Below are 57,671 nucleotides of genomic sequence, written 5' to 3'. Positions count from 1 at the left end.
CCTCATACGCCTCCCCCAGCGAATGCGAGGCCGACCGCGACGCCGGTGCCGGCACGCCCGGCACGGACGCCAGCCCGGGCGCGTACGCCGCGTTCATCACCGTACCGAGCAGCGCGATCCCGATCCCGGCCCCGAGCTGGTACGACGTCTCCCCGATCGCCGCGGCCCCACCCGCCTGCTCCGCCGGAGCCTCGCTCAGCATCGACTCGTACGCGCCGAACAGCGTGGTCTCCAGTCCGAACCCGAGCAGCACGAACCCGGTCAGCATCAGCCCGGTGTTGTCCGACGCGCCCATCCCGGTCATCAGCAGCACCGCGACCGCCGTGAGACAGAACCCCACGCACACCATCCGCCGTGGCCCGAACCGCCGTAGCATCCGCGCCCCGGCCAGTCCCGCCGCCATCGCCGCGATGGTCAGCGGCAGCAACCGCAGCCCGGTCTCCAGCGGCGACAGTCCGAGCACCAGCTGCAGGTACTGCGCCGCGATCAGCTCCAGACCGACCAGGGCCAGCATCGCCAGCACGATGCAACCCACCGAGGTGCTGAACGCCGGTCGCCCGAACATCCGCAGGTCCACCAGCGGATGCGTCCGGCGCCGCTGACGCCGTACGAAGAGGACGAGCAGCACCGCGCCGGCCACCAGCGGCAGCACGGTGAACACACTGCCCGCCGGCTCCCCGCCGCCGAGCCGCTTCACGCCCAGCACCACACCGAACAGCCCGAGAGCCGCCATCAGCGCGCCGACGACGTCCCAGGGGCCCCGCCCGTCACCCGTCGACTCGGGCAGCAGCAGCCGGCCCACCGGCAGGCTGACCAGCATGAGCGGAATGTTGACCAGGAAGACCGAACCCCACCAGAAGTGCTCGAGCAGGAAACCGCCCAGCAGCGGCCCGACCGCCGCGCCGACCGCGGCCACCGCGCTCCAGATACCGATCGCGAGCGCCCGCTCACGCCGGTCGGGGAAGACCTGCCGGAGGATCGACAGCGTCGCGGGCATGATCATCGCGCCGCCCACGCCGAGCAGCGCCCGGGCCACGATCAGTGTCCGGGCGTCCGGCGCGAAGGCCGCGACCGCGGAGGCGACGCCGAACAGGGCGTAGCCGAGCAGCAGGACGCGTCTGCGGCCCACCTTGTCGCCGAGCGTGCCGAACAGGATCAGCAGTGAGGCGCAGACGAGTGGGTAGATGTCGACGATCCAGAGCAGTTCTATCGCGCCGGGCCGGAGGTCCTCGGTGACGGCGGGCACCGCCACGTGCAGCACGGTCGCGTCGACCGCGACCAGGAGCAGGCTCACGCAGAGGACGACGAGCACGACCCAGCGGTTGGCACCGGCCCCGGCCGCCCGGCGGCGCAGCGCGGCGGCGGCCGTGGTCGTCCCGGACATGTACGTACCTCCCAGGTGTGTCTCGCGTTCGGCGGGCTCGCGGGGTTGGGGGTTTCCCGCGACTTCGGCCGGAGAGAAGCGGTGGTCTCCGGCCCGCGCAACGAACGGCGAGTGACACATGAGCGTACGCGAGTCGGCCGCGAGGCCACGTGGCGGACCTCTCAGACTTCGGCAGAACTCGTGTGGTGTACACCACTCCTCCACCACCCCTCCGCACCCCCTTCGCCCCTCCTCTCCCGCTGCTCCACGGCGCCCGGTTCGCCCCGACGTACCGTTCGGTTTCCGGCCGGGTCGATAATCGAGCCCGTGACCGATCTTGTGACGCGCGGCGCTCCGCCCGCCGCCGGGCCCCTGCGACGGGCGGCCCCGGCGCTTCTCGGGTACGCGGCGGTGCGGGTCCTGGGGCTGCTCGTGCTGGCCCTGTGGAGCGCCGGGCGCGGCAAGAGCGCGTACACGCTGCTGACGGCCCGCTGGGACGCGCTGTGGTACGCGCGGGTCGCCGAGCGGGGGTACGGCTACGAGGTGCGGCTGCCCAACGGCGACGTGCACTCCAACCTCGCCTTCTTCCCGCTGCTGCCCTGGCTGGAGCGGGAACTGCACGCGGTGTTCCCGCTGTCGTACGCCGACGCCGGCTTCGTCGTCAGCCTGCTCGCCTCGCTCGCCGCGGCCTGGGGGATCTTCGCGGTCGCCGATCATGTGTACGGGCGCCGGGCCGGGGTGTGCGCGGTGCTGCTGTGGGCCGTGCTGCCGGTCGGGATCGTGCAGTCGATGGCGTACAGCGAGTCGCTGTTCACGGCCCTCGCGGCCTGGGCGCTGTACGCCGTACTCACCGGGCGCTGGGTGACCGCGGGGCTGCTGGCGTCGCTGTGCGGGCTGACGCGGCCGGTGGGGCTCGCGGTGGTCGCGGGGGTGTGGGCGGCGGGCGTCGCCGCGTTCGCGCGGGACCGGGAGACAGGGGTACGACAGGCCTGGCGGCGCGTTCTCGGCCTCCTCCTCGCGCCCCTCGGCGCCGCCGGATACGTCCTGTGGGTCGGCCACCGCACCGGCGGGGGCCCGCTGGGCTATCTCGACGTCCAGGCGGGCTGGCGCAACGGCTTCGACGGCGGTTACGCCTTCGCCCGCTTCGTCGCCGACAAGTTCACGTCGTTCCCGGGCGCCCTGGCCGGCCTGGGACTGATCGTCGGCGTCGGCCTGGTGGTGTGGCTCTACGTCGTCTGCGTGCGGCAGGGCCAGCCGCTTCCGCTCCTGGTCTACGCGGGCGTCGTCACCGGGCTCGCGCTGTGCGCGTCGAGCTACTTCGGCTCGAAACCGCGGCTGCTGCTGCCCGGCTTCCCCCTGCTGCTGCCTCTCGCGCTCGCCCTCTCCCGACTGCGTACGCCCAGGTCAGCGCTGGTGCTGGGGTCCGTCGCGGTGGCGTCGGCGGTGTACGGGGCGCTGTGGCTGAACGGCTCCGGACCGCCGTGAGCGTCCATGATCGAGCGGATAATTCCAGCCCATGATTCGGTGAACTAATTCATAAGGTAGCCAAAACTACTCCCACAGAATGATCAAAGGAATTGAAGGGAGTAGCGTTCCAGCATTGTGGATTCATCGGAATTTAAGCTGCCGCTGAGAGCAATCCCACATCACATCGTCATCACAAACCCGTGGATTCGCCCGGGAACTGAGCTCACTCGCTGTAACGTCGATTGGGTGCGTACCGAACGAATCCTCACCCGTCTGGACCGGGTGTTCGCGAGACTGGACCGGGAGTCCGAACGACCGGCACACATCGATGTGCCGCGGATGAGCCGGCACCGGGTCGCGCTGTTCGCCGGGACTCTGTCCTTCTACCTGGCGATCGTGTGGCTCGTGGTCATCACCTCGTGGCTGGTCCGTCTCGACTGGCAGGTCATGTTCTTCCGGCCGTACCAGCAGTGGTCCGGGATCCACTGGTTCGTCGACTACTACGTGGTCCTCGGCCAGCGCGGACCGACCGCCGTGATGGTCGCCGCATGGCTGGGCTGGCGCTCCTGGCGGCAGCACACGATCCGCCCGCTGCTGACCCTGGGCGCGTCGCTGTTGCTGCTGAACCTCACGGTCGGCGCGGCCAAGATCGGCATGGGCCGTCTCGGCCCGCACTACGCGACCACCATCGGCTCGAACGAGATGGGCCTGGGCGGCGATATATTTCCCAGCGGCCACACCGCCAACGCCGTGGTGACCTGGGGCATCCTGGCCTATCTGGCCTCCACCCCGAGAGCGCGCCGCTGGCTGTCCGCCCTGTCCGCGGTGACCTCGCTCGGCGTCGGGATGGCCACCGTCTACCTCGGTACGCACTGGCTGAGCGACGTCCTGCTGGGCTGGGCCGCGGGTCTGCTGGTCCTGCTGGCGCTGCCGTGGTGCGAACCGCTGATCGCCCGTGCCGAAACCGGGATCCTCGACCTGCGCGACCGCTGGCGCACCCGCCACACCGGTACGGCGCCACTGCCGGCGCCGGCCACGCCGGTCGCCGCGCCGATACTGCTCAAGCAGCGTCCCGCGGCCGAAGGGGAGGCCCCGGCGGCCCGCGACACGAGCACCGCGGCGCGCGAGAGCGGCACTCCCGCCCGCTCACCCCGAGCGCCCATCTACCTCGCGCCGGGCCCGCACGGCGCACGCTCGGAGCGCACGCCGGTCACGCCGGCCGGCAGCCGTCGGCCGCCGCACCCCGACCGCCTCCCGCGCGGCACGGCCGCCTCGACGGCCCGCCCCCTCACGGGCGGCTGACCGGCCCCCACGACCGCGGGGCCGGTACGCACAGCCCTCCCCGCACCTCGAAGGCCCCGGCTCCTGGAAACAGGAGCCGGGGCCTTCGTGTCGGATGCCTCAGCCCTTCCACGCCCGCGCCACGCGACCGTCCTTCACCTCGAAGTTCAGCCGCCCCACGCGGTACTCCATGGTGATGACCGTCCCCGGCGGCAGCGCGCGCACCGTCGACCACCCCCGCTCGCGCGCGAGTTGCTCGGCCCGCGCGGCGTCGAGGCCGACATATCCGTCCGGATCGTCCTGGGGTTCCGCTGGAGGAGTGGGAATCGGTGCCATGCCGCCACGCTAGGCCGTGGCCGCCGACCGGGGAAGTCGGGCAGGCGTTCTGGATCACTCCGGTCACACTTCTGTCACAGGACCACGACACACGTTTTGGCCCGACTCCGTCACACGTACGAGCGGTTCTGTATGCCTTCCGCGCGCTTTCGCGCGTAATTCCCGCGTGTTGCGACAGCCTGCCGAATAACCGGGCGGAAAGTTCCCGGAGAACCGTCCCCGGGCCCCGCTCCATTCCCTTTCCGCGCATGATCGTCCAAGCTGACGCCGCATAGGAAATACACGGATCCGCCACGAAACCTCCGTATACCCCTGTCGCTCCGCGCGGTGGTGCGCGCATCATGGCGGGAGCTCGCGTCGTCGCGTGCGGCGCGGGTACTGCGGACCCGGGGCGCGACGAGCGAAGGGGCGAGCAAGCGATGGGGACGGAGACCGTACAGGCGGCCGGACGACCCGTGCGGGGCGGGCGGCACCGGGGCCGGGTGGTCATCGACTGGATGACCACGACCGACCACAAGAAGATCGGCCACCTCTATCTGATCACGTCGTTCGTGTTCTTCCTGATCGGCGGCGTGATGGCCCTGCTGATGCGGGCCGAGCTGGCCCGGCCGGGCCTGCAGATCATGGACAACCACCAGTTCAACCAGCTGTTCACCCTGCACGGCACGATCATGCTGCTGCTCTTCGCGACCCCGAGTTTCGCCGGCTTCGCCAACGAGTTGATGCCGTTGCAGATCGGCGCCCCCGACGTCGCCTTTCCCCGGCTGAACATGTTGTCGTACTGGCTGTTCCTGTTCGGCGGTCTGATCGTGCTCGGCTCGCTGCTCGTCCCGGAGGGGCCGGCCGCGTACGGCTGGTTCGCCTACGCGCCGCTCAACGACGCCGCGCACTCCCCCGGCCTCGGACCGGACCTGTGGATCATGGGGCTGGCGCTGGCCGGCTTCGGCACGATCCTCGGCGCGGTCAACTTCATCACCACGATCATCGGGATGCGCGCCCCCGGGATGACGATGTTCCGGATGCCGATCTTCACCTGGAACACCCTGTTCACGTCGATCCTGATCCTGATGGCGTTCCCGGTGCTGGCGGCGGCGCTGCTGGCACTGGAGGCGGACCGGCGCTTCGGCGCGCAGATCTTCGAGGCCGCGAACGGCGGGGCGCTGCTGTGGCAGCACCTTTTCTGGTTCTTCGGGCATCCGGAGGTCTACATCATCGCGCTGCCGTTCTTCGGCATCATCACGGAGATCATCCCGGTCTTCAGCCGCAAGCCGATCTTCGGCTATCTGACCCTGATCGGCGCGACGATGGCGATCACCGGTCTGTCGATGATCGTGTGGGCGCACCACATGTTCGCGACCGGCGCGGTGCTGCTGCCGTTCTTCTCCTTCATGTCGTTCCTGATCGCGGTGCCGACGGGCGTGAAGTTCTTCAACTGGACCGGCACCATGATCAAGGGATCGCTCTCCTTCGAGACACCCATGCTGTGGGCGGCGGGCTTCCTCGTCACGTTCCTCTTCGGCGGCCTGACGGGGGTGATCCTGGCGTCGCCGCCGATGGACTTCCACGTCACCGACTCGTACTTCGTGGTCGCGCACTTCCACTACGTCGTCTTCGGCACGGTCGTCTTCGCGATCTTCGCGGGCTGCTACTTCTGGTGGCCGAAGTTCACCGGGAGGATGCTCGACGAACGGCTCGGCAAGATCCATTTCTGGACGCTGTTCGTCGGCTTCCACACCACCTTCCTGGTGCAGCACTGGCTGGGGGCGGAGGGCATGCCGCGCCGGTACGCCGACTACCTGGCGTCGGACGGCTTCACCGCGCTCAACACCGTCTCGACGATCGGCGCCTTCCTGCTCGGCCTCTCCACGCTGCCGTTCCTCTACAACGTCTGGAAGACCGCCCGCTACGGCGAGAAGGTCGACGTCGACGACCCGTGGGGCTTCGGCCGCTCCCTGGAGTGGGCGACGTCCTGCCCGCCGCCCCGGCACAACTTCACGACGCTGCCCCGGATCCGCTCCGAGTCCCCGGCGTTCGACCTGCACCATCCCGAGTACGCGGGTCAGGCTCCGCAGCCCGAGCCAAAGCGGCATCAAGCCGGTTCCGGACCGTCCTGATCACGTCGAGGAGCTCGACGGGCTCCAGCACCTCGAACGGCAGACCCATCATCATCACGTGGATCACCATCACGTCGAGGCTCCCGGCCCCGGTCCGCAGGATGCAGGCGTCCTCGCCGTCGGCCTCCAGGGTCCCGGCGGACGGGGAGATGCGCTCGGCGGCCTCCACCAGGGGCACCAGCAGCCGGACGACCGCGTGCTCGGCGTACGCGCGCGTGGAAACGCCCTTCGAGACGTACGCGGCGAGGTTCTCGGCGGGCGGTTCGCGCGGGACGAAGCGCGGGCCGTGCGGCGGCCTGGGCGAGATGCGGTCCACGCGGAACGTACGCCAGTCCTCGCGGTCGAGGTCCCAGGCGACCAGGTACCAGCGGCGCTCGGTGCACACCAGACGGTGCGGTTCGACGGTGCGGCGGGTGGCGGCGCCGCCGTGGTCGCGGTACTCGAAGCGCAGCCGCTCGGCGTCGCGGCAGAGGTGGGCCAGCTCGGTCAGGACGGCGGGGTCGACATGGGAGGGCAGGGTGTTGTGCAGCATGGGCACGGTGAAGGCGTTCAGGGCGCCCACGCGATGGCGCAGCCGGCCCGGCAGCACCTGCTCCAGCTTGGCCAGCGCGCGGACCGAGGTCTCGCCGATGCCGTCGATGCCCTGTCCGGCGGCCGTGCGCAGGCCGACGGCGACGGCGACCGCCTCGTCGTCGTCCAGCAGCAGCGGCGGCAGCTCGGCCCCCGCGCCCAGTTGGTAGCCGCCGCCCGAGCCGGGGCTGGCGTTGACGGGGTAGCCCAGCTCGCGCAGCCGGTCCACGTCCCGGCGTACCGTGCGCGCGGTGACGCCGAGCCGTTCGGCGAGTTGGGCGCCGGACCACTCGCGGTGGGCCTGGAGCAGTGAGAGCAGGCGCAGCAGTCGTGCGGAGGTCTCCAGCATGGGGCGAGTCTGCCAGTGATCGCGGACAGGCAGTGTCCTCGATCATGTGCCGATCGTCAGGGCTCGTACGCCAGTTGCGGCACGTCGAAGCAGGTGCTGTTCATGTCCCCCTGCGACACCCATCCCGCGCCGTCCCGCCACCGCGCCACCGACAGACACGTCCTACGGCTCTTGGGAGGCTCGTGAAGCCGTTCGAACCGTACGGGGATCAGCAGCCCGTCGGCCGTGAAGCCGTCGCTGCGGTTCATGTAGGCGTCGACACACGCGCGCGTGATGCCCGTGCGCGCGCAGGACCGCGCCGCGTCGGTGAACCACATCGCCGCCGCCCAGCCCTCCAGCTGCCACTGCGAGTGCGTCGGCAGTTTCCTGGTGGCGTCCCGGAACTCCCGTACGGCGGGGTGGGAGGTGTCCGTGTCGTCGTAGTTGCGGCTCGATCCGGTGGCCCACAGGGCGTTGCGGCAGCGCGGGGAGTCCTGGTAGTCGTCGGGGACGGTGGACGTCCAGTTCTGCACGTTCGTCACCTTGGCGATGACATCGACGCCGGCCTCGTCCATCGCCTCGCACAGCTGGGCGTTGCCGTGCGTGTCGAGGGCGTCGAGGACGAGGTCGGCGCCACGCTCCTTGAGGTCGGCGGCGACCGCGCGGAAGTTGGGCAGCGCGAAGTCGACCTCCTCGCTGACGACCTGATAGCCCTCGGTCTTCAGGCCCCGCTCGACGAGCCGGGCGTAGGCGGCGGACGCGGACTGGTTGTAGGAGACGACGGCGGCCGTGCGGGCGCCCTTCTCCCGCTTGAAGTAGCGGTAGACCTCGGTGCCTCCGTACAGCTCGCCTCCCCAGCCGGGGGTGCCGTCGCGGGGCGCGAGGCTGCCGTAGATGCCGTAGAGGTGCGGGTAGGTGTCGTAGGCGGCGCCGATGGGCTGGCCGCCGATGTCGGGCACGCGCGCGTGGGAGACGCGGGGCGCGCCCGCGTAGTCGAGGGCCGTGGTGGCGACCAGGGCGACGACCTTGTCCTCGTCGATCAGCCGGTGCACGCAGTCGTTGTTGCCGACGCCGCTGCCGCCGTCGTCGCACAGCCGCACCTCGACGCGCCGGCCGTCGATGCCCCCGCGCGCGTTGAGGCGGTCGAACCAGGCCTCCGCTCCGTCCCGGGTCCCGGTGAAGGCGGCGCCGCCGACCGGGCTGGTGGCGCTGGTGATGACGCCGACCCGGACGGCCGGCGTGCTCTGCGCGGGCACGCGCGTGTGGTCCTCGAAGTCACGCTCCGGCAGGCGGCTGCCGCACGCGGTGCCCAGGACGAGCAGCAGCGCCGCGACCGCCGTCTCAGCAGCCCGGCACCGGCGACCGCGACGCATCGCCGCTCATCTGGATCAGCGCGCACAGCACCCTGACGGACACCTTCCAGGTGCCGTCCTCGTCGACGGACGTACCCGAGGCGTTCGGCAGGGCGGTGGCGCCCTTCAGCAACAGCGTGTACGTCACGTTCGCCCCGGTCGCCGAGGTGAACTCCACCTTCTCGACCTTCGCCTGCACCTGTGCGCCGCGCTCGTCTCCGCTGAACGCCCGGAGCACCGGCCCCATCCGGTCGCCGTGCTCCAGCAGGTTCTGCTTCTCCTCCAGCGACGTCTTGGGGTCGAAGAACTTCTCCCAGTTCTGCTTGATCTCCTGCTCGGCCGCGGCCGGGTCGGCCGGCGCGGTGGCCGCGGGCGCGGAGGTCGTCCTGCTGGGCGTCTTCTCGCTGCTGCCGCCGTTGTAGTCGCTGCAAGCCACCAGGGCCGGGGCGAGGAGGAGGGCCAGGGCGGCCGCAAGGGCCGTCCCCCGTCCCGCCGCCCGTGGGCCGCTCCCCCGCCGTGCGTTCCCCCGCCTGAGGTCGCTCCCGAGAACCATCTGGCTCACCACCGGGTGTCGGTCCGGGCGATGAGCGCCCGGTGCTTTCAGGGTCAGCTCACAGGAGGCATAGTGCAAGCCATTGGCCGGCATGACAGGCACATGCGCAGCACACGACGTGCGGGAGCCAGGGATGCCCATGACACCCATGACACGGACAGCCCGACTGCGGAGTGTGCACCCCGTGCTCTGGGCCGGCTGGGCCGCGCTCGCGGCCGGCGCGGTGCTGTGCGTCATCGGCTGGTACGGCGTCTCCGGCGAGCGCTACACCGCCCGTCAGCTGCCCTACCTCGCCTCCTGCACGGTCCCCGGCGCCGCGCTGATCATCGCTGGTTCGGTGCTCATCGCCCACGGCCGGGGCGCGCTCGCCGGCGCCCGCGTGGAGGAGCTGTACGGCCTGCTGGTGGCCGCCGAACCCGCCGACGCCGATGTGTCCGGGCCGGCGGCGGCCGCGCCGGTCGCGATCAGCGGGGAGCTGCGGATGGTGCCCGGCGGCACGTTGTGGCACCGCGCGGATTGCCCGCTGGTGGCGGGGAAGCCGGAGGCCGTGCCGGTGGACGGCAGGCTGCTGGCGACCGGTGACCTCGGCCCGTGCCCGATCTGCGAACCCGACTCCGCGGACGACTGATGTCCTCGCTGACGTACGACCTCACGCTCGCCGGCCTGTCGGTGGGCGCCGCCGCCGCGCTCACCGGGATCGGCCTGGTCGTGACGTACCGCGCGACCGGTGTGCTCAACTTCGCGCACGGGGCGATCGCGATGGTGTGCGCGTACGTGCTGCGCGGTTGTGTGGTCGAGTGGGGCTTGCCGCTGTGGCTCGCGGCGGCCGTGACGCTGCTGGTCCTGGCGCCGGGCATCGGGGTGCTGCTGGAACGGTTCGTCTTCCGTCCGCTGTCCGTCCCGGGCGGTGATCCCGCGCGGACGCTGGTCGCCTCCCTCGGGGTGTTCGTGCTGCTGGTGGGCGGGGCCGCGCTGGTGTGGGGGCAGGGAGCCCGCGACGACGCGCCGGAACTGGTGTCGGCGGACCCGTGGGGGCAGCTGGCGGTGGTGGCCGTGCTGGCTGCCGGGGTGGGCGCGGTGATCCGCTGGACGCGGTTCGGACGGGAGCTGCGGGCCGTCGTGGACGACCGGGAGCTGGCGGCGCTCGGCGGGATCGACGCGGACCGGGTGGCCGCGGCGGGCTGGGCGTTCGGCTCGTTCACCGCCGGGCTCACGGGCGTGCTGCTGGCACCCTACGTGCGGCTCGACCCGTACGGGCTGCCGCTGCTGGTGATGGAGGTGGTCGCGGTCGCGGTCGCCGCGCGGATGCGGAGCCTGGCGGTCGCGGTGGCCGTGGCGCTGGGCATCGGGGTGGCGCAGAGCCAGCTCACGCGGCTGCACCCCTCGGGCTGGGGCGAGCCGCTGCTCCAGGCGGTCGGCGCGAACCTCTTCGTGGTGGCCCTGCTGGTCGCGGCGCTCGTCCTGCCCGGCATCGGCGCGCGCGACGCGCTGCCCCGCGCGGCCACCGCGCGCGTGCCGATCCCGCCGGGTGCCTGGATCGTGGCCGTCGTGCTGTTCCTCCTGCCCCTGGGCTTCGCCGGCGGGGACCTGCACACGTCGGTGCAGGTGCCGGCCCTCGGCGTGATCCTGCTGTCGCTGGTCGTGGTCACCGGGCGCGGCGGGCAGATCTCGCTGGGGCAGGCGGCGTACGCGGGCCTGGGCGCCCTGTTCACGGCGCTGCTGGCGGCGGGCCGCTTCCCCGGCCTGCCCCGGCTGCCGGAGCTCGCGGCGCTGGCGGTGGCCGTGGTCCTGGTCGCGCCCTTCGGTCTGCTCACCGGCCGGCCCGCGATCCACCGCCGTGGCCTGGCCCTCGCCCTGGCGACCTTCGCGGTGGGCGTCGCGGTGAGCCGGTTCGTCTTCGCCCAGCCGTACGCCACGCACGGCCTCCTGCTGGGCCGCCCGGCGGGCTTCGACGGGGACCGCGCGTACTACGTGCTGGAGCTGGCCCTCCTCGCGGCCGCGCTGCTCGCGACGCACGCGCTGCGCCGGGGCCGCCTCGGGCGGGCCCTCGCGGCCATGCGGGACCACGAACCGGGGGCGTCGGCGGCGGGCGTCCGCGTCCCCTCCCTCAAAGTGCTCGCCTTCGTCGCGGGCGCCGCGCTGGCCGCGCTCGGCGGCGGCATGCTCGGCATGGGACTGCGCGCCTTCGACCCCGCCGCGTACGACCCCGTCCGCAGCCTGCTCTGGTTCGCCGCGGTCGTGGTCCTCGGCGCCGACAACACCCTCGGTGCCCTCGCCGCGGCCGCCCTCCTGGTGGGCCTCGACGCAGGCGCCCGCGGCGGCGTGGCGGCGGCCCTGATCGGCATCCTCGCCCTCCTGGTGGGCCGCTTCCCCGAGGGTCCTCACGAGGCCCTGCGCACGGCGACGGTGAGGCTCCGCCCGGTACGGCCGCGGAGGGCACTGACGCCACTGGGGACGGGGGTGCGCGCGAGACTGCGGTCGGGTGAGGGGGAGCGCGGGCGCGGCGTTGTACCGACGGGGGCCACGGGGACGACCGGGGCCACGGGGACGACGGGGGCCACCGGGATGACGGGCGCCACCGGGACCACCGGGACGACGGGCGCCACCGGAAGGACTGGCGCGACAGGCGCTACAGGCGCGACAGCGCAGGCTGGTGCTGGGGCGGGCAGGTCGGCCGGGGGCGGCGGGGACGTGACCGCACCAGGCCCGCCGACCGGGCCCGCGGCAGAGGCCGGGCCGCCCGTGGCGGGACGGCCGTCGACGGGCGCGGACGCGCAGCGAGAGGCCCGCGGACCAGAGTCCGGGGGCCGAGAGTCCGGGGGCCGAGAGTCCGGGGGCGGCCGCCCGGCCGCGACGGGACCGGCGCCCCGCCGGCGGCGACCGTCGACTCCGGCGCCGCCTCCCCGCTCCCCGGGCGGCTCGCCCACGGCACCCGGGCCTGGCCGGGGCTCGGCGGAGCGGTCCGAGGAGGGCGCTCGCCGGGCTCCCTCCCCCGCAGCCCCCTCCGCTCCCCTCCTGGTCGCCCGTCGCCTGCGTGCCCGGTACGGCGGCTTCACCGCACTCGACGGGGTGGATCTCGATGTGCGGCCGGGTCGGATCACTGCCGTGGTGGGGCCCAACGGTGCCGGGAAGAGCACGCTGTTCCACTGTCTGGCCGGGACGCTGCGCCCCGCGCGCGGGCAGGTGCTGTTCGACCGACGGGACATCACCCGCCTGCCCGCGCACGCACGGACCCGGCTCGGGATCGCGCGGACCTTCCAGCAGCTGGCCGTCTTCCCCTCGCTCACCGTCGCCGAGAACGTCCGCGTCGGTGCCGAGCACGGCCGGATCGTCGACCCGGACGCCGTGGAGCGGGCACTCCGGCTGCTCGGGCTCGACGGGCCGGCCCGAGCGCTGCCCGCCGCAGGGCTGCCGACCGGCGCCCTGCGCCGGGTCGAACTGGCCCGGGCCGTCGCGGGCGGTCCTGCCGTACTGCTCCTCGACGAGCCCGCCGCGGGCCTGGACACCACCGAGGTGACCGCGCTGGCCCGCGTCCTCAAGGCCCTGGCCGCCGATGGAACGGCGCTGCTGGTCGTCGAGCACGACCTGGACCTGGTCGCCGGTCTCGCCGACGTCGTGCACGTGATGACCACGGGCCGGATCGTGGTCTCCGGCCCACCCGACCGCGTCCTCGACGCCCTCCGCGAGCAGGAGAGCGCATGACTCTCTCCCTGCGCCACGCGCGCGTGCGCTACGGCCCCCTGGAAGCCCTGCACGGCGTCACCCTGGCCGCCCCCGGCCGGGGCGTCACCGTACTGCTGGGCCGCAACGGCTCCGGCCGTACGACCGTCCTGCGCGCGCTGGCCGGAACCGTGCCGCTGTCCGGCGGGGCGGTGGTGTGGGACGGGGTGGACGTGACCCGGATGCCCGCGTTCGAACGGGCGCGGCGCGGACTGTGCCTGGTCCCGGAACGACGGGCGGTGTTCGGCTCCCTCACCGTCCGCGAGAACCTCGATCTGGCCGCGTCCGAGCCGACCGCCGCACCCGGTCCCGCCGCCGCCCACGACCTGGCCCTCGCCGCCTACCCACAGCTGAAGCCCCTGCTCACGCGCCGCGCCGGCACCCTCTCCGGCGGAGAGCAGCGCATGCTCGCCCTCTCCCGGGCCCTGCTGGCCCACGCGCGCGTGGTGCTCGTCGACGAGCCCGCCCAGGGCATGTCACCCCTGGTCGCGGCCCGTACGTACGAGCTGCTGGGCTCGCTCGACGCCTGCGTGATCGTCGCCGAGCAGCGGCTGCCACCGGCCCTGATCGGCCGGCCGGCGTTCGTGTACGAACTACGGCGTGGGGCCGTCGTGTTCGCCGGAGAGGCGGGTGAGTGGAGACGGCGGGACAGGCGCTGAGCGCGAAAGGGCCCCGCCCTGTCGACCGGGCGGGGCCCCTCAGCACTGCCTGACCCCGGCAGTGAGAATCGCTCAGAGTGCCAGGCGCTGACCCGGCACGATCATGTCGGGGTCACCGCCGATGACGGATTGGTTGGCGGCGTAGACCTTCTGCCAGGTCGTCCCGAACCGGGCGGCGATCTCTCCGAGCGTATCGCCCTGGCGGACGGTGTAGTCGCCTCGGGAGGAACCGCGGTTGGTGTGCACCGACGACCGCTCCACCGACTTCGAGGAGGCCGACGGCGCCGTGTGGGCGGACCCGGAACCCGAGCTCGAACCCGACCCGGAGCCGGAGTTCGCCCCGGAGCCGGAGGCGGAGCTGGAACCCGACCCCGACGCGGCCGCGGGGGCCCCGCCGGACGCTCCCGCGTGTGCCGAACACGTCGGCCACGCGCCCCACCCTTGAGCCTGCTGGACCTTGGTGGCGACGGAGATCTGCTGTGTCTTGCTGGCCCGGTCGGCGGTGGGCGCGTAGGCGCTGCCGCCGTACGCGCGCCAGGTGCCCGCGGAGAACTGGAGTCCTCCGTAGTAGCCGTTGCCGGTGTTGATGTGCCAGTTGCCGCCGCTCTCGCACTGGGCGATGCGGTCCCACACCCCGCTGTCGGCCGCCGCGGCGTTGCCGGTGGCGGCCAGCAGTCCGAGCGGGGCCAGCAGGGCCGCCCCGGCGAGGACCGCCGTCGTACGCGCCTTGTTGCCGCCGACTCGGGCGTCGTCGCGGGTGTGGTCGCGGGTGTGGTCGCGGCTGATATCGGCACAATCGGACATGAAGATCCCTCTCTGCGAACCCGGGCCTCCCCCAAGACAGGGCGCTTCCCGCGCGTCGACGCGGTTGTCGCACTCCGTCCCGTCCGCCGACGGTCGTGCTGCGCTGTTGTCTGGCTCTGCGCGGCCGGCGGACCTACCCGAGCGGTGCTCGCTGCACACGGCGGAGCAATCTAGGGATCCTGACGGGCTGTCATCAAGCAACTGACCGTTTCCGCAGGCCACTTGGGGGTTACCGCGGGTAGAGAAAGATTTGAAACACCCACTTCATGCGCTTCTTTCGCCATTTGTCGGTCAGCAACGCGCGTCAACAGTGAGCCAGCTCACGGAGCCAACTCCCGTGACCTTCTCGTTACTTGACCGTGAGTGACTAATTTTCACTCAGCGCAACCATCCGCGCCTGATGGTTCGATTCCGTTCGCCGTAAAGCGTGACTCCCACCACAGATCGCCCGTTGTCTTCTTCATGAGCCGGGGACCCGCCCCGCCTCACCGACGCACCACATCCCGAGGGAGCCACCCGTGCCGCGCATGCTCGACGTCAGCGACGAGGTACGCGCCGAGATCGGCGACGAAGAAGCCGACCGGCTGCTCGCCGGAGAGAACGCCCCGGGCAGTTACGACTGCACGTCCTGCCGCACCCCGGGCGACTCCGAGCACGAGCGGACCAGCACCGTCCTGTTCATCGGCGAGGAGACCGCCGTCCTCGCCTTCGCCCACGCCGGCTGCCTGCCCTCGCAGGTCGTACAGGTCACCGAGGAGCAGCTGCAGGGCGCCGTCCGCTCCATCAGCGGCGACACCGTCGACCTGGAGCCCGAGAGGATCGTGCCCGAGCAGGCCGTACTGGGGGTGACCAGCGGGCTCGTACTGATCGCCGGGGAGCTGCACCCGGCCCTGGTCGTCGAGCCCACCGCGCCGGTCGTGCGCCCCGGCACGACCGGCTCCGGTGACGACTTCCTGCCGCTGCTCATCGAGCAGGGCTTCATGCCGCTGTCCGAGCTGACCTCCGTACCCCCGGTGCAGCACGGCTGGTCGGTGCTGCTCGCGATGGGCCAACTGCACGCGGTGCTCCAGCCGGGTATGAACGGCGGACAGCCGGTCGCCTGGTGGCAGGCGCACCAGCCGCTCCAGGTGACGGAGGGCTGGCGGGCGGCCGCCAACAAGCACCAGCAGGTGCTGATGTTCGCCGCGCCGGTGGGGTCGATCGGGCGTCAGCCGCGGGAGGACCTGCTGCGGGACGCGCTGGACAAGGCCGCCGCGAACGGACAGTTGGTGGGGGCGGCACTGCCCCTCGCCGGGACCTGAGCACAGCGCCTCGCGCCCTAACGGGGCGCTTCGCAGCCGCATCTCTTCCAGTTCGGGGTCGTTTGGACATACGTGCACGCATACGACGTTCCTCGCCGCCCGTCCTTCCAGTCGATCCCTTCCGCGCGACCGGGTCAGGATCCCCAGGGGGGCCCATCGGCCACGCCGATCTACGACGCGCTCTACGCGGAGTACGTCAAGTCGTACCGCTCGCTCCCGGGTGACCGCAGCGGCGAGGATGGGCTGGGGTTCACCGCCTTCGGGAACATCTCGCAGGGCACGGGCTCGTACGCGGGACCCCGCTCGGGGACGTTCAGCAGCTCGTACAGCGCCTACAGCGCCGGAGCGCACAGCGCCCGGCACAGCAGCGGCGGCAATGGGCAGCAGGCGCAGTGGCAGCGTGTCGGGCAGCTCGGTCAGCCCACGCAGCCCGCGCCGCAGCACGCCACGATCCACCACATCCCGGCGGCACTGCCCCCCGGCCCGCGCAGAGGCCTTTGAACGGGACGGCGCAGCAGGGACGAATGCGAGAGGGGCGGCCCGCCGGGGCCGCCCCTCCGCTTCACTTCTTCTTTCCGCGCTTCTCGCGCACCCGCACCGAGATGTGGATCGGCGTCCCGTCGAAGCCGAACTCCTCGCGCAGTCGGCGCTCGATGAAGCGCCGGTAGCCGGCCTCAATGAAACCGGACGCGAAGAGCACGAACCGCGGCGGCTTGGTGCCGGCCTGGGTGCCGAACAGGATGCGCGGCTGCTTGCCGCCCCGGATCGGGTGCGGGTGGGCGGCGACCAGCTCGCCTAGGAAGGCGTTCAGACGGCCCGTCGGAACCCGGGTCTCCCAGCCGGCCAGGGCCGTCTCGATAGCCGGGACCAGCTTCTCCATGTGCCGGCCGGTGTGCGCCGAGACGTTGACCCGAGGCGCCCACGCCACCTGGCCGAACTCGGTCTCGATCTCCCGCTCCAGGTAGTAGCGGCGCTCCTCGTCGAGGGTGTCCCACTTGTTGTAGGCGATGACCATCGCCCGGCCCGCCTCGACGGCCATGGTGACGATCCGCTGGTCCTGGACCGAGATCGACTCCGAGGCGTCGATCAGGATGACCGCGACCTCGGCCTTCTCGACGGCGGCCGCGGTGCGCAGGGAGGCGTAGTAGTCGGCGCCCTGCTGGAGGTGGACACGCTTGCGGATACCGGCGGTGTCGACGAACTTCCAGGTCACGCCACCGAGTTCGATGAGCTCGTCGACCGGGTCGCGCGTGGTGCCCGCGATTTCGTTGACGACGACGCGCTCCTCGCCCGCCACCTTGTTCAGCAGCGAGGACTTGCCGACGTTGGGGCGGCCGATGAGGGCGATGCGGCGCGGGCCGCCGATCGCGGTGCCGAAGCTCTGCTCCGGCGCCTCCGGCAGGGCTTCCAGGACGGCGTCGAGCATGTCGCCGGTGCCGCGGCCGTGCAGGGCGGAGACCGGGTGCGGCTCGCCGAGGCCCAGGGCCCACAGGTACGCCGCGTCGGCCTCGCCGCTCGGGCCGTCGACCTTGTTGGCGCACAGCACGACCGGCTTGCCGGCCTTGCGCAGCAGCCGTACGACGGCCTCGTCGGTGTCGGTGGCGCCGACCTTGGCGTCGACGACGAACACGACGGCGTCGGCGGCCTCGATGGCGTACTCGGCCTGCGCGGCCACGGAGGCGTCGATGCCGAGGACGTCCTGCTCCCAGCCGCCGGTGTCGACGACCTTGAAGCGGCGGCCCGCCCACTCCGCCTCGTAGGTGACGCGGTCACGGGTGACGCCGGGCTTGTCCTCGACGACCGCCTCGCGGCGGCCGATGATGCGGTTCACGAGTGTCGACTTGCCGACGTTGGGGCGGCCCACGACGGCGAGGACGGGCAGCGGTCCGTGCCCCGCCTCCTCGATGGCGCCCTCGACGTCCTCGATGTCGAAGCCCTCGTCGGCGGCGAGCTCCATGAACTCCGCGTACTCGGCGTCGCCGAGCGCCCCGTGGTCGTGCTCGGCCGAGCCCTCGGGCTGGATGTGGTCGTTCATGAAGTCCGTACCTCGTCGTTCATCGTGGTGATCGGTGCACCGCCCGGATTCCCCGGGTCGGTCCACTACTCATGGTCGCCTAGCGGCCGGTGAGCCGCCTCGCGTTTTCCAGGTGCTCGGTGAGCTGCTTCTGGATGCGCACGGTCGCCTCGTCCAGCGCCTTGCGCGTACGTCGTCCGCTGCCGTCGCCCGCCTCGAAGGGGTCGCCGAAGACGACGTCGACGCGGCTGCGCAGCGGAGGCAGCCCCTTTATCAACCGTCCCGGCCTGTCGGAGCTTCCCAGCACCGCGACCGGCACGATCGCGGCGCCGCCGCGCACGGCGAAGTAGGCGAGCCCGGCCCGCAGGGAGGCGAAGTCGCCCTCGCCCCGGGTGCCCTCGGGGAAGATGCCCAGCGCTCCCCCGTTCTCCAGCACGCCCAGCGCCCGGGTGATCGCCGTGCGGTCGGTGGTGTCGCGGTCCACCTTCAGCTGGCCGATGCCGGTGAGGAAGGGGTCGAGCGGGCCGATGAACGCTTCCTTCTTGATCAGGAAGTGCGTCGCCCGGGGCGCCACGCCCATGACCATCGGGCCGTCGATGTTGTGCGAGTGGTTGACCGCGAAGATCACCGGCCCGGTAGCCGGCACCTTCCAGGCGCCGAGGACGCGCGGCCGCCACAGGCCGTACATCAGGCCGACGCCGATGCGCCTCCCGACCTCGGCGCCCCGTGGCGATGGCAGCTCGGTCACTTCGCGGCCCGCTTCTCCTCGACGAGGGTGACGACGCACTCGATGACCTGCGCGAGCGTCAGCTCGGTGGTGTCCACCTCGACCGCGTCGTCCGCCTTGGCGAGCGGCGAGGCCTTGCGGCTGGAGTCGGCCGCGTCCCGCTTGATCAGCGCCTCGCGGGTGGCGTTGACGTCGGAGCCCTTGAGCTCACCGCTGCGGCGGGCGGCGCGGGCCTCCGGGGAGGCGGTGAGGAAGATCTTCAGGTCGGCGTCCGGCAGCACGGTGGTGCCGATGTCACGACCCTCGACGACGATCCCCTTCTCGGCGGAGGTCGCCAGCGAGCGCTGCAGCTCGGTGATCCGGGTCCGCACCTCCGGCACGGCGCTGACCGCGCTGACCTTGGAGGAGACCTCCTGGGTGCGGATCGGGCCGGAGACGTCCAGACCGTCGACCGCGATGGTGGGCTCGGCCGGGTCGGTGCCCGAGATGATCTCGGGCTTGCCGGCCATGGCGGCGATCGCGGACGGGTCGTCGAGGTCGATGCCGTTGTTCACCATCCACCACGTGATCGCCCGGTACTGGGCACCGGTGTCCAGGTAGCTGAGGCCGAGCTGCGCCGCCACGGCCTTCGACGTGCTCGACTTGCCGGTGCCGGCGGGCCCGTCGATGGCGACAATCACGGGCTGGGCGGTCCGGGCGGCGCCGTTTTCCACGGGGGGACACCTTCCTGGTGCGGTGCGGTGGGGTGTGCGGGGCGCGAACGTGCCCCGCACAAGGTTACTGGGTACGCATCACTCGTCCGGCCCCACGTGGGGCCGACGGGACAGAAGGCTCGCTTCGTCCTACTGCCGGATCGCCCACCCGCGCTCGCGCAGCGCGGCGGTCAGGACGGCCGCCGCCTTCGGCTCCACCATCAGCTGGACGAGACCGGCCTGCTGCCCCGTCGCGTGCTCGATGCGTACGTCCTCGATGTTGACCCCGGCCATCCCCGCGTCGGCGAAGATGCGGGCCAGCTGGCCGGGCTGGTCGTCGATGAGCACGGCGACGACCTCGTAGACCCGCGGCGCGGACCCGTGTTTGCCGGGGACGCGGACCTGGCCGGCGTTGCCGCGCCGCAGGACGTCCTCGATGCCGGCGGTGCCCTCGCGGCGCTTGTCCTCGTCGGAGGACTCCAGCGCGCGCAGGGCCCGTACGGTCTCGTCGAGGTCGGCGGAGACGTCCGTGAGCAGGTCGGCGACCGGCCCCGGGTTCGCGGAGAGGATGTCGATCCACATCCGGGGGTCGGAGGCGGCGATCCTGGTCACGTCCCGGATGCCCTGCCCGCACAGCCGTACGGCGGCCTCCTCGGCGTTCTCCAGGCGGGCGGCGACCAGGCTGGAGACCAGGTGGGGCATGTGGGAGACCAACGCCACGGCGCGGTCGTGGGCGTCGGCGTCCATCACCACCGGCACGGCGCGGCAGTGCGAGACCAGCTCCAGGGCCAGGTTCAGCACCTCGGTGTCGGTGTCCCGGGTCGGTGTGAGCACCCAGGGCCGCCCCTCGAAGAGGTCGCCGGTCGCGGCCAGCGGGCCGGACTTCTCGCGGCCGGACATGGGGTGCGAGCCGATGTACCTCGACATCACCGCCTGGTCGAGGCCGAGTGCCTCCAGCTCCCGGCGCGGGCCGCCCTTGACGCTGGCCACGTCGAGGTAGCCGCGGGCCGCACCCCGGCGCATGGCGTCGGCGAGGACCCCGGCCACCAGGGCGGGCGGCGCGGCGACGACCGCGAGGTCCACGGGACCCGCGGGGGCCTCGTCCGTGCCCGCGCCGAGCGCGGCCGCCGTACGGGCCTGCTCGGGGTCGTGGTCGGCGAGGTGGACGACGACGCCCCGCTGGGCGAGGGCGAGGGCCGCGGACGTACCGATGAGCCCGGTTCCGATGACGAGTGCGGTCCTCACTGGGCGATGTCCTTGCGCAGGGCGGCCGCGGCACCGAGGTAGACATGACTGATGTCGGCGCGGGCCCGGTCGGACTCGATGTGCGCGAGGACACGGACGACGCGGGGCATGGCGCCCTCGATGTCGAGTTCCTGGGCGCAGATCAGCGGGACGTCCACGATGCCGAGCTTGCGGGCCGCGGCGGCCGGGAAGTCGCTGTGCAGGTCGGGCGTGGCCGTGAACCAGACGCTGATCAGGTCGTCGGCCGTGAGGGAGTTCCGCTCCAGGATGGCGGTGAGCAGGGCTCCGACCTGCTCGTCCATGTGCCCGGATTCGTCCTTCTCCAGCTGGACGGCCCCCCGGACCGCTCGTACCGCCACGGCACCGCTCCTTGCTCACGTACGGATCGTTCTTCGCCCGTCCAGCGTAGTCAGCCCGGGCCCCGCCGGTGCGCGTCGCCCGCCCTCTGAGACGCCCCGGGCGGGGAATCCACTGCGGGCCGCCACACGCAAGAAACATCCGTTTTGTGGCATTCTCTCGGAACGGCCCCCCGAGCGACCCCCTTCCGCACCTCCGGAGTGACGACATGACTGATCCCGCGACGCGACGCGCCGTTCTCCTCGCGACCGCGACGGGCGCGGCGGCGCTCGCCGTCGGCTGCGGCAGCGACGGCGGCGGGGGCGGGGGCGACACCTCGACGACCTCCGGGCAGGAGCTGGCCAGGACCACCGACATCCCGGTCGGCGGCGGCAAGATCTTCACGGACGAAAAGGTCGTGGTGACCCAGCCGACGAAGGGCGACTTCAAGGCCTTCTCGGCGATCTGCACGCATCAGGGCTGCACGGTGGGCACCGTGGCGGACGGCACCATCGACTGCCCCTGCCACGGGAGCAGGTTCCGCATCCAGAACGGCGCGGTGGCCAACGGCCCGGCGACCAGGCCGCTGCCGCCGAAGCAGATCACGGTCGACGGCGAGTCGATCCGCCTGGCATAGGCGCTCAGAGGTCCCAGAGCGCCCCGAGCGTCACCAGCTCCCCGTGGTACTCGATCCGGTCGGCCCACTCCGTCGGCCAGGCGTCGGCGCCCAGGTACGCGCCCGCGAAGGCACCGGTCAGGCAGGCGATCGAGTCGGAGTCGCCGGAGGTGCAGGCGGCCCGGCGCAGCGCGGTGAGCGGCTCGTCGACGAAGAGCAGGAAGCACAGCAGCCCCGTGGCCAGAGCCTCCTCCGCTATCCAGCCCTCCCCCGTGGCCAGGCACGGGTCGGTCTCCGGGGAGACGGTGCGTACGGCGTCCCGGAGCCGCTCCAGGATCGCCAGGCACTCGTCCCAGCCGCGCGCGATGAAGTGCTCGGGCGTGGGGTCCTGGCTGCGGGTCCACAGGTCGCCGAGCCAGGCATGGTGGTAGTGGGAGCGGTTGTCGAGGGCGTACGAGCGCAGCAGCCCGACGAGCCCGGACGGATCGGCACCCTGGGCGAGCAGCCGTACGGCGTGCGCGGTGAGGTCGGAGGCGGCGAGCGCGGTGGGGTGCCCGTGGGTGAGGGCGGACTGCAACTGGGCGGCGCCCGCGCGCTGCTCGTCACTGAGTCCGGGCGCGAGGCCGACCGGCGCGACGCGCATGTTGGCACCGCAGCCCTTGGAGTGGATCTGGCTGGCGTCCTGCCAGGCCCGGCTCTCGTCTTTCAGCAGATTGCAGGCGACCATACAGGTCCGGCCCGGCGCCCGGTTGTTCTGCGGCGACTGGTACCAGTCCACGAACTCCTCCCGGAGCGGCCGCTCGAACCGCTTCGGTCCGAGCACCCCCCGGTCCATGGCCGTCCGCAGCCCCTGCCCCACCGCGAGGGTCATCTGGGTGTCGTCGCTGACGATCGCGGGGGTGACCAGCTCCATCCGCCGCCAGGGGCCGCGCTTGGCGAGGATCGACGGCACGTCGTTGAACTCGGTCGGGAAACCCAGCGCGTCACCGAGGGCGAGGCCGAGCAGGGTCCCGGTGGCGGCGCGCTTGCGGACGGTGGTGGAGGCGGTCATGCGGGACGTCCTTCCCGGGACGGTCGGAGCAGGGGTGGGTGCAGAGCGGTGGCGGCACCGGCGCGGTACAGCGCGGCCGGCTTGCCCCGGCCGCCGGTCAGCCGGGCGGCGCCGGGTACGGGTTCGACGAACCCGGGCGTGGAGAGCACCTTGCGGCGGAAGTTGGGGCGGTCGAGCCCCGTGCCCCACACGGTCTCGTAGACCTCCTGCAACTCGCCGAGGGTGAACTCGGGCGGGCAGAAGGCGGTGGCGAGGCAGGTGTACTCGAGCTTGGCGCCGACACGTTCGTGCGCGTCGGCCAGGATCGTGTCGTGGTCGAAGGCGAGCGGCCCTGCGGAGTCGTACGGCACCCAGCGGGCGTCGCTCGCGTCACTGCCGCCGTGCGGCTCGGGAGGGTGGGGCAGCAGGGCGGCGAACGCGACGGACACCACCCGCATACGGGGGTCGCGGTCGGGTTCGCTGTAGGTCCGCAGCTGCTCCAGATGCAGCTCCTTCACGTCCGACAGGCCCGTCTCCTCGGCGAGTTCGCGCCGGGCGGCCGTCTCCGCAGACTCGGCCGGCTGCACGAACCCACCGGGCAGCGCCCAGTGCCCGGCGTACGGCTGCTGCCCACGCTCGACGAGCAGGACGTGAAGTGCGCCCGCGCGGAGGGTGAACACGGCGAGGTCGACGGTGACCGCGAAGGGTTCGTGAGCGTGCTTGTCGTAGCCCCGCATGACGACCTCCACCCCCTTTTATGGTCATCACGACTATAAAAGGGGGTGGAGGCTTCTCACAAGCCTTCAGAGGCCGTCTTAGAGGTCGACTTCCTTCATCAGCATGCCGACCTCGGTGTTCGACAACCGGCGGAGCCAGCCGGACTTCTGGTCGCCCAGGGTGATCGGGCCGAAGGCGACCCGGACCAGCTTGTCGACGGGGAAGCCCGCCTCGGCCAGCATGCGGCGGACGATGTGCTTGCGGCCCTCGTGCAGGGTGACCTCGACGAGGTAGTTCTTGCCGGTCTGCTCGACGACCCGGAAGTGGTCCGCGCGGGCGTACCCGTCCTCCAGCTGGATGCCGTCCTTGAGCTTCTTGCCCAGGTCGCGTGGGATCGGGCCCACGATGTGCGCAAGGTAGGTCTTCTTCACACCGTACTTGGGGTGGGTCAGCCGGTGGGCCAGCTCGCCGTGGTTGGTGAGCAGGATGACGCCCTCGGTCTCGGTGTCGAGCCGGCCGACGTGGAAGAGCCGGGTCTCCCGGTTGGTGACGTAGTCACCGAGGCACTGCCGCCCCTCGGGGTCCTCCATCGTCGAGACGACACCGGCGGGCTTGTTGAGCGAGAAGAACTGGTACGACTGCGTGGCGACCGTCAGGCCGTCGACCTTGACCTCGTCCTTCTCCGGGTCGACCCGCTTGCCCTGCTCCAGGACGATCTCGCCGTTGACCTCGACCCGCGCCTGCTCGATCAGTTCCTCGCAGGCACGCCGGGAGCCGTAGCCGGCGCGCGCGAGGACCTTCTGCAGCCGCTCGCCCTCCTGCTCGGCGCCGGGGAAGGTCTTGGGCAGCTTGACGTCCTTCTTGCCCGCGTACCGCTCCCGGTTGCGCTCCTCGGCGCGCGTCTCGTACTCGCGGGACCGCGCGGGTGCCGTACGACCGCGCCCGTCACCCTGCTGGCCCTTCCTGGGCCCGCCCTTGGCTCCGCCGCGCGCGGCGCCGCCGCGTCCCGACTTCGGCCCGTCCGGGGAGGCGCCGGGACCCACGTCGTAGCGGCGCTCCTCGGGCCGGGGCTTGCGGGGACGGCCCTGACCCTGGCCCTGGCCCTGCTTCTGGTCCCTGTTGTTGCCGGCCCCGCGGTGGTTACCGCGCCCGCCGCTCTTGCCGCTACCGCTGCTTCGCATCAAATGTCCGTCGTCGTCGTGTCAGGCATGGTCGACGTGGGACCGTCGTCCGGGTCCGGGGCGTCCGGATCGAACGACGGTACGGCTTCCTGGGTCTCGGCCTCGATCGCCTCGGCCTCCGGGAGGAAGGGCGCGAGTTCCGGGAGCTCGTCCAGGCCGCGCAGGCCCATCCGCTCCAGGAAGTAGTTCGTCGTCACGTACAGGATCGCACCTGTTTCGGGTTCCGTGCCCGCCTCCTCGACGAGACCCCGTTGGAGCAGGGTGCGCATGACCCCGTCGCAGTTGACCCCTCGTACGGCGGAGACGCGGCTGCGGCTCACCGGCTGACGGTAGGCGACGACCGCCAGCGTCTCCAGCGCGGCCTGGGTGAGGCGGGCCTGCTGCCCGTCCAGGACGAAGCCCTCGACGGCCGGGGCGTACTCGGCACGGCTGTAGAACCGCCAGCCGCCCGCCACGTACCGCAGCTCGAAGCCGCGGCCCTGCACGGTGTACTCGTCGGCCAGCTCGCGCAACGCGTCCGCGATCTGCCGCCGGGGCCGCTCCAGTATCTTCGCCAGGTGTTCCTCGGTCGCGGGCTCGTCCACGACCATGAGCACGGCTTCCAGGGCGGGCTTGAGGTCGAGGTCGGCGGCGGTGCGCAGCCCGGCCGGGGCGTCGACGGTGGCGTCGGTGGTGGCATCGAGGGTGTCGTCGGTCACGCCTTCTTCTCCTCCTTGGGCGGCTCCGGCGGCCGGTCGAACTCGTCCGTCACCATCGGCTCGGCTTCCCCGTCCCCACCGGTCCACCGCACGATCAGCTCCCCGAGCGCGGCATCCTGGTCCAGGGCGACGGCCTTCTCCCGGTACAGCTCCAGCAGGGCGAGGAATCGCGCCACGACGGTGAGGGTGTCGTCGGCGTCGTCCACCAGCACCCGGAAGCTGGCCTCCCCCAGCTCCCTGAGCCGCGCGACCACGATCCCGGCCTGCTCCTGCACGCTGACCAGCGGCGCGTGAATGTGGTCGACGTACACCTGCGGCTTGGGCTTCGGCTGCATCGCCTTGACGGCCAGCCTGGCGAATCCTTCCGCCCCTATGCTGATGACCACCTCGGGCAACAGCTCGGCATGGTGCGGCTCCAGGCCGACGGTACGCGGATACCGCCGCGCCTCGTCGTCGAGCCGCGCGTTGAAGATGTCCGCGATCTGCTTGTACGCCCGGTACTGGAGGAGCCGCGCGAAGAGCAGGTCCCGCGCCTCCAGCAACGCGAGGTCGGCCTCGTCCTCGACCTCCGCGGCGGGCAGCAACCGAGCGGCCTTCAGATCGAGCAGGGTGGCAGCGACAACGAGGAACTCGGTCGTCTGATCCAGATCCCAGTCCGGCCCCATCGCCCGGATGTGCGCCATGAACTCATCGGTCACCTTGGAGAGGGCGACTTCGGTGACGTCCAGCTTGTGCTTGGAGATCAGCTGGAGGAGGAGATCGAAGGGCCCCTCGAAGTTGGCGAGCCGAACCTTGAAGACCCCGTCACCGGGTTCTTGCGGCTGGGCGGCAGAGGGCTCGTTGTCGGACTCGTCGCCGTTGTGGGCAGGCGTCGTGCTCTCGACCTCAGGCGCGGACGGAGCTGGCCCTGGCCCCCGCCCCAGCACACGCCGACGGCCGCCGGGTACACCGGGCCGGGGAGCGTCGTTCGAGGTCATAGCCCCCGCAGGCTACCGCTACCGCCCCCGCAGCCGTCGTACGAGGATGCTCGCGTCACCCCGCGACTCCAGATCCGCCAGCACCACGGCCACCGCCTCGCGCACGATGCGCCCCCGGTCGACCGCCAGCCCGTGCTCACCCCGGAGCACCAACCGCGCGTGCTCCAGATCCATGAGCTCCTCGGCGGACACGTACACCGTGATCTTCTCGTCGTGACGCTCACGCCCGCTGGGCCGCCGGGAGGCTGCCCGGCCCCGCTTCTTGGGCGCCGCCGCGGCAGAACCCTCCTGCGCCGCCCCCTGCCGGCGCGGCGACCGCTCCGCGGCAATGGACGCGGCGGACGCGTCAGCCCCGGCGGACCTGCTGCGGGACTCCCCCGCCTCGCCGGTGTCCGCCTCGGCCGCCACATGCTCCGCGCCCTCGCCGTCCCCGCCCTGCGCGGGCACGGCCTGCGGTGCGTCCTCGGGCGAGGGCGACGCGGCGGCCGCCCCGTCGCTCTCCCCCGCGGGAGCCGGCACCCGAGGTTCGCCGTTGGCCCCGCGCCGGGGAGTGGACGGCTGGAGCGCCATTCCCCCTGTCGTACGGAACAGTTCGTCGGCCCCCGGCAGACTCACTCGGCGTGACACCGGGCGAGCACCTCCCTGGCGAGCTGACGATAGGCGGCGGCCCCGACGGAGTTGGACGCGTACGTGGTGATCGGCTCACCGGCGACCGTGGTCTCCGGGAAGCGCACCGTGCGGCCGATGACCGTGTGATAGACGTGATCGTCGAACGCCTCGACGACACGCGCCAGCACCTCACGGCTGTGCACGGTCCGGGAGTCGTACATCGTGGCGAGGATCCCGTCGAGCTCCAGCTCGGGGTTGAGCCGCTCCTGGACCTTCTCGATGGTCTCCGTCAGCAGTGCCACACCACGCAGTGCGAAGAACTCGCACTCCAGCGGCACGATCACCTTGTGCGCGGCCGTCAGGGCGTTCACCGTGAGCAGGCCGAGCGAGGGCTGACAGTCGATCACGATGTAGTCGTAGTCCGGCAGCAGCGGCTTCAGCGCCCGCTGGAGCGTCGACTCGCGGGCGACCTCGCTCACGAGCTGGACCTCGGCGGCGGACAGGTCGATATTGCTGGGCAGCAGGTCCATGTTGGGGACCGCCGTCTTCAGGAGCACCTCGTCGGCCGCCATCCCCCGCTCCATGAGCAGGTTGTAGACGGTGAGGTCGAGCTCCATCGGGTTGACGCCGAGTCCGACCGACAGCGCGCCCTGCGGGTCGAAGTCCACGAGCAGCACACGACGGCCGTACTCCGCGAGCGCGGCACCCAGGTTGATGGTCGACGTCGTCTTGCCGACGCCACCCTTCTGGTTGCACATCGCGATGATCTTCGCGGGGCCGTGATCGGTGAGCGGACCCGGGATCGGGAAGTACGGCAGCGGCCGACCGGTCGGGCCGATGCGCTCGCGGCGCTGGCGGGCAGCGTCGGGCGCGAGCGTGGCCGCGTACTCCGGATCCGGCTCGTACTCGGCGTCGGGGTCGTAGAAGTGCCCTTCGGGCAGTTCGTCGTAGTCGGCGAAGTGGTTGTGGGGCGCGCCACTTCCGTCGCCGGCCCTGGCGTTCACGTGATGGCCATCCATGCTGTGGTGTGTCCGAGTCGCCTGCGGACTCTGGTGGGCTGCGAAGGTGCGCACCGCGACGGAGCCGACAGCCTCGAACCCCTCGGGGCCCTGGGCCTGCGCGGGCATTCCTGGTTGACCACCCCCGGGAGAAAATGTCGACTCATTCACAAGTCGTCTTACCTCCTTGGTGACCAGGAAACTTCTAGACAGGTCAGCGTGGCACCATGCCGACGATTGGCGACTCTATGGCGTGTCGGCGGTCCGCAGCAACACAATCCGCCGGACCCGGCACGATGTGTCGGCAATGAAACATCCCGCTGTCAAGGGCGTACGGCCGTCGCACGGTAGGTTTCGCCGGTGTGCGAATCGGTCGAAGGGTTACGTTCGAGGCGAGTTGACCGAGAGTCGCAAAGTGACCATACACACATCCGGCCGGACCTTGTCGGGCAAGGTCCGGCCTGGTGCGCGGCGTTGACGACCTCTGTTGACGTATCGCCTTTTGCCGAAAGGTGACTTGGCGACTCAGCCGAGCAGGGACGCCAGCTCCACGTGCTCCAGGCCGTGCGCCTCCGCCACCTCCCGGTAAACGACCTTGCCGTCGTGCGCGTTGAGGCCCTTGGCCAGCGCCGGGTCGCGGCGCAGCGCCTCCACCCAGCCGTGGTCGGCGAGTTCGACGATGTAGGGCAGCGTGGCGTTGGTGAGCGCGTAGGTGGAGGTGTTGGGGACCGCGCCGGGCATGTTGGCGACGCAGTAGAAGACCGAGTTGTGGACCCGGAAGCTCGGCTCGGCGTGCGTGGTGGGGCGGGAGTCCTCGAAGCAGCCGCCCTGGTCGATCGCGATGTCGACAAGGACACTTCCCGGCTTCATGCGCGACACGAGCTCGTTGGTGACCAGCTTCGGGGCCTTGGCGCCCGGGATGAGCACGGCGCCGATGACGAGGTCGGCCTCCAGGCACGCCTTCTCCAGCTCGAAGGCGTTGGAGACGACCGTCTGGATCTTCGTACCGAAGACCTTGTCGGCTTCCTTGAGCTTGTTGATGTCCTTGTCGAGCAGGGTGACGTGGAAGCCCATGCCGATGGCGATCTGCGCGGCGTTCCAGCCGGAGACGCCACCGCCGATGACGACGGCCCGGCCGGCCAGCACGCCGGGGACGCCGCCGGGCAGCACACCGCGGCCGCCGTTGGCGCGCATCAGGTGATAGGCGCCGACCTGCGGGGCGAGGCGGCCCGCGACCTCGGACATGGGGGCGAGCAGCGGGAGGGCGCGGCTGGGCAGCTCGACGGTCTCGTAGGCGATCGCGGTGGTGCCGGACTCGACGAGCGCGTCGGTGCACTCCTTGGAGGCGGCCAGGTGCAGATAGGTGAAGAGCGTCTGGTCCTTGCGGAGGCGGTGGTACTCCTCGGCGATGGGCTCCTTGACCTTCAGCAGCAGGTCGGCCGTGGCCCACACCTCGTCCGCGGTGTCGAGGATCTCGGCACCGGCGGTGACGTACTCGGCGTCGGGGATGGAGGAGCCGACACCGGCGCCCCGCTCCACGACGACCTGGTGTCCGTGGCGCACCAGCTCGTGCACACCGGCGGGGGTGATGGCCACCCGGAACTCGTTGTTCTTGACCTCGCGGGGGATGCCGACCTTCACGTCGATCACGGTCCTTGGCTCGGAGGGTGTGGGGGCATAGCAGTACAGACCCGGGCATGCACAGGCGCACCGGGAGAACCGCAGGAGAACGTGCGGCAGAGCCAGTCTAATGAAGGTGTACCCGCTGTCTAGCCTTTCATTGCATCAATCTTCAACGGGTGCACTGCGGATTTCGCAGGCGTCTTCTCCGGTTTCCGGGTCCGGATCACGTTCCTGGCCCTCCTCCCCCAGCATCCGCTCGGCGGCGCCGCGGTGCATCTGAGCCGCCGTGGGGTCGCCGAGGTGCTCCAGGGTGTCGGCGATCCGCAGGTGGAGCGCGGCCTGCAGACGCACGTCCTCGGCGCGCCGCGCCCACTCCACGGCCTCCTGGCAGGTGCGCAGCGACTCCTCGGGCCGGCCCGCGTACTCCTGGACCCGCGCCAGCTCACTCAACGCCCGTGCGTGGGCCGCCACATCACCGGCCCTGCGGTAACCCGCCAGAGCTGCCCGCCAGGCCCGCTGTGCCTCGCCGTAGCGGGCCGCGTAGGTGTGGGCGGCGGCGATCCGGCCGTACAGCCGGGCGGCGTCCTCGCGCTCGTCGCGGGCCAGCCGCTGGGCGAGGGCGCGGCCGAACCAGTCGGCGGCCCGGTCGTAGTCCCCGAGCTCCAGGTGCGCGCCCCCTACGGATTCCATCGCGCGCCCGGTCGCGTAGGGGTCGTTCGCCTCGCGTCCGGCGTCCAGCGCGGCCCGATAGCGGGCCAGCGCGTCCGCCGTACGGCCGGTGCGCGCGTCGAGGTCGGCGAGGTTCAGCAGGGCGGCGGCCCGCTCACGGTGCAGGCCCCGGCGCTCGGCCACGTCGAGGACGAGTCCGTGGACGTCGTAGAGGTCGGGCGCGGCCGCCTGGGTGCCGAAGTGCGCGACCATCGCCCTGACCAGCTGCGACAGCAGGCGGCGGGCGAGGGTGTCGACCTCTCCGTCGGCGACCGCGACGCGGGCCGCGGCGAGCAGGGCGGGTCTGCGGATCCGGAGCCACTCGGCGGCCGCCCGGGGGGTGGGGAAGCGCACGGCGCGCGGCATCTCCTGCAGCTTCTCGCGCGCCTCGGAGTCGTCGGTCTCGGTGATCGCCCGGCAGGACTGCAGCAGCCGTACCGTCCGCTCCAGCATGCGGGCCCGGGCCAACTGGAGCTCCGCGGGGCGCTCCTGGGTGTCGGCGAGGGTCTTGAGCAGCGGATACAGGCAGCCGGGGACCTCGTACTGCGGCAGCGGCGAGTCGACGGACCGCAGCAGGCCCAGGGCGACGAGGTCGTCGAGGGTGGTGCGGGCGCTGCCGACCGAGGATCCGGCGAGCGCGGAGGCGGTGTGCGGGTCGACCAGACCGGCCGGGGCGAGGGCGAGCAGGCGCAGTATCCGGGCGGCCGGGACGGGCAGCAGCGCGTGGGTGAGCCGGAAGACACGGCTGAGGGGCGTGCCCTCGTTGCCGTCGGAACGCAGTTGCTTGGCGAGGTCGGACACGGCGGCCATGGGGCGGGCGGCGAGCCAGCCGCCGGCCAGCGTGAGGGCGGCGGGCTGGGCCTGGCACTGCTCGACGAGGCCCTCGGCGGCCCTGGGGTCGACGGTGATGCGCACCGAGCCGGTGTAGCGGGTCAGCAACTCGATGGCCGACTTGGTGTCCAGCCCGCCCAGGGTGCACGGGCGGACGTCGGAGATCCCGGTCAGGGGGCCTTCGGAGACGGCGACGACCAGGCATTCCGGGGCGTCCGGCAGCAAGGCGTCGACCTGTTCGGCGTCGGCCGCGTCGTCGAGCAGGAGCAGCGTGCGCCGGCCGGCGAGGGCGTCGCGCAGGGCCGCCGTGAGGTCGTCCTCGGCGGCACCTGCCGGCGTCGGCAGCTCCAGGGCGGTCAGCAGCTCGCGGGCGGCCCGTTCGACCGGCACGGGCGTGCCGTCGGGGTCGCTCAGCCGGGCGCGCAGCACCCCGTCCGGATAGCGGTCGGCGACCTGTCGTACGAGTTCCTCGGCCAGGGCCGTGCGGCCGGAACCGGGGCGGCCCGCGATGAGGAGCACGCGCGCGCGTGGGGGTTTCTTTCCGGACAGGGTGTCCAGTCCCGCGCGCTCGATGTCGGCGCGGAGTTCCTTCAACTCCCGTGTGCGGCCCAGGAAAAGGGGGTCCGGGTCCGCGTGTCCCGACAGCTGCACTCCGTCCGTGTCGACCGCCTGATCCATCACGGGCCACGCTCCCGTCCCACCGCACGCGCAAGCCCGCCGGGACTCCGGTCCGGGCCGTTCCGCCGCTCTTCGGCTCACTCTCGTGTCGAGCCTAGTTCACGCTCTGCGACGTTCCGTGAGGAGCGCGGCGGGCAGGTCCCCCGATCGGATCAGGCGATCGTCACACCGGCAGTGGAGAGCGGTGTCCCGTCCCCCGGTCAGGCCTCGAAGGGCCGCGCCGGCCACGGCGCCTCCGCCGGGCGCAGCGCCTCCAGGCCGTCGCCGTTCTGCGCGGCGACCAGCGAGAGGACGCCCACGACGAGGCAGGTGTTGTGCAGCTCGCCCGCGAGCACGCCCCGCACGAGGTCCTCGACGGGCACCCGCGCGTGCTCCATGTCGGCCTCCTCGTCCTCGCTGGCGAAGCGCTGGCCGTCGGCCTCGGACAGCCCCCGGGCGAGGAAGACCCGCACGGCCTCGTCGCTGCCGCCGGGGCTCGTGTACACATCGGTCAGGACCCGCCAGTCCTCGGCCTTGACGTGCGCCTCCTCGTACAGCTCCCGCTGGGCGGCGTGCAGCGGGTTCTCGCCCGGCACGTCGAGCAGGCCGGCTGGAATCTCCCACAGCTTGTGCCGCACCGGGTGCCGGTACTGCTTGATGAGCAGGACACGGCCCTCCTCGTCGAGGGCGAGGACGGCCACGGAGCCCGGGTGGACCTGGTAGTCGCGGTGGGCCGACTCCCCACCGGGCATGACCACCTCGTCGGTGCGGACGGAGGTCTTTCCGCCCACGAAGGGGGTCTCCGTCGCCCGGATCCCCCACTCCTCGGGGGTGTCCTTGATCGTCATGCCACGTCCTCCCACGAGCCAAAACAAAACCGGGGTGCCCACCGTTGAAGGTATGCACCCCGGCCACCGTACAACCGGTCGTGTTACTTGGAATTCTTCCGCTCGACCGAGGCCTTCACCAGACCGGCGAACAGCGGGTGCGGCCGCGTCGGACGCGAGCGCAGCTCGGGGTGCGCCTGCGTGGCGACCAAGTAGGGGTGGATCTCGCGCGGGTACTCGACGTACTCGACGAGCTTGCCGTCCGGCGAGGTGCCCGAGAAGAGGATGCCGGCCTTCTTCTCCAGCTCCGCGCGGTAGGCGTTGTTCACCTCGTAGCGGTGCCGGTGGCGCTCCTCGACGTACTCCTTGCCGTCGTAGACCTCACGGACGATCGAACCCTCGGCCAGCTTGGCCGGGTACATGCCCAGGCGCATCGTTCCGCCCATGTCGCCGTCGCCCGCGACGATGTCGAGCTGCTCGGCCATGGTGGAGATGACCGGGTGGGCGGTGGCCGGGTCGAACTCGGTGGAGTTGGCGTCGCCGATGTCGGCGAGGCTGCGGGCCGCCTCGATCACGATGCACTGCAGGCCGAGGCAGAGGCCGAGCAGCGGAATCCTGTTCTCGCGGGCGTAGCGGATGGCGCCGACCTTGCCGAGCACACCGCGGTCGCCGAAGCCGCCCGGGATGCAGATGCCGTCGACGTCGGCGAGCTGCTCCGCGGCGCCGGCCGGGGTCTTGCAGTCGTCGGAGGTGACCCACTTGATCTTCACGCGGGCCCGGTTGGCGAAGCCGCCGGCGCGCAGCGCCTCGGTGACCGAGAGGTAGGCGTCGGGCAGGTCGATGTACTTGCCGACCAGGGCGAGGGTGATCTCGTGGTCGGGGTTGTGGACGCGGTCGAGCAGGTCGTCCCAGGTCGTCCAGTCCACGTCGCGGAAGGGCAGGTCCAGCTTCCGTACGACATACGCGTCCAGGCCCTCGCCGTGCACGGTCTTCGGAATGTCGTAGATGGACCGTGCGTCCGGGCACGCCACGACGGCGGCCTCGTCGACGTCGCACATCAGGGAGATCTTGCGCTTGATCGCGGTGGGGACCTCACGGTCGCAGCGCAGGACGATCGCGTCCGGCTGGATACCGATGTTGCGCAGGGCCGCGACCGAGTGCTGGGTGGGCTTGGTCTTCAGCTCGCCCGAGGGACCGATGTAGGGCAGGAGAGAGATGTGAACGACGAAGACGTTGTCCCGGCCGACCTCGTGCCGCACCTGCCGGACCGTCTCCAGGAACGGCAGCGACTCGATGTCACCGACGGTGCCGCCGACCTCCGTGATGACCACGTCCACCTCGTCGGTGGCCATACGGCGGATGCGGTGCTTGATCTCGTTGGTGATGTGCGGGATGACCTGCACGGTGTCACCCAGGTACTCGCCGCGCCGCTCCTTGGCGATCACCGTGTTGTAGACCTGGCCGGTGGTGACGTTGGCGGAGCCGTCGAGATCGCGGTCGAGGAAGCGCTCGTAGTGCCCGATGTCCAGGTCGGTCTCGGCTCCGTCGTTGGTGACGAAGACCTCACCGTGCTGGAACGGGTTCATCGTCCCGGGGTCGACGTTCAGGTAGGGGTCGAGCTTCTGCATCACGACACGCAGCCCACGGGCCTTGAGCAGCATGCCGAGGCTGGAGGCGGTGAGACCCTTGCCGAGAGAGGAGGCGACACCCCCGGTGACGAAGATGTGCTTGGTCGTCGTGGCTTTGCTGTTTCGAAAAGCAGCGGGCGGCATGGCCAAGAGGGGGCTCCCGTGGTCGCGGTCTGGGGGTGCGGTACGGCTGCCGGCCGGAGTTCTCCGGGGTCGCCGTCGCTGCGGTTCGGGGGTTTCGAGCCCACCGGTCCACGGGCTACCAGGGTATCAGCGACCGCGGGGAACGGCTTCCGGCCACGCTCCGCTCACAAGCCGACACGGACACGCGCCGAGCACGGGTTTCTCACCCGTCGCTCACCCGATCGGCCCATCCGCGTTGCCCGGAGCAGCACGCGGATCATCTACGTGCGTCGTATCCTGCTCGGACACTCGCTGCCGAGCCCGGCCGGGTAACACGGCACCACCCCCGCCCGTAGTCACCGGAACAACGAGAGCTCGTCAGTTCGTTGAGCAGTAATTGTCGTTTTGCCACACGGCGGCGGCGACTGCTTTGCTTCACCGCTCAACGACGCATACCCAAGACCCCTTGACCGCACTAGCGAATGCCCCTGTTCTTGTTCTTGTGGGGGCGACGTGGCCGTTCGACTGGAGTTGCACGTGGCCGGGCGCATCGAAGACTACGCACTCATCGGAGACATGCAGACAGCGGCGCTGGTCTGCCGTGACGGCACGGTGGACTGGCTCTGCCTGCCCCGCTTCGACTCGCATGCCATCTTCGCCGGTCTGCTGGGCACCGAGGAGCACGGCTTCTGGCGGCTGGGCCCCGCGCACGCCTCCGACGCGGAGCCGCCGACCGCCGCCCGGCGCAGCTACCGCGGCGACTCGCTGATCCTGGAATCCGAGTGGGACACGCCACGCGGCACCGTTCGTGTGACGGACTTCATGCCCCCGCGTGACGGCGCCCCGCAGCTGATCCGGATCGTCGAGGGCGTCTCGGGCCGCGTGCCCATGCGCTCCGCCCTGAGGATGCGTTTCTCGTACGGCCGTGTGGTGCCGTGGGTGCACAAGCACGAGGGCCGCACGGTCGCCGTCGCGGGCCCGGACTCGGTGTGGTTCGACACCACGGCCGAGACCTACGGCAAGTCGCTGACCACCTACGCGGACTTCACGGTCGCCCCGGGCGACCGGATCGCCTTCACGATTTCCTGGGAACCCTCGCACAAGCAGCCGCCCGCGCTGCCGGAGCCCGAGCAGTCGCTGCAGGCCACGGAGGACTTCTGGCGCGAGTGGGTCGAGCAGTGCACCTACCACGGCCCCTACCGCGAGGCCGTGATCCGCTCCCTGATCACGCTGAAGGCCCTGACCTACGCCCCGACCGGCGGCATCGTCGCCGCGCCCACCACCTCGCTGCCCGAGGACATCGGCGGTGTCCGCAACTGGGACTACCGCTACACCTGGCTGCGCGACGCGGCGATCACCCTGTCGTCGCTGCTGCGCACCGGCTACCGCGAGGAAGCGCGCGCCTGGCGCGAGTGGCTGCTGCGCGCCGTCGCCGGCGACCCGGAGAACCTGCAGATCATGTACGGCATCGCCGGCGAGCGCGAGCTCGGCGAGGCGGAGCTGGACTGGCTGCCCGGCTACGAGAACTCCGCGCCGGTCCGCGTCGGCAACGGCGCCGCCCACCAGCTCCAGCTGGACGTCTACGGCGAGGTCACCGAGGCACTGCACCTGGGCCACATGACGGGCCTGGCCCGCAACGACTACGCCTCGCTGCTCCAGCTGAAGCTGATCCGCTACCTCGAGGACCACTGGGACGAGCCGGACGAAGGCATCTGGGAGGTGCGCGGCCCGCGCCGCCACTTCGTGCACTCCAAGGTCATGGCCTGGGTCGCGGTGGACCGCACGATCAAGCTGATCGAGTCCGGCGACGCCGACGGCCCGCTGGAGAAGTGGCGCGAGCTGCGCGACGACATCCACCGGGACGTCTGCGAGAAGGGCTACGACAAGGAGCGCAACACCTTCACGCAGTCCTACGGCTCGAAGGAGCTGGACGCGTCCTTGCTGCTCATCCCGCAGATGGGCTTCCTGCCGCCGGACGACAAGCGCGTCATCGGCACCATCGAGGCGATCCAGCGCGAGCTGTCCACCCCGGACGGCTTCATCCTGCGCTACCCGACTTCGGGCGACAACGAGGGCGTCGACGGCCTCCCCGGCGACGAGGGCGCGTTCCTCGCCTGCTCGTTCTGGATGGCGGACGACCTCGCGATGATCGGCCGCGTCGACGAGGCCCGCAAGCTGTTCGAGAAGCTGCTGGCGCTGCGCAACGACCTCGGTCTGCTGGCCGAGGAGTGGGACCCGCATCTCAAGCGCCAGGTCGGCAACTTCCCGCAGGCCTTCAGCCACGTCCCACTGATCGACACCGCGCTGCGCCTGACCGCGTCCGGCGCCTACGGCGGCTGAACAGGAACGCCGGCCCGCGCCCGCCTAGCCTGGAAGCAGACCCAGCCCCTGATGTCGGAAGGGGGCGGCCATGGCTCCCCTCTCGAAGGCCGGCGCGGCTCTGAACGCGCTGCGCGAGGATCTGACCGGCGACGTGTTCGCCCCGGAGGACCCGGGGTACGACGACGCCCGGGCGGTGTTCAACGCGATGATCGACCGCCGCCCGGCGGTGATCGCGCAGTGTGCGGACGAAAGCGATGTCGTCCGGTCGGTGCGTTTCGCCCGGGACCTGGACCTGAAGGTGGCGGTGCGCGGCGGCGGCCACAGCGTGGCGGGCATGGCGCTCAACGACGGCGGCCTGGTGATCGACCTGCGCCGGATGCACGAGGTGACCGTCCACCCCGCCGCCGAGGCGGTACGGGTCGGTGGCGGGGCCACGATGAGCCATCTGGACCGGGCGACCCAGCCCTACGGTCTCGCCACGACCGGCGGCCGGGCCTCCACCACCGGCGTGGGCGGCTTCGTCCTGGGCGGCGGCACGGGCTGGCTGGACCGCTGGTGCGGGCTCGCCGTCGACAATCTGCTCGGCGTGGAGCTGGTCACCGCCGACGGTTCCCGGACCCATGCCAGCGCCGACGAGAACCCGGACCTGTTCTGGGCCCTGCACGGCGGCGGCGGCAACTTCGGCGTCGCCACCGCGCTCACCCTGAAGCTGCACGAGATGCCGGAGTTCTCGATCGCGCTGCTGCTGTTCCTCCCCGAACACGGCCGCGAGGCCGTGCGCACCTACCGCGACCTGATCAAGGTCGCCCCGAACGAGGCGGGCGGCGCCGTCATCTATCTCACCGCCCCGCCCGAGGAGTTCGTACCGCCGCACCTGGTCGGCTCGCTGATGTGCGGTGTCCTGCTGACGTACGTCGGCGGCGAGGAGGACCTGCGCAAACTCGCCGAGCCGCTGCTGGCGCTGCCGCACGAGGCGGAGGTCGTCGGGACGATGCCGTACGCCGACGTGCAGTGCATGATCGACGACCCTCCGGGGCTGCGGAACTACTGGTCGGCGGAGTACCTCAGGGACGCGCCCGACGCCTTCGTGGACGTCTACTGTGCCCGCGCCGACTCGATGCCGGTGCCGACCGGGACCCAGCACGTGCTGTTCCCGCAGGGCGGCGCGATCGCCGAAGGACCGGGCGACTACCCCGTGCCCTACCGGGACGCGCCGTGGGCCGTGCACCCCTTCGGGATCTGGGAGGACCCGGCGGACGACGAGCGGGGCATCCGCTGGGTGCGGGACGTCCGGGAGGACGTGCGGCCGTGGAGCACCGGTGACGTCTACCTCAACTTCATCGGTGACGAGGGCCCGGAGCGGGTGATCGCGGGCGTGGGCGCGGAGAACGCCCGGCGGCTGGCCGAGCTGAAGCGGCGCCACGACCCCGACAACGTGTTCCGCTCCAACCACAACATCAGGCCGGCCTGAGTGCCGTGAGCGTACGCTCCCCCGCCGGGTCACCCGCCGTCGCCGGGACCAGGGCGATCTCGTCCAGGCCCGCCTCGGCGTAGGCGTCGATGCGGGCGCGCACGGTGTCCAGGTCGCCGACCAGGCCGACCGCGGTGGCCGCCTCGGCGGGCAGGGCCTGGACCAGGGTCTCGCGGTCGGCGCCCTTGGCGGCCAGCTCCACGGCCTCGCCGAAGCCGGCCGCGGTGAACATGTCGCTGTAGCCCGGCACGGTCAGGTAGCCGGCGATGCTGCCCAGGACCTGCCGGAGCGAGGCCGGGTCGGGGTCGACGGCGGCGGGCAGCCAGGAGGCCAGCGTGGGCGGGGTACGGCCCTCGCGCCGGGCCGCGTCGAGCAGCTTGGCCCGCAGGAGACGCACCTGCTCCGGGGAGACGATGTCCAACAGCATGCGGTCCGCGTGCGCGGCGGCCGTGGTGATGGCGCGGTCCCCGAACGCGGCCACGGTGAGCCGGCCACCGGGCGGCGCCAGCCGGCGCAGGAAGGCGCTCCCGGGCACGATCGGCTCACCCGGCTCACCGTGCAGCAGACAGCGCAGGGCCGCCGCGGTCTCCTCCATGGTGGCCGCGGGGCGCGTCCGGGTCCTGCCGTGCACGCCCTCGACGACCCGCCTGCTGGACGTGCCGAGCGCGACACCGACGGGCCGTCCGGTGAGGGTGGCGGTCGAGGCGGCGCCGCGCGCGATCGTGAGCGGGTCCCGTACGTTGACCGGTACCGGTCCGGCCGTCAGTTCGGCCTGCCCGGTGGCCAGTCCGATGGCCGTCGCCAGGACGAACGAGTCCCATGTCGCCCCCTCTCCCGCCCAGATCTCGCGGTATCCGAGCCGGTCGGCGAGTTGCGCGACGCGCAGGGGTTCCTCGACCGGGCTGTCGTCCTCTCGTGCCGCAGCGACCACACTGATGTCCATGAGGACGCCGCTACCCGCCCCCGGGTGCCCTATGCCGCCCGTGCCGTCGCCGGGGCCTGCGCGGGTGGCTCCGCTGCCCCGCCGTGCTGTCGCCGGGGCCTGCGCGCGGGTGGCTCCGCTGCCCCGCCCTACTGTCGCCGGGGCCTGCGCGGGTGGCTCCGCTGCCCCACCGCGCCGTCGCCGGGGCCTGCGCGCGGGTGGCTCCGCTGCCCCACCGCGCCGTCGCCGGGGCCTGCGCGCGGGTGGCTCCGCTGCCCCGCCGTGCTGTCGCCGACGCATCCGCGCAGGTAGCGTCCGCTGCATGGACAGCCGTACGGACCACCGAGTCGACAGCCAGGGCGCCGGCATCACCGTCCGGCGGGCGCTGGAGCTGCCCGGCCTGCGCAGCGGGCTGCCCGAGGTCCTGGCGGGCGCCGACCGGCTGGGGCGCACCGTGCGTTGGGTGCACGCGGGCGAGGTGCCGAACATCGCCTCGCTGCTCAAGGGCGGCGAGCTGCTGCTGAGCACCGGCTACGGCCTCGGCACCCGACCGGCCGAGCAGCGGGCGTTCGTGCGCACCCTGGCAGAGCGCGGGATCGCCGCCCTGGTGATCGAGTTGGGGCCGCGTTTCAGCCGGCTGCCCGCCGCCCTCGTCGAGACGGCCCGCTCGGCCGGGCTGCCTCTGGTCCAACTGCACCGCGAGGTGCCCTTCGTGACGGTCACGGAGGAGATCCACACCGAGATCGTCAACGGCCACTACGCGCTGCTCCAGCGGGCGGAGGAGGTGCACCGCCGCTGCACGGAGGCGCTGCTGGGCGGCGGCGGGATCCCTCAGGTGCTGGGCATCCTGGCGGACTTCAGCGGCAATCCGGTGTTCCTGGAGACGACGGACGGTCAGCTCCTGTACGCCGCCGGGTCGGGTCCCGAGGGCGCGGATCCGCTCCAGGTGTGGGAGGGGCTGCGTGGCCCGCACAAGGACGCGCCGCCACCGGCCGGTTCGGTGCTCGTGGACGTGCCCGGCGGTGGCCCGGGGGCCGGTTCCGTACGTGCCCGGCTCGCGCTGCTGCCCGTGCGCTCCCCACTCGCTCCGGTGCACCGGATGGCCGCCGAGCGGGCCGCGGGCATCCTGGCCGTGGTGCTGATGCAGGCCCGGCAGGAGGAGGAGTTGGCGGCTCGGGGGCGCGGCGACTTCCTCACCGACCTAGCCGAGGGCCGTGTCTCGGCGGAGGACGCGCCGGCCCAGGCGCGGGTGCTGGGCTTCAAGCCGGGCAGCAGCCCGTTGCTGCCGGTGGTCATGCGGCTGGGTGACGCGCTCTCCCCCGGCGGCGGCTGGGCGGTGCTGGCGCGGGCGGTGGCGGAGGAGCTGGCGTCGGTGGGCGTCCCGGTCCTCCTCGGCGTGCGGCCGGTCGAGGGCCGGGTGCCACTCCTCCTGGGCCTGCGCTCGGAGTCGGAGCGCTCGGCGGTCGCGGACCGGGTCGCGGTGGCGCTGCGGGCCGGGGTGGAGCGGGCCGGGATACAGCGGCCCGGAGCGCAGCCGCCGGTCGTGGTCGTCGGGGTCGCCGGTGGCTGGGCGGCGGCGTCGGCGGGCCTGCGCCACGCGGCCGAGACGGCGACGGCGGCCCAGGGCCTGTCGGACCGCCCCTGGTACGACGCCCGCCGCCTCGACATCGACCTGCTGCTGTGGCGGCTGCGCGACCACCCCGACCTGGCGGCGTTCGTGGACCGTGCCATCGGCCCGGTCCAGGACCACGACCACCGCTCCAAGCCGCCGCTGCTGCCCACCCTGGAGACCTACCTGGCGCACGCGGGCCGCAAGGCGGAGACGGCCCGTGAGCTCCACCTCAACCGCCAGACCCTCTACAACCGCCTCGCCCGCATCGGGGAGCTGCTGGGCACCGACCTCGACGACGCCCAGACGGTGCTGGCCCTCAGCCTGGCCCTGCGGGCGCGACGACACGTGCAGTGAGAGCGGGGCCGGCCCCGACCCCGTCCGGCCGTCGTGCTCCTCGCCGCCCCCGTGCTCGCGGGACTTGTGCACGGTCTGCGAGCGCGGTCAGAACCAGTGCAGGCAGTGCGGGGAGCGTTCGGCGCGGAAGAGTGCGTCAGCGAGGGTGACTGCGTCCGGGCGGTGGGCCCGGATGTGTCCGGCGCGCACGAGCGTGCTCGGGGCGGTGCCGCCGAGGTAGATGGAGCCCAGGTCGCGCACGTCCAGGGACAGGTCGGGCTCCCGGTCCGTCGGAACGCAGTCGGCCTTGCTGTCCCGGACGGTCAGCAGGTAGCGGCCGTGCTCGCCGAAGCACGGGTCCTCGACGTCGAGGACGAGCTCGCCGTCCGTGAACCAGCCGCGCGCGGTCAGAGCACGCGGGACGTCCAGCAGCCGCACCCAGAGCCAGTCCATGTCGCCGCTCACCTCGCCCGCGCGGAAGTCCGCGAGCTGCCAGCGCAGCGGGTGACCGGGCGGGACGTGCTTGAACACGACCTGAGAGACCAGGTCGTGCCCGAGTACGAACCGGGCCAGGGCCGTGAAGACGGCGTCGTCGCCGGCGATGGTCTCGTCGACCGTCAGGGTGCCGGACTCGATCGAGTAGCTGGCGTACCCGTCCGGGACACCGTCGGCGTCCCGGTGGACGGCGACGTAGCGCGGCGCCGGCGAGATCGGGGGCTGCCCTGCGCGCAAGGCCCACCAGCGGTGCGGCCTGGAGAGCGCGCCGGGCTGGGCGCGGCGATACCGGTCGTAGACCTCTTCCAGGATCTCGCCGCAGTCGGCCCGACGCAGCACCTCGACCGAACCGTTGTCCGAGCCGGTCGCCGGCGGCTGGGCCGCTCCGCGCGCCCGGGGAACGGCGAGGGCGGCCTTGTGGCGCGGCACCGTCAGCCGCGCCGTGTAGGTCGCCGGTCCGTAGCCGAACCTGCCGTAGATCGAGGCCTCGGACGCGAGCAGCACGGAAAGGAACTCCCCGCGGGCCCGCAGCTCGGCGAGCTGATGCCGCATCATCGCTGTGAGCACGCCCTGGCGCCGGTGCGAGGGCAGGACGCCGACTGCGGTCACCCCGGGGGCCGGGACGAGCATCTCGCCGGGCAGGGTGAGCTCGAAGGAGTGCGTGGCGGCGGTGCCGACGGGCCGGCCGCCCGCCGTGACAGCGAGTATGCAGCGGTCCTTTTCGAGCGCCGACCACCAGAGCCCGCCGCCCTCGACCGGGGTATCCGGGAAGAGCCCGAACGCGGCATGGAGTGTGTCGACGAAGACGTCGAAATCCTCGTCGGTCGTGGGACGGATCTCCATGGGAACTGCGGCCTCCTCGGGATACCGGCACCACGAATGCGTGGTGTCCGGCCACAGTGCAGCGTTGAACCCTTGGCCAGGGCAAGCGAATTACGGTCGGGACGCGGTGCCCCGCGCTCAGCGAGCGATGCGGGGAAGCCGGTCACACACGCCCTTCCTGGCCCCGCAGGTACGCTCCCGCACGCGCCGCGGCCGCGGCCGCCTCGGCGGCCCGGTCCGCGGCCGCTTCGTCCAGGCGGTCGCCGCTGGTCAGCAGGCGGTAGTAGAGGGGGGCGGAGACGGCTCGGATCACCTCGTGGACATCGGTGCCCTCAGGCACCTCGCCCCGGTCGATGGCCTGCTGGACGCAGGGTGCCCATTCCTTGACGCGGATGTCGTAGAAGCGGCGCAGGGCCTCGGCCGTCTTCGCCTCACAGGTGGCGGCCGCGATCATCGCCTTGAACAGCGCCCCCTGCCGTGGGTCGGCCAAGGTGCGCTGGACGAGCCGGGCATTGGCTTTGAGGTCCCCGAGCAGCGAGCCGGTCTCTGTACGTGGCAGTGACTGCTCGGCCATGTCCATCAGCAGGTCGGCCATCAAGATGGTCACCGTTCCCCAGCGGCGGTAGACGGTGGTCTTGCCCACCTCGGCACGGCGCGCGATGTCGGCGAGGTCCAGGTGGGCAAAGCCACCCTCCGCCAAGGCGTCCCCGGCCGCCCGCAGGACCGCCGCCCGCACCCGTGCCGTACGCCCTCCGGGACGGACGGTCCCCGGATCCGCACCCTCAAACCCCATAACGGGACTCCAGTTTCGTTAATCGTGCTACGCCCGCTACGTTGAGACCCACACTAACGGAACTCGAGAACCATTAGCCAGATAGAGCAGCGAGAGAGGAACAGCCATGGAATACAGGCGGCTGGGTGCATCCGGCCTCAAGGTCCCCGCCCTGAGCTTCGGCGCCGGCACCTTCGGCGGCCGCGGGCCGCTGTTCGGTGCCTGGGGCAACACCGATGCGCGAGGAGCACGCCGTCTCGTGGACATCTGCCTCGACGCCGGGATCACGATGTTCGACACCGCCGACGTCTATTCCGGCGGCGCCTCCGAGGAGGTGCTGGGCGAAGCGATCAGAGGCCGCAGGGACCAGGTGCTCGTGTCCACCAAGACCAGCCTGCCGATGGGCGACGGCCCAGGCGATGCAGGCTCTTCTCGTTCCCGCCTGATCACCGCATGCGAGGAGGCCCTGCGCCGGCTCGGCACCGACTACATCGACCTGTTCCAGCTGCACGCCTTCGACGCCGGCACGCCGATCGAGGAAGTTCTGTGCGCACTGGATGATCTCGTACGAGCAGGCAAGGTCCGCTACCTCGGCATCTCGAACTTCTCCGGCTGGCAGGGGATGAAGTCCCTCGCGATCGCGGAGAAGTACGGCCACCCGCGCTATGTCGCACATCAGGTCTACTACTCCCTCATCGGCCGCGACTACGAATGGGAGCTGATGCCCCTCGGGCTCGATCAGGGCCTCGGAGCCCTCGTGTGGAGCCCGCTCGGCTGGGGGCGGCTCACCGGCAAAGTCCGCCGCGGCCGGCCGCTGCCGGCCAACAGCCGACTGCACCACACCGCGGACTACGGCCCGCCGGTCGAGGACGAACACCTCTACCGCGTGGTGGACGCCCTCGACGAGATCGCGCAGGAGACGGGCAAGAGCATTCCGCAGATCGCCATCAACTGGCTGCTGCAGCGACCGACCGTCTCGTCCGTCATCATCGGTGCCCGCACCGAGGAGCAGCTTCGCCAGAACCTCGGTGCCGTCGGCTGGACGCTCACACCCGACCAGATGGCGAGACTCGATGCGGCCAGCGGCAGGACAGTGCCCTACCCGTACTTCCCTTATCAGCGCCAGGAAGGCTTCGCCCGCCTCAACCCGCCGGTTGTCGCGCCTCCGCCCGCTGCGTGACATCGGCATCACAGGCCTGCTCGACGCGCTGACGTCCGCTCAGCTCAGAGGCCGCGGCTGCGTCAGCTCGTCGTAGACGCTGAGGACCTGGGTGACGGTCTCGTCCTCCGTCGGCCAGGTGGCCGCTTGTCGCACGCCCCGCTGCCGGAGGGTCTCGCACCGCCCGGGGTCGTCCAGCAGTCGTACGACGGCGTACGCGAGGGCGCCCGGGTCGCCGTGCGGCACGAGTTCGGCGGCTTCGCCGACGAGTTCGCGGATGCCACCCACCTGCGCGGCCACGAGCGGCACGCGCGCGTGGAGGGCCTCCTGGGCCAGCACGGACCGCGACTCGCACCGGCTCGGCAGCAGCGCCAGATCGGCGGCGGCGAGCAGCGCGCCCACGTCGTCCCGCCGCCCGATGAGCCGCACCGGCAGCTCCTCGTCCTCGATACGGCGCTGCAGCTCCGCCCGCAGCGGCCCCTCACCCGCGATCACGACCAGCGGCGCCGGGTCGAGCTCGCGCCACGCGCGCGAGGCGTCCAGCAGGACGTCATACCCGCGATGCCGTTCCAGGGAGCCGACCGCCATCAGCAACGGCCGGCCGGTGGCGCCCAGTTCGGCCCGCGCCTTGGGGCGCAGCCGCTCGGGCTCCTCGGGCGCTTCGGGCCCGCGGGGCCCGGGCAGCGCCACGGCGGCGAGCCGGGCGTCCCGCGCGCCCGTGCGGCGCGCCCGGTCCACAAGGTCGGACGAGGTGCCGAGCACCACCGTGGCTGCCTTCGCGACCCGCCGCTCCAGCAATCGCAGCAGGTGGGCGCGCGCCCCCTCGGCGTGCGCACGGTTGTGCCAGGTGACGACGAGCGGAGTGCGTCGGCCGCTGAGGGCGAGCACCGCACGGAACGATGCGTGCAGCCCGTGCGCGTGCACCAGGTCGGCGTCCGTGCAGGCCGCCCGCAGGGCCGCCACGGAACCCGGGTCGCTGCTGCGCGGCACGTGCACGTGTTCGGCACCGGCGCCCGTGAAGTCGTAGGAGTGATCGGCCTCCGAGGGGGCGCACACGGTGACCCGCACGCCCCGGGCGACGAGCCCCGCGGTCAGTGAGCGCACATGGGCGCTGCTGCCGGCGTTGCCGCCCCCGAGCACCTGCACGGTGCGCAGCGACGACTGACCGTGCGGTGCTGGGCTGCTCACGGGGCTCACGCGGCCGGGGCTCCTGGTTCGGCATCGGACGGTCACGAGGAAACGTACAGAGAGGGACCACGCGCGGTGGTGTTCCGCGCGATTCCTCCCCCTTCTACGCCAAGAATGCCAGGACGTACGAGTGTTCCGGGAACGCCGACGAGGCGGCGACCGGGCGGGAGCCCCTACGCGTCACCCACACGAGTGAATCAGTGGGCGTCTGCGCGAACGCGGCTCCGAGCGCCTCCCGTGCGGTCGAGCCCCTACGCGCCCTCCCGCGCCGTCGCCAACAGCTCCTCCGCATGGGCCCGGGCCGTCTCCGAGTCCTCCTGCCCGGCCAGCATCCGGGACAGCTCCCTGATCCGGTCCTCCCCTTCGAGCACCTTCACACCGGAGCGCGTCACCGACCCGTCGTTCGTCTTCTCGACCAGCAGCTGCCGGTCCGCGAAGGCGGCCACCTGCGGCAGGTGGGTCACCACGACGACCTGCGCGCTCTTCGCGAGCCGCGCGAGCCGCCGCCCGATCTCCACCGCCGCCTTGCCGCCCACACCCGCGTCGACCTCGTCGAACAGATACGTCGGCACGGGGTCCGTCCCCGCGAACACGACCTCCACGGCCAGCATCACGCGCGAGAGCTCACCGCCCGACGCGCCCTTGGCGATGGGCCGCGGCGGCGCCCCCGGATGCGGGGCCAGCAGCAGCTCGACCTCGTCCACACCGGACGGCCCGTACGCGACCGTACGCCCGCCGACCTCGACGCCCTCCGGGTCCTCGGTCTGCCGGATGTCGAACGACACGCGCGCGTGCGGCATGGCCAGCGAGGCCAGCTCCGCGGTCACGGCGGCGGCGAACCGTTCGGCGGCCTCCGCACGGGCATCGCTCAGGGCCTGTGCGAGACCGCCCAATTCGGTCCGCAGCGCGTCCCGCTCACCGGTCAGCTCGCCGATCCGCTCGTCGTCGGAGTCCAGCTCGGTGAGCCGGGCCGCACTCCGCTCGGCCCACGTGAGCACCGCGCCGACATCTTCGCCGTACTTGCGCGTCAGCGCCGTCAGCGCGGCCCGACGCTCCTCCACGGCCGACAGCCGCAGCGGATCGGCGTCCAGGTCGTCGGCGTACCCCGCCAGCTCGCCCGCCACGTCACCCAGCAGGATCCCGATCTCCCCGATCCGGTCGGCGAGCGCCGACAGCGCCGGGTCATGCGCCCGCACGGCCTCCAGGGCCCGCTGAGCGCCCGCGACGAGCGTGGCGGCGTCGATCCCCTCGGGGTCCTCCGGATTGCCCGCCAGAGCGGCGTGAGCGGCCGTGGCGGCCGAGGACAGCGCCTCCGCGTGCCCCAGCCGCTCCGCCTCCTCCGCCAGCTCCACGTCCTCGCCGGTACGCGGCTCCACGCCGGCGATCTCGTCGAGCCCGTACCGCAGCATGTCGGCTTCCTGGGCCCGCTCACGCGCGCGCGTGGTGATCTCGTCCAGCTCCACGGAGACGGCCCGCAGCCGCCGGTAGGCCTCCGCGTACTTCGCCAGCGGCACGGCGACGGCGTCGCCCGCGTACCGGTCGAGCGCCTGCCGCTGCCGGGACAGCTTCAGCAGCCCCTGCTGATCGGTCTGCCCGTGCACGGCCACCAGCTCGTCGGCGAGCTCGGCCAGCATCCCCACGGGCACGCTGCGTCCGCCGACGTGCGCCCGCGAGCGCCCCTCGGCCGAAACGGTACGACTGATCAGCAGCGCCCCGTCGTCGAGCTCGGCCCCGGCCTCCTCGGCCCGTACGGCGACCGAAGCGTCCGAGGGCACGCTGATCCGCCCCTCCACGACCGCCTTCTCGGCCCCGATCCGCACGAGTGCCGCATCCGCCCGCCCGCCCAACAGCAAGCCGAGGCTGGTGACCACCATGGTCTTGCCCGCACCCGTCTCACCGGTGACAGCGGTGAACCCCGGCGACAACTCGACAACAGCGTCGTCGATGACCCCGAGCGACCGTATCCGCATCTCCTCCAACACGGGGAAGACCTTACGAGGTCCGCGGCAAGGAGCGCGAGGCGCCCTTGTCACCCGGAGGAGGGAAGCGCGCGCTAGTGCGGCGCCCCCCGCCACCCGGACACGGGCAACGCGAACTTCGCCACCAGCCGATCGGTGAACGAGGCGTGATGCAGCCGGGCCAGCCGCACCGGCACCGCGCCCCTGCGTACCTCCACCCGCGCCCCGGGCGGCAGCTCCACGGTCCGCCGCCCGTCACACCACAGGACGCCCGGCGGAATATGAGGCAGCACCTCCACCGCCAGCACGGAATCCGGCGACGTCACCAGCGGCTTCGCGAACAGCGCGTGCGCACTGATCGGCACCATCAGCAACGCCTCCACCTCGGGCCAGACCACAGGCCCGCCCGCCGAGAACGCGTACGCGGTCGACCCGGTCGGCGTGGACAGGACGATGCCGTCACATCCGAACCCGGTCACCGGCCGCCCGTCGATCTCCAGCACCACTTCGAGCAGCTTCTCCGCGGACACCTTCTGCACGGCCGCCTCGTTCAGCGCCCAGTCCGTGTGCACGATGTCCCCGTTGCGGTGAACGACGACGTCGACGGTCATCCGCTCCTCGACCTCGTACGCCTTGGTCACCACCCGGTCCACGACCTTGTCGAGATCGTCCCGCTCGGCCTCCGCGAGGAACCCGACCCGCCCGAGGTTGACGCCGAGCATCGGCACCCCGGACGCGCGCGCGAACTCGGCGCCCCGCAGCAGCGTCCCGTCGCCGCCGAGCACGATGAGCAGTTCACACCCGTCGAGGCACTGCGGAGTCGCCTCCTTGACCAGCTCCACCTCTTCGGGCAGCGGCAGGTCGCGCGCCTCGTACTCCAGTACGCGCACACCGATGCCCTCGCGCAGCAGCCCCTTCACCACCAGCTCCGCACTGCGGATGGCGGCGGGCCGCCCCGTGTGGGCGAGCAGGAAAACTGTACGAGCTCGGTTCTGTGTCAACGCGGCCCCTCCGCAACTGCACGGTCAACATCGGCCGGGTCCAGGGCCGGAGCCCCGGACCGCAGCCAGAGAAAGTACTCCACGTTGCCCCTGGGCCCGGGCAACGGACTGGCCGTCACGCCGTTCGCCCCGAGACCCAGCTCCCAGGCCTTGTCGGCCACCCCCCGCACGGCGTCGGCCCGCAGCTGGGGACTGCGTACGACTCCCCCGCTGCCCAGCCGCTCCTTCCCCACCTCGAACTGCGGCTTGACCATCATCACCAGGTCGGCGTCCGGCTTCACACACCGCGTCAGGGCCGGCAGCACCAGCCCGAGCGGGATGAAGGACAGATCACCCACGACAAGATCCACAGACTCCCCATCGATCGCTTCAAGCGTCAACTCGCGTACGTTCGTACGATCCTTGACGGTGACGCGTTCATCGCTCCGCAGAGACCACGCGAGTTGTCCGTATCCGACGTCGACGGCGACGACGTGCGCGGCGCCCGCGCGCAGCAGTACGTCGGTGAAGCCGCCGGTGGACGCGCCGGCGTCCAGCGCCCGCCGCCCCTCGACCACGAGCCCCCGCGGCACGAAGACCTCCAGCGCGCCGGCGAGCTTGTGGCCGCCCCGGGACACGTAGTCCGGGTCGCTGTCGTCGGCGGCCACCACGATCGCGGCCGCGGTCTCCACCTGGGTGGCGGACTTGGTCGCGACGGTCTTGCCGACGGTGACCCGCCCGGCGGCGATCAGCTGCCCGGCGTGCTCACGCGAGCGCGCGAGCTTTCTGCGGACCAGCTCCGCGTCCAGACGGAGACGTGCGACTCCTGCCACGTTCGGTTCAGCTCCTACCGCGTATACGTCGAGGGCGAGGGGGGCGCCGGAGGTCCCGGGCGGGCGTCGAGCGCGGTGAGCGCGTCGCGCAGCCCCCGGTGTACATCCTCGTACACCTCGACGTGCCCGTCGGTGGCGAGGTGGTCCGCGTCACCCAGCCGCCGCAGGTGGGCGTCCACCTCGGCGTTGCCGGTGGGGGTGCGGGGCACGTTCAGCGCGGCGGGGGCGGCGGGATCGCGCTCCGGTACGGCCTGGGACTCCGGCTCGACCGGGGCCTCCCGTGCCTCTGGCTCCGGCACTGTGTCGCTCATGCCCAGACGCTACCTCGAACCCCTGGGGTACCGTCGTCGCGATGGCCACGATTGAGGAGTGCCGTACGGCACTCGAGAAGCTCTCGGAGAACATGCAGAGCACCGAAGGGGACGTCCGTGCGGCCGCATCCCTAGACCGTTCGGTGAGCTGCTGGATCACGGACCTCGACGTCACGTTCGTCGGCCGGATGGCGGACGGCCGGATCGTCGTGCAGGACACCTTGCAGGGCCCTCCTCGGGAGAAGGCCCAGATCAGGCTGGCCATGACCGGCGACGACCTGGTCGCGCTGGTCAGCGGCGACCTGCACTTCGCCAAGGCCTGGGGATCGGGGCGGGTGAAACTGGAGGCCGGGATCAGAGACCTGTTCCAGCTCAGGAAGCTTCTGTGACGGTCACCCGCGCGCGTGCCCTGCGCGCCGCCGGCACCACCAGCGGGGTACCCGTCTCCGGGTCGTCGACGACCTGGCAGCGCAGCCCGAAGACCTCCTCGACCAGCTCGGCCGTGACGACGTCGTTCGGCGCGCCCTGAGCGATGACCGTGCCGCCCTTGAGCGCGATCAGATGAGTGGCGTACCGAGCGGCGTGGTTGAGGTCGTGCAGCACGGCGACCAGCGTGCGGCCCTGCTCCTCGTGCAGCTCGGCGCACAGGTCGAGGACGTCGATCTGGTGCTGGATGTCCAGGAACGTCGTCGGCTCGTCCAGGAGCAGCAGCGGCGTCTGCTGGGCGAGCGCCATCGCGATCCACACGCGCTGGCGCTGACCGCCCGACAGCTCGTCCACATACCGGTCGGCCAGCTCGGCGACCCCGGTCCGCGCCATGGACTCCTGGACCACCCGCTCGTCCTCGGTCGACCACTGGCGCAGGATGCCCTGGTGCGGGTAGCGGCCGCGGCCCACCAGGTCGGCGACGGTGATCCCGTCGGGCGCGATCGAGGACTGCGGCAGCAGCCCCAGCGTCCTGGCGACCTTCTTCGCCGGCATCGACTGGATGACCTGCCCGTCGAGCAGCACCCGCCCCTCGGCCGGCTTCAGCATCCGCGACAGGGCCCGCAGGAGTGTCGACTTGCCGCACGCGTTGGGGCCGACGATCACGGTGAAGGAGTTGTCGGGGATCTCCACCGACAGCTGTTCGGCGATGACACGCTGGTCGTAGGCGAGGGTGACGTTCTCGGCGGACAGGCGGTTCACGGTACTCCTCAGGGTGTTCTTGCTGGTGTCCGGCTTCGCCGCGCCGCTCATATCCGGCCCGCCCTGCGCTCGGTGACCAGCAGCCACAGCAGGTAGACACCACCGACAACGCCGGTGACCACACCGACGGGCAGCTGGTCGGCGCCGAAGGCCCGCTGCGAGATCCAGTCGGCGGTCACGAGCAGGGCGGCACCCATGCACAGGGACGCGACGAGGTTCGGTCCGGGCGAGCGGGTGAGGCGCCGGGCGAGCTGCGGGGCGGTGAGCGCCACGAAGCTGACGGGGCCCGCGGCGGCCGTGGCGGACGCGGTGAGCAGCACGGCGGCGACCATCAGCAGCAGCCTCACGCGCTCCACGCGCACGCCGAGCGCGTTCGAGACGTCGTCGCCCATCTCCATCATCCGCAGGCCCCGGCCGTTGGCGAGGACCAGCGGCACGAGCACGGCCCACAGGGCGAGCAGCGGCCAGACCTGATCCCAGTCACGGCCGTTCAGGGACCCGGTCATCCACACGACCGCGCGGGCCGCGTCGACGAGGTCAGCCTTGGTGAGCAGATAGCCGTTGACGGCCGTGGCGATCGCCGCGACTCCGATACCGACGAGTACCAGCCGGTAGCCGTGCACACCCCGCTTCCAGGACAGCAGGTAGATGGCCGCGCCGGTGACCAGCCCGCCCACCAGCGCCCCGAGGGTCACCTGGGTCGCGCTCCCGGAGAACAGCACGATCACCACGAGCGCGCCGGCCGTCGCCCCCTGCCCGAGGCCCAGCACGTCCGGGCTGCCCAGCGGATTGCGGGAGATGGCCTGGAACAGCGCGCCACCGAATCCCAGCGAGGCGCCGACCAGCAGCCCCACGAGGACTCGCGGCAGCCTCAGCTCGTTGACGATGAACTCCTGCCCCGGGTTGCCGTCCCCGACCAGCGCCTTGAGCACGTCGGATGCCGGAATGGGGAAATCCCCGGTACCGATCAGCACGACGCTCGCGACGAGCGCGGCGAGCAGCAGCAGGAGGACGACGGTCAGGGCACGCACGTCCAGCCGGACGGAGAGCCCGCCCGGGGTACGGATGGTCCGGGTGCCGCGGGGGGCCCGGCTGCCGCGGGGGGTCCGGTCGGTCTTCTCTGCGCTCTTCACAGCTGCGCCGTCCTCCGCCGTCGTACGAGGTGGATGAAGACCGGGCCGCCGATGATCGCGGTGATGATGCCGACCTGGACCTCGGAGGGCCGGGCGACGACCCGGCCGATCACATCCGCGCCGAGCAGCAGCACCGGCGACAGGACGGTCGCGTAGGGCAGGATCCAGCGCAGGTCGGGCCCGGTGAAGGAGCGCACGACGTGCGGCACCATCAGCCCGACGAAGACGATCGGCCCGCAGGCGGCGGTCGCGGACCCGCACAGCAGGGTCGCCGCCAGCATGGACAGCGCCCGGGTGCGGTTGAGGTGGGCGCCCAGCGCCGTGGCGGTGTCGTCGCCCATGGCCATCGCGTTGAGCGGCCGGGCCAGGGAGAGCGCGAGGACCGTACCGACCGCGAGGAAGGGCAACACCTGCCGGATCGTCTCGTCGGTCGCGGCCGACAGCGAACCCACCGTCCAGAAACGCATCTTGGACAGCGCCGCGTCATCCATGATCATCACGGCCTGCAGGTACCCGTACAGCGCGGCACTGATCGCCGTGCCGGCGAGCGCCAGCCGCACCGGCGTGGCCCCCCTGCTGCCGCCCAGGAACCAGACCAGCGCACCGACCGCGAACGCCCCGAAGAACGCGAACCACACATAGCCGGTCAGGCTCGTGACCCCCAGGTACGTCACCGCCGTGACGACCGCGGCCGAGGCACCCGCGTTGATGCCCAGGAGCCCCGGGTCGGCCAGCGGATTGCGCGTCAACGCCTGGAGCACGGCCCCCGACAGGCCGAGCGCGGCGCCCGCGAGCAGCCCGAGGACGGTCCGCGACAGCCGCTCGTCCACCACGACGTCGCCGTACGTCCCCGAGTTCTCGAACAGCCCGTGCCAGACCTGCGCGACGGACAGTTCCTTCGCGCCGATCGCGATGCTCGCCAGGACGACGAGCGCCAGGATCAGCACGGAGACGAGAAGCCCAAAGGACCGTATCGCCCGGCGGCTTGGGGGCGCGGGGGCTGTCTCCGCGCGCTGTTCGGGAGGACTGTCGACCAACACGTAGTTAGGTTAGCCTACCCTCCCTGCCCCTCTCGATCCCTGGTCCACACCCGGCCTCGAGTTCACAGACGGGGCGCGATTCCGTCGCCCACCGTCACAGGCCGGGCACCCGCCCGTCTCACAGTCCCAGCCGCGCCAGCGCCTTTCCCCCGTCCAACTCGCAGCTGCCCTCGGCTGCCACCGTCCAGGCCGCCGCGCACAGCGCCCGCAGACCGTCCAACGTCTCGCCGTCGCCGTCGAGTTCGAGCCGCTCGCCACCGGCCGCCGCCGTCCACCCACCGCACCGGAACCCACCGTCGGCCTCCGTGACCTCCGGCTGCCCGGTGAGCAGCCCGCGCAGGTCCGCGTCGACGTACGTCGGCCGGTGCTGCGGCGGGGCGGCCAGCAACTGCGCGCCGTCGGTGACTCCGGTCAGCACGAGCAGCGAGTCGACCTCGCCGTTGAACGCGCCCTCGATGTCCGTGTCCAGCCGGTCCCCGACCACCAGCGGCCGCTCGGCCCCCGTCCGCAGGATCGTCTCGCGGTGCATCGGCGGCAAGGGCTTGCCCGCCACCTGCGGCTCCGCCCCGGTCGCGATCCGCACGACCTCCACCGCCGCCCCGTTGCCCGGCGCGATCCCACGCCCGCTGGGAATCGTCAGATCGGTGTTGGACGCGAACCACGGCACCCCGCGCGCGACGGCGTACGACGCCTCCGCGAACCGCCCCCACGGCAGATCCGGCCCGCCGAACCCCTGTACGACAGCGGCCGGATCGTCGTCGGCGGACTCCACCGGCACGAGCCCGCGCTCCCGCAGCGCCACCCGCAGCCCCTCACCGCCGATGACCAACACCCGCGCCCGCCTGGGCACCTGCTCACTGATCAGCCGGGCCACCGCCTGCGCCGACGTGATGACGTCGTCCGCCCCCGTCGGGATCCCCAGCTCGGTCAGGTGCTCGGCCACCGTGTCCGGGGTGCGCAGCGCGTTGTTGGTGACGTACGCAAGACGCATCCCGCCCGCGCGAGCCGCGTCGAGCGACTCGACCGCGTGCACGATCGCGTTCCCACCCGCGTACACCACACCGTCCAGGTCGAGCAGCGCCGTGTCGTACGCCTCGCTCAGGGCCTGCCCACTGCCCTCGGGCCTCGTCCTGACGCTCCGGCTCATTGCACATCGCTCCTCGTTCGCTCGCTTTCCCCCGATCATCCCGCATAGCACTGACACCCGTACGATGCCGGGATGAACACAGCAGGTCACTCGGAAGCAACGGCGCGCCGAGGCCTGGAACTCACCCCGTTCCGAGGCCTGCGGTACGACCCCGACCGGGTCGGCAGCCTGGCCGCCGTGACATCGCCTCCGTACGACGTCGTCGTACGCCCCGACGGCGTCCACCACCTCCAGTCCGCGGACCCCTACAACATCGTCCGGCTGATCCTCCCGCAGGCCACCACCCCCACCGCCCGCAACGACCAGGCCGCCGACACCCTCCGCCGCTGGCTCGACGAGGGCGTCCTGACCACCGACCCGGAACCGGGCCTCTACGTCTACGAGCAGCGCGACGGCGGCGGCATGCTCCAGCGCGGCCTCATCGGCGCCCTGCGCGTCTCCGAGCCGTCCGAGGGCGTCGTACTGCCCCACGAGGACGTCATGCCGCACGTCGTCGCGGACCGCGCCGCCCTGATGCGGGCCACCTCGGCGAACCTCGAGCCCCTGCTGCTGACGTACCGCGGCGATGGCTCGGCGGCCGATGTCGTCGAACGCGCCACCCAACGCTCCCCACTCCTCGACACGACCACCGAGGACGGCTTCAGCCACCGGCTCTGGTCGGTCACCGACCCGGCCGACATCACTCTCGTCCAGTCGGACCTGGCCGGCCACCAGGCCCTGATCGCCGACGGCCACCACCGCTGGGCGACCTACCGCCGGCTCCGCGCCGAGCACCCCTCCCCCAGCCCTTGGGACCACGGCCTGGTCCTGCTCGTCGACACGGCCCGCTATCCGCTGCGCGTCCGCGCCATCCACCGCCTCCTGCACGGCCTGCCCGTCGCGGACGCCCTGTCCGCGCTCGACGGTCTGTTCCGCGTACGCCACCTCGACGTGCCGCTGGCGCAGGCCCTCGACGCGCTGGCCGACGCGGCCTGCGCGGGCAACGCGTTCCTCCTGGCGGGCGACGGCGCGTTCCACCTCGTGGACCGCCCGGACCCGGCCCTCCTGTCCCGCACGGTCCCCGCCGACCGCCCCGCGGCCTGGCGCACCCTCGACGCGACCGTCCTGCACGCCACACTCCTGGACCACGTCTGGCGCATCCCCGAGGACTCCCCCGCCCACATCGCCTACATCCACGACACGGCCGCCACGGTCGCGAAGGCGGAACGCGACGGCGGTACGGCGGTACTGCTGCACCCGGTCCGCGAGGAGGTCGTCCGTGACCTCGCCCGTCAGGGCGTCACCATGCCCCGCAAGTCGACGTCCTTCGGCCCGAAGCCGGCGTCGGGCCTGGTCCTGCGGGCACTGGACCTCTGAGACACGACGAAGGGGCGGGTCCCCTTCCGGGAACCCGCCCCTCACTCCTGGACGCCTGGACGTCAGTCCTTGTCGTCCTCGCCCTCAGGCCCGTCGGCGCTCTCCGCGCTCTCCGCCCGGGCCTGCGAGGACTCGGAGCCACCGTCGGTCTCGTCCTCGTCCAGCGCGTCGACGAACTCGACCCCGTCCAGCTCGGCGAGCCGGTCGGAGGCGTCCGTGCTGCCGTCCCGGTCGGCCTCGACGGCCTTGGCGAACCACTCGCGCGCCTCGTCGACCCGCTGGGCCGCGAGCAGCGCGTCCGCGTACGCGTACCGCAGTCGCGCGGTCCACGGCTGTACGGAACCGGAGGCCAGCTCGGGGCTCTGCAGCGTCACGATCGCCGCGTCCAACTGCCCCATGTCACGTCGGGCCCCGGCCGCGACGAGCCGCATCTCGACCTGCCCGGCCTTGTCGAGCTTGTGCACCTCGGGAGCGCCGGCCATGTCCAGCGTCTTCTCCGGCCGCCCGAGCCCACGCTCGCAGTCGGCCATGACGGGCCACAGCTCCACGCTGCCGGTCATCCGCCGGGCGGCCCTGAACTCGGCGAGCGCCTCGCTGTACTTCTGGGTCGCGTACGCGGCGAACCCGGCGGCCTCCCGCACCGCGGCGACACGCGACGCCAGCCGCAACGCCACCCTGGAGTAGCCGTAGGCTCCCTCGGGGTCCTCGTCGATGAGCCGGGCGACCATCACCAGGTTCTTGGCGACGTCCTCCGCGAGCGTCTTCGGCAGGCTCTGCAGCTCCTGCCGTACGTCCTTGTCGATCTCGTCACCGGTGACGTCCTCGGGGATCGGCAGCCGCTTGATCGGCTCCCGGTCCCGGTCCCGGTCGTCACGGAACCGCCCACCGCCGGCACGCCGGTCGTCCCGGTCACGGAAGCCACCCGGCCGGCTGCCCCGGTCGTCCCTTCGCGGCCCGCGTCCGCCTCGGTCGTCCCGGCCTCGGTAACCGCCGCGCTCACCGCGGTCGCCCCGCTGGTCGTCGCGCCGGAAACCGGTGCGCTCGTCACCGCCACGGAAGCCACGGTCACGGTCACCGCCGCGCTCGTCCCGCCGGAAGCCACCACGGTCCCCGCGGTCGTCGCCACGGCGGTCGTCGCGCCGGTCGTCACGGCGGCCGTAGCCACCGCCACCGCCACCGCCACGGTTGTCGTCGCGCCGGAAGCCACCACGGTCGTCACCGCGGGAGGAGGGACGGTCACCGCGGTCGTCACGGCGGAAGGAGGGACGGTCACCGCGGTCGTCACGGCGGAAGGAGGGGCGGTCGCCGCGGTCGTCGCGGCGGAAGGAGGGGCGGTCGCCGCGGTCGTCGCGGCGGAAGGGGGGACGGTCACCGCGGTCGTCGCGGCGAGGCCCGCGGTCACGGTCGTCACGCTGGAACGACGGACGCGGCCCCCGGTCGTCACCACGGCGGTCGTCGCGCCGGTCATCACGCCGGCCGTAACCACCGCCACCACCACGGTTGTCGTCACGCCGGAACCCACCACGGTCGTCGTCCCGACGCTCCGGGCGACCACCGCGGTCGTCGCGGCGGAAGGAGGGGCGGTCGCCCCGGTCGTCACGGCGGAAGGGGGGACGGTCACCGCGGTCATCGCGGCGAGGCCCGCGGTCACGGTCGTCACGCTGGAACGACGGACGCGGCCCCCGGTCGTCACCACGGCGGTCGTCGCGGCGGTCGTCGCGCCGGCCACGGTTGTCGTCACGCCGGAACCCACCACGGTCGTCGTCCCGACGCTCCGGGCGACCACCACGGTCGTCACGGCGGAAGGGGGGACGGTCGCCCCGGTCGTCGCGGCGAGGCCCACGGTCGTCACGCTGGAACGACGGACGCGGCCCGCGGTCGTCACCACGGCGGTCGTCGCGCCGGCCGTAGCCACCGCCACCACCACGGTTGTCGTCGCGCCGGGCGCCGTAACCACCGCGGTCGTTACGGTCGTTGTCGCGGCGGTCGTTGTCACGGCGGAAGCCGCCACGGTCCCCGCGGTACCCGCCGCGGTCGCCGCGGTCCCCACTGTCCCGTCGCCGCTGGTCGCGCTCCGGTCGGTCGTCGGGAGAGTTGGTGGACATGGGTGACTCCTGTCTTCGGTACCGCAGTCATTCTCGCGCAGTCGGGTACCCGATGCGCTCTGAACTGTGCGTGATTCAAAAAACGAAAAGGACCCCTGGTCCCCAGCTGAACGCTGGGGACCAGGGGTCCTTCCCAAAGATTGTTCGGCGGCGTCCTACTCTCCCACAGGGTCCCCCCTGCAGTACCATCGGCGCTGTGAGGCTTAGCTTCCGGGTTCGAAATGTAACCGGGCGTTTCCCTCACGCTATAACCACCGAAACCCTAATGGTTTCGAGCGAACAAGCACACTCTTCAATTGTGAGTTCAGCTCAAACCGGCAACGGTCGTTGCCTCAGAACTAACACAGTGGACGCGAGCAACTGAGGACAAGCCCTCGGCCTATTAGTACCGGTCACCTTCACACGTTACCGTGCTTCCAGATCCGGCCTATCAACCCAG

The 57,671-nt window shown here is 72.0% G+C and carries 49 protein-coding genes, 2 rRNA genes and 1 pseudogene (1 of these 52 running past the window's edge); 15 read left to right on the top strand and 37 right to left on the bottom strand.

Translation table 11 applies throughout. The features are described 5' to 3' along the window. Positions 1–1,384: the 5' portion of an MFS transporter gene (locus IG99_RS05265; RefSeq protein ID WP_037670342.1), read on the bottom strand. 218 nt of this gene lie to the left of the window's left edge; 1,384 of the gene's 1,602 nt are visible here — the first part of the coding sequence; its start codon is at positions 1,382–1,384; its stop codon lies beyond the left edge, outside the window. Between the two features lie 306 nt (positions 1,385–1,690). Between IG99_RS05265 and IG99_RS05260 the strand changes: the two genes are divergently transcribed. Both IG99_RS05260 and IG99_RS05255 read left to right on the top strand, forming a co-directional pair. Beyond that, on the top strand, positions 1,691–2,848 hold the full coding sequence (locus IG99_RS05260) for a mannosyltransferase family protein (protein WP_037670340.1): 1,158 nt from the start codon (positions 1,691–1,693) through the stop codon (positions 2,846–2,848). Between the two features lie 228 nt (positions 2,849–3,076). Further along, entirely contained in the window at positions 3,077–4,132 is a 1,056-nt protein-coding gene (locus IG99_RS05255) for a phosphatase PAP2 family protein (protein ID WP_037670338.1), read from the top strand. Positions 4,133–4,231: 99 nt separating this feature from the next. Here IG99_RS05255 and IG99_RS05250 read toward each other — a convergent pair whose 3' ends face one another. Next, on the bottom strand, positions 4,232–4,447 hold the full coding sequence (locus IG99_RS05250; RefSeq protein WP_037670337.1) for an I78 family peptidase inhibitor: 216 nt from the start codon (positions 4,445–4,447) through the stop codon (positions 4,232–4,234). Between the two features lie 341 nt (positions 4,448–4,788). Here IG99_RS05250 and ctaD point away from each other — a divergent pair. Further along, a pseudogene (ctaD, locus tag IG99_RS05245) lies at positions 4,789–6,441 on the top strand (aa3-type cytochrome oxidase subunit I); the annotation flags it as partial. On the opposite strand, the gene IG99_RS45065 reads toward ctaD, so the two are convergent. Genes IG99_RS45065 through IG99_RS05235 form a run of 3 tightly spaced genes read right to left on the bottom strand, consistent with a single transcriptional unit; the run spans position 6,440 to position 9,364 of the window. Further along, complete coding sequence (locus tag IG99_RS45065) at positions 6,440–7,480, bottom strand: helix-turn-helix transcriptional regulator (RefSeq protein ID WP_078947542.1); 1,041 nt, start codon at positions 7,478–7,480, stop codon at positions 6,440–6,442. The pseudogene ctaD and the gene IG99_RS45065 sit on opposite strands and share 2 nt — an antisense overlap. Positions 7,481–7,536: 56 nt before the next feature. Continuing rightward, entirely contained in the window at positions 7,537–8,832 is a 1,296-nt protein-coding gene (locus IG99_RS05240) for an ABC transporter substrate-binding protein (RefSeq protein WP_037670335.1), read from the bottom strand. Beyond that, positions 8,801–9,364, bottom strand: a complete 564-nt coding sequence (locus IG99_RS05235) for a hypothetical protein (RefSeq protein WP_037670949.1) — start codon at positions 9,362–9,364, stop codon at positions 8,801–8,803. The genes IG99_RS05240 and IG99_RS05235 overlap by 32 nt, the downstream gene beginning before the upstream one ends. A 139-nt stretch (positions 9,365–9,503) precedes the next feature. Between IG99_RS05235 and IG99_RS05230 the strand changes: the two genes are divergently transcribed. Genes IG99_RS05230 through IG99_RS05220 form a run of 3 tightly spaced genes read left to right on the top strand, consistent with a single transcriptional unit; the run spans position 9,504 to position 13,743 of the window. Further along, positions 9,504–9,992 (top strand): hypothetical protein, encoded by a 489-nt coding sequence (locus IG99_RS05230; RefSeq protein ID WP_199815454.1) that lies wholly within the window; start codon positions 9,504–9,506, stop codon positions 9,990–9,992. Then, the gene (locus IG99_RS05225; protein WP_037670331.1) at positions 9,992–13,066 is read left to right on the top strand and encodes a branched-chain amino acid ABC transporter permease/ATP-binding protein; all 3,075 of its coding nucleotides are present in this window, start codon (positions 9,992–9,994) and stop codon (positions 13,064–13,066) included. The genes IG99_RS05230 and IG99_RS05225 overlap by 1 nt, the downstream gene beginning before the upstream one ends. After that, positions 13,063–13,743, top strand: a complete 681-nt coding sequence (locus tag IG99_RS05220) for an ABC transporter ATP-binding protein (RefSeq protein ID WP_037670329.1) — start codon at positions 13,063–13,065, stop codon at positions 13,741–13,743. The genes IG99_RS05225 and IG99_RS05220 overlap by 4 nt, the downstream gene beginning before the upstream one ends. 72 nt (positions 13,744–13,815) lie before the next feature. On the opposite strand, the gene IG99_RS05215 is transcribed toward IG99_RS05220, so the two are convergent. After that, positions 13,816–14,547, bottom strand: a complete 732-nt coding sequence (locus tag IG99_RS05215) for a LysM peptidoglycan-binding domain-containing protein (protein ID WP_037670327.1) — start codon at positions 14,545–14,547, stop codon at positions 13,816–13,818. A gap of 518 nt (positions 14,548–15,065) precedes the next feature. Between IG99_RS05215 and IG99_RS05210 the strand changes: the two genes are divergently transcribed. Together IG99_RS05210 and IG99_RS05205 are read left to right on the top strand one after the other, a co-directional pair. Beyond that, positions 15,066–15,848: a hypothetical protein gene (locus IG99_RS05210; protein ID WP_037670325.1), complete on the top strand. Its 783-nt coding sequence runs from the start codon at positions 15,066–15,068 to the stop codon at positions 15,846–15,848. A gap of 72 nt (positions 15,849–15,920) precedes the next feature. Next, on the top strand, positions 15,921–16,349 hold the full coding sequence (locus IG99_RS05205; protein ID WP_037670323.1) for a hypothetical protein: 429 nt from the start codon (positions 15,921–15,923) through the stop codon (positions 16,347–16,349). Between the two features lie 61 nt (positions 16,350–16,410). On the opposite strand, the gene der is transcribed toward IG99_RS05205, so the two are convergent. The 5 genes from der to aroH form a co-directional block, all read right to left on the bottom strand. Continuing rightward, positions 16,411–17,883: a ribosome biogenesis GTPase Der gene (gene der, locus IG99_RS05200; RefSeq protein ID WP_037670321.1), complete on the bottom strand. Its 1,473-nt coding sequence runs from the start codon at positions 17,881–17,883 to the stop codon at positions 16,411–16,413. Positions 17,884–17,962: 79 nt separating this feature from the next. Beyond that, positions 17,963–18,610, bottom strand: coding sequence for a lysophospholipid acyltransferase family protein (locus IG99_RS05195; protein WP_037670319.1), 648 nt, complete (start codon positions 18,608–18,610; stop codon positions 17,963–17,965). Then, positions 18,607–19,302 carry a (d)CMP kinase gene (cmk, locus tag IG99_RS05190; protein ID WP_037670317.1) on the bottom strand — a complete coding sequence of 232 codons (696 nt, stop codon included), beginning with the start codon at positions 19,300–19,302 and terminating at the stop codon, positions 18,607–18,609. The genes IG99_RS05195 and cmk overlap by 4 nt, the downstream gene beginning before the upstream one ends. A gap of 129 nt (positions 19,303–19,431) precedes the next feature. Continuing rightward, positions 19,432–20,526, bottom strand: coding sequence for a prephenate dehydrogenase (locus IG99_RS05185; RefSeq protein WP_037670315.1), 1,095 nt, complete (start codon positions 20,524–20,526; stop codon positions 19,432–19,434). Beyond that, a complete protein-coding gene (gene aroH / locus IG99_RS05180) occupies positions 20,523–20,885 on the bottom strand; it encodes a chorismate mutase (protein WP_037670313.1) in 363 nt (120 codons plus the stop codon). Before aroH ends, IG99_RS05185 begins: the two co-directional genes overlap by 4 nt. Positions 20,886–21,091: 206 nt before the next feature. Here aroH and IG99_RS05175 point away from each other — a divergent pair, with 206 nt between their 5' ends. Further along, the gene (locus IG99_RS05175; RefSeq protein ID WP_037670312.1) at positions 21,092–21,499 is read left to right on the top strand and encodes a Rieske (2Fe-2S) protein; all 408 of its coding nucleotides are present in this window, start codon (positions 21,092–21,094) and stop codon (positions 21,497–21,499) included. A 4-nt stretch (positions 21,500–21,503) separates the two neighbouring features. On the opposite strand, the gene IG99_RS05170 is transcribed toward IG99_RS05175, so the two are convergent. From IG99_RS05170 to IG99_RS05120, 11 genes are all read right to left on the bottom strand, one after another. Next, complete coding sequence (locus IG99_RS05170; RefSeq protein ID WP_037670311.1) at positions 21,504–22,529, bottom strand: ADP-ribosylglycohydrolase family protein; 1,026 nt, start codon at positions 22,527–22,529, stop codon at positions 21,504–21,506. After that, positions 22,526–23,245, bottom strand: a complete 720-nt coding sequence (locus IG99_RS05165; RefSeq protein WP_037670948.1) for an NUDIX hydrolase — start codon at positions 23,243–23,245, stop codon at positions 22,526–22,528. The genes IG99_RS05170 and IG99_RS05165 overlap by 4 nt, the downstream gene beginning before the upstream one ends. 78 nt (positions 23,246–23,323) lie before the next feature. Continuing rightward, the gene (locus IG99_RS05160) at positions 23,324–24,406 is read right to left on the bottom strand and encodes a pseudouridine synthase (protein ID WP_037670310.1); all 1,083 of its coding nucleotides are present in this window, start codon (positions 24,404–24,406) and stop codon (positions 23,324–23,326) included. Then, positions 24,406–25,104, bottom strand: coding sequence for an SMC-Scp complex subunit ScpB (gene scpB, locus IG99_RS05155; protein WP_051864944.1), 699 nt, complete (start codon positions 25,102–25,104; stop codon positions 24,406–24,408). The genes IG99_RS05160 and scpB overlap by 1 nt, the downstream gene beginning before the upstream one ends. After that, a complete protein-coding gene (locus IG99_RS05150; protein WP_051864943.1) occupies positions 25,101–26,081 on the bottom strand; it encodes a segregation and condensation protein A in 981 nt (326 codons plus the stop codon). The genes scpB and IG99_RS05150 overlap by 4 nt, the downstream gene beginning before the upstream one ends. Positions 26,082–26,099: 18 nt before the next feature. Then, positions 26,100–26,708, bottom strand: a complete 609-nt coding sequence (locus IG99_RS05145) for a hypothetical protein (RefSeq protein WP_037670308.1) — start codon at positions 26,706–26,708, stop codon at positions 26,100–26,102. Further along, positions 26,693–27,817 (bottom strand): ParA family protein, encoded by a 1,125-nt coding sequence (locus IG99_RS05140; RefSeq protein WP_051864939.1) that lies wholly within the window; start codon positions 27,815–27,817, stop codon positions 26,693–26,695. The genes IG99_RS05145 and IG99_RS05140 overlap by 16 nt, the downstream gene beginning before the upstream one ends. A 396-nt stretch (positions 27,818–28,213) precedes the next feature. After that, entirely contained in the window at positions 28,214–29,338 is a 1,125-nt protein-coding gene (gene ald, locus IG99_RS05135; RefSeq protein ID WP_037670304.1) for an alanine dehydrogenase, read from the bottom strand. Between the two features lie 135 nt (positions 29,339–29,473). After that, positions 29,474–31,531: a tetratricopeptide repeat protein gene (locus IG99_RS05130; RefSeq protein WP_037670302.1), complete on the bottom strand. Its 2,058-nt coding sequence runs from the start codon at positions 31,529–31,531 to the stop codon at positions 29,474–29,476. Between the two features lie 197 nt (positions 31,532–31,728). Beyond that, a complete protein-coding gene (locus IG99_RS05125) occupies positions 31,729–32,355 on the bottom strand; it encodes an NUDIX domain-containing protein (RefSeq protein WP_037670301.1) in 627 nt (208 codons plus the stop codon). Positions 32,356–32,438: 83 nt separating this feature from the next. Then, positions 32,439–34,106: a CTP synthase gene (locus tag IG99_RS05120; protein ID WP_037670299.1), complete on the bottom strand. Its 1,668-nt coding sequence runs from the start codon at positions 34,104–34,106 to the stop codon at positions 32,439–32,441. A gap of 492 nt (positions 34,107–34,598) precedes the next feature. Here IG99_RS05120 and IG99_RS05115 point away from each other — a divergent pair, with 492 nt between their 5' ends. Next, complete coding sequence (locus IG99_RS05115) at positions 34,599–36,425, top strand: glycoside hydrolase family 15 protein (RefSeq protein ID WP_234311757.1); 1,827 nt, start codon at positions 34,599–34,601, stop codon at positions 36,423–36,425. Positions 36,426–36,495: 70 nt separating this feature from the next. Then, a complete protein-coding gene (locus IG99_RS05110) occupies positions 36,496–37,878 on the top strand; it encodes an FAD-binding oxidoreductase (protein WP_037670296.1) in 1,383 nt (460 codons plus the stop codon). On the opposite strand, the gene IG99_RS05105 is transcribed toward IG99_RS05110, so the two are convergent. Continuing rightward, positions 37,865–38,821 carry an LLM class F420-dependent oxidoreductase gene (locus IG99_RS05105; RefSeq protein ID WP_037670295.1) on the bottom strand — a complete coding sequence of 319 codons (957 nt, stop codon included), beginning with the start codon at positions 38,819–38,821 and terminating at the stop codon, positions 37,865–37,867. The two genes, IG99_RS05110 and IG99_RS05105, sit on opposite strands and share 14 nt — an antisense overlap. Positions 38,822–39,122: 301 nt before the next feature. Here IG99_RS05105 and IG99_RS05100 point away from each other — a divergent pair, with 301 nt between their 5' ends. Next, the gene (locus tag IG99_RS05100; RefSeq protein ID WP_037670294.1) at positions 39,123–40,766 is read left to right on the top strand and encodes a PucR family transcriptional regulator; all 1,644 of its coding nucleotides are present in this window, start codon (positions 39,123–39,125) and stop codon (positions 40,764–40,766) included. A gap of 87 nt (positions 40,767–40,853) precedes the next feature. Here IG99_RS05100 and IG99_RS05095 read toward each other — a convergent pair whose 3' ends face one another. After that, positions 40,854–42,083, bottom strand: coding sequence for a GNAT family N-acetyltransferase (locus tag IG99_RS05095; RefSeq protein WP_037670293.1), 1,230 nt, complete (start codon positions 42,081–42,083; stop codon positions 40,854–40,856). A 142-nt stretch (positions 42,084–42,225) separates the two neighbouring features. After that, positions 42,226–42,855 (bottom strand): TetR/AcrR family transcriptional regulator, encoded by a 630-nt coding sequence (locus tag IG99_RS05090; RefSeq protein WP_037670292.1) that lies wholly within the window; start codon positions 42,853–42,855, stop codon positions 42,226–42,228. A gap of 106 nt (positions 42,856–42,961) precedes the next feature. Between IG99_RS05090 and IG99_RS05085 the strand changes: the two genes are divergently transcribed. Continuing rightward, positions 42,962–44,014, top strand: coding sequence for an aldo/keto reductase (locus IG99_RS05085; RefSeq protein WP_037670291.1), 1,053 nt, complete (start codon positions 42,962–42,964; stop codon positions 44,012–44,014). Positions 44,015–44,053: 39 nt separating this feature from the next. Here the strand turns inward: IG99_RS05085 and IG99_RS05080 are convergent, their stop codons facing one another. From IG99_RS05080 to IG99_RS05060, 5 genes are all read right to left on the bottom strand, one after another. Continuing rightward, entirely contained in the window at positions 44,054–45,190 is a 1,137-nt protein-coding gene (locus IG99_RS05080) for a glycosyltransferase family 4 protein (protein ID WP_037670289.1), read from the bottom strand. Positions 45,191–45,432: 242 nt separating this feature from the next. Further along, complete coding sequence (gene recN / locus IG99_RS05075) at positions 45,433–47,151, bottom strand: DNA repair protein RecN (RefSeq protein ID WP_037670287.1); 1,719 nt, start codon at positions 47,149–47,151, stop codon at positions 45,433–45,435. An 83-nt stretch (positions 47,152–47,234) separates the two neighbouring features. Next, positions 47,235–48,140, bottom strand: coding sequence for an NAD kinase (locus IG99_RS05070; RefSeq protein WP_037670285.1), 906 nt, complete (start codon positions 48,138–48,140; stop codon positions 47,235–47,237). Beyond that, a complete protein-coding gene (locus IG99_RS05065; protein WP_037670284.1) occupies positions 48,137–48,952 on the bottom strand; it encodes a TlyA family RNA methyltransferase in 816 nt (271 codons plus the stop codon). The genes IG99_RS05070 and IG99_RS05065 overlap by 4 nt, the downstream gene beginning before the upstream one ends. 14 nt (positions 48,953–48,966) lie before the next feature. Next, entirely contained in the window at positions 48,967–49,263 is a 297-nt protein-coding gene (locus IG99_RS05060) for a hypothetical protein (RefSeq protein WP_037670282.1), read from the bottom strand. A 41-nt stretch (positions 49,264–49,304) separates the two neighbouring features. Here IG99_RS05060 and IG99_RS05055 point away from each other — a divergent pair, with 41 nt between their 5' ends. Further along, on the top strand, positions 49,305–49,652 hold the full coding sequence (locus IG99_RS05055; RefSeq protein ID WP_037670280.1) for a sterol-binding protein: 348 nt from the start codon (positions 49,305–49,307) through the stop codon (positions 49,650–49,652). On the opposite strand, the gene IG99_RS05050 is transcribed toward IG99_RS05055, so the two are convergent. The 4 genes from IG99_RS05050 to IG99_RS05035 all read right to left on the bottom strand — a co-directional run bounded on the left by IG99_RS05050 (position 49,636) and on the right by IG99_RS05035 (position 53,771). After that, the gene (locus IG99_RS05050) at positions 49,636–50,502 is read right to left on the bottom strand and encodes an ABC transporter ATP-binding protein (protein WP_037670278.1); all 867 of its coding nucleotides are present in this window, start codon (positions 50,500–50,502) and stop codon (positions 49,636–49,638) included. The two genes, IG99_RS05055 and IG99_RS05050, sit on opposite strands and share 17 nt — an antisense overlap. Next, on the bottom strand, positions 50,499–51,584 hold the full coding sequence (locus tag IG99_RS05045) for a FecCD family ABC transporter permease (RefSeq protein ID WP_051864937.1): 1,086 nt from the start codon (positions 51,582–51,584) through the stop codon (positions 50,499–50,501). Before IG99_RS05045 ends, IG99_RS05050 begins: the two co-directional genes overlap by 4 nt. Continuing rightward, a complete protein-coding gene (locus IG99_RS05040; protein WP_078947541.1) occupies positions 51,581–52,624 on the bottom strand; it encodes a FecCD family ABC transporter permease in 1,044 nt (347 codons plus the stop codon). The genes IG99_RS05045 and IG99_RS05040 overlap by 4 nt, the downstream gene beginning before the upstream one ends. Positions 52,625–52,742: 118 nt before the next feature. Continuing rightward, on the bottom strand, positions 52,743–53,771 hold the full coding sequence (locus tag IG99_RS05035) for an HAD hydrolase-like protein (protein ID WP_037670273.1): 1,029 nt from the start codon (positions 53,769–53,771) through the stop codon (positions 52,743–52,745). Between the two features lie 72 nt (positions 53,772–53,843). On the opposite strand from IG99_RS05035, the gene IG99_RS05030 reads away from it, so the two are divergent. Continuing rightward, positions 53,844–55,127: a DUF1015 domain-containing protein gene (locus tag IG99_RS05030; protein ID WP_037670271.1), complete on the top strand. Its 1,284-nt coding sequence runs from the start codon at positions 53,844–53,846 to the stop codon at positions 55,125–55,127. 62 nt (positions 55,128–55,189) lie between these two features. On the opposite strand, the gene IG99_RS49505 is transcribed toward IG99_RS05030, so the two are convergent. From IG99_RS49505 to IG99_RS05015, 3 genes are all read right to left on the bottom strand, one after another. After that, positions 55,190–55,963 (bottom strand): tetratricopeptide repeat protein, encoded by a 774-nt coding sequence (locus IG99_RS49505; RefSeq protein ID WP_037670939.1) that lies wholly within the window; start codon positions 55,961–55,963, stop codon positions 55,190–55,192. Positions 55,964–57,374: 1,411 nt separating this feature from the next. Then, positions 57,375–57,491 (bottom strand): 5S ribosomal RNA (rrf, locus tag IG99_RS05020). A 103-nt stretch (positions 57,492–57,594) separates the two neighbouring features. Beyond that, positions 57,595–57,671, bottom strand: a 23S ribosomal RNA gene (locus IG99_RS05015); the annotation flags it as partial.

Origin of the sequence: Streptomyces griseus subsp. griseus (assembly GCF_000720255.1) — a bacterium.
Classification (GTDB): domain Bacteria; phylum Actinomycetota; class Actinomycetes; order Streptomycetales; family Streptomycetaceae; genus Streptomyces; species Streptomyces griseus_I.
Note: the sequence above shows the minus strand (reverse complement) of the source record. Positions and strands in the feature narration are given on the sequence as shown.

Bases quoted from the DNA above. Each gene is read 5' to 3' on its own strand.
- IG99_RS05250 (WP_037670337.1), bottom strand. From the start codon at position 4,447: ATGGCACCGATTCCCACTCCTCCAGCGGAACCCCAGGACGATCCGGAC.
- IG99_RS45065 (WP_078947542.1), bottom strand. From the start codon at position 7,480: ATGCTGGAGACCTCCGCACGACTGCTGCGCCTGCTCTCACTGCTCCAG.
- IG99_RS05240 (WP_037670335.1), bottom strand. From the start codon at position 8,832: ATGCGTCGCGGTCGCCGGTGCCGGGCTGCTGAGACGGCGGTCGCGGCG.
- IG99_RS05235 (WP_037670949.1), bottom strand. From the start codon at position 9,364: ATGGTTCTCGGGAGCGACCTCAGGCGGGGGAACGCACGGCGGGGGAGC.
- IG99_RS05230 (WP_199815454.1), top strand. From the start codon at position 9,504: ATGACACCCATGACACGGACAGCCCGACTGCGGAGTGTGCACCCCGTG.
- IG99_RS05225 (WP_037670331.1), top strand. From the start codon at position 9,992: ATGTCCTCGCTGACGTACGACCTCACGCTCGCCGGCCTGTCGGTGGGC.
- IG99_RS05220 (WP_037670329.1), top strand. From the start codon at position 13,063: ATGACTCTCTCCCTGCGCCACGCGCGCGTGCGCTACGGCCCCCTGGAA.
- IG99_RS05215 (WP_037670327.1), bottom strand. From the start codon at position 14,547: ATGTCCGATTGTGCCGATATCAGCCGCGACCACACCCGCGACCACACC.
- der (WP_037670321.1), bottom strand. From the start codon at position 17,883: ATGAACGACCACATCCAGCCCGAGGGCTCGGCCGAGCACGACCACGGG.
- IG99_RS05175 (WP_037670312.1), top strand. From the start codon at position 21,092: ATGACTGATCCCGCGACGCGACGCGCCGTTCTCCTCGCGACCGCGACG.
- IG99_RS05170 (WP_037670311.1), bottom strand. From the start codon at position 22,529: ATGACCGCCTCCACCACCGTCCGCAAGCGCGCCGCCACCGGGACCCTG.
- IG99_RS05165 (WP_037670948.1), bottom strand. From the start codon at position 23,245: ATGCGGGGCTACGACAAGCACGCTCACGAACCCTTCGCGGTCACCGTC.
- IG99_RS05160 (WP_037670310.1), bottom strand. From the start codon at position 24,406: ATGCGAAGCAGCGGTAGCGGCAAGAGCGGCGGGCGCGGTAACCACCGC.
- IG99_RS05150 (WP_051864943.1), bottom strand. From the start codon at position 26,081: ATGACCTCGAACGACGCTCCCCGGCCCGGTGTACCCGGCGGCCGTCGG.
- IG99_RS05140 (WP_051864939.1), bottom strand. From the start codon at position 27,817: ATGCCCGCGCAGGCCCAGGGCCCCGAGGGGTTCGAGGCTGTCGGCTCC.
- IG99_RS05125 (WP_037670301.1), bottom strand. From the start codon at position 32,355: ATGACGATCAAGGACACCCCCGAGGAGTGGGGGATCCGGGCGACGGAG.
- IG99_RS05120 (WP_037670299.1), bottom strand. From the start codon at position 34,106: ATGCCGCCCGCTGCTTTTCGAAACAGCAAAGCCACGACGACCAAGCAC.
- IG99_RS05110 (WP_037670296.1), top strand. From the start codon at position 36,496: ATGGCTCCCCTCTCGAAGGCCGGCGCGGCTCTGAACGCGCTGCGCGAG.
- IG99_RS05105 (WP_037670295.1), bottom strand. From the start codon at position 38,821: ATGGACATCAGTGTGGTCGCTGCGGCACGAGAGGACGACAGCCCGGTC.
- IG99_RS05100 (WP_037670294.1), top strand. From the start codon at position 39,123: ATGGACAGCCGTACGGACCACCGAGTCGACAGCCAGGGCGCCGGCATC.
- IG99_RS05095 (WP_037670293.1), bottom strand. From the start codon at position 42,083: ATGGAGATCCGTCCCACGACCGACGAGGATTTCGACGTCTTCGTCGAC.
- IG99_RS05090 (WP_037670292.1), bottom strand. From the start codon at position 42,855: ATGGGGTTTGAGGGTGCGGATCCGGGGACCGTCCGTCCCGGAGGGCGT.
- IG99_RS05085 (WP_037670291.1), top strand. From the start codon at position 42,962: ATGGAATACAGGCGGCTGGGTGCATCCGGCCTCAAGGTCCCCGCCCTG.
- recN (WP_037670287.1), bottom strand. From the start codon at position 47,151: ATGCGGATACGGTCGCTCGGGGTCATCGACGACGCTGTTGTCGAGTTG.
- IG99_RS05060 (WP_037670282.1), bottom strand. From the start codon at position 49,263: ATGAGCGACACAGTGCCGGAGCCAGAGGCACGGGAGGCCCCGGTCGAG.
- IG99_RS05055 (WP_037670280.1), top strand. From the start codon at position 49,305: ATGGCCACGATTGAGGAGTGCCGTACGGCACTCGAGAAGCTCTCGGAG.
- IG99_RS05050 (WP_037670278.1), bottom strand. From the start codon at position 50,502: ATGAGCGGCGCGGCGAAGCCGGACACCAGCAAGAACACCCTGAGGAGT.
- IG99_RS05035 (WP_037670273.1), bottom strand. From the start codon at position 53,771: ATGAGCCGGAGCGTCAGGACGAGGCCCGAGGGCAGTGGGCAGGCCCTG.
- IG99_RS05030 (WP_037670271.1), top strand. From the start codon at position 53,844: ATGAACACAGCAGGTCACTCGGAAGCAACGGCGCGCCGAGGCCTGGAA.